We start from the raw sequence: 55839 nt of genomic DNA, 5'->3' as shown, positions 1-55839 counted from the left end.
TCACAATCTATCTGGATGGAGCGAAGCTGGATTCAGACGTATCACCGTACATAAAGCAGGCTGACAATGTCACCATGGTACCTTTGCGAGTGATCAGCCAGGGACTGGGCGCACAGGTGGGATGGTCGCAGCCTACATCCACGGTAACCATCACCGGCAATGGCAAAGTGTTAACCATGACTTCAGGCTCCGGCTCGGCCATCGTTGACGGAGCGAACGTGCCGCTGGACAGTCCGGTGGAAATGAGAGTTGGCAGAGCTATGGTACCCCTTCGTTTTATAGGTGAAGAATTGGGGCTGAACGTGAACTGGGATGCCGCAGCAAGGACGATAACCCTGTCAAGCGGAGCAAACGTTAACGTTCCTGCTTCCGGGGAGCAGAATGAAACCGGGACGGAGGTTGGCGCTTCCGAGTCCATGAGAGGGGCCTGGGTGTCCACTGTAAATGGGGACTGGCCTTCGACAAAGAACAGCATGGCTGCGCAACAGCAGGAATTTACCAACCTGCTGGATGATCTCGCCGGTATGGGGATCAACGCTGTTTTCGTTCAGGTCAGAGCAAGTGCGGATGCCATTTATCCGTCTGATACGGTGCCTTGGGGCAAATATTTGACCGGTGTACAGGGAAAATCGCCAGGTTATGATCCCCTTGCTTTTATGATTGAGGAGGCACATAAACGGGGAATGGAATTTCACGCATGGTTCAACCCGTTCAGAGCGAGCACAACCGCCAGTACGGCCGGGCTTGCGGCTAACCATGTCGCGGTACAGCATCCCGACTGGATTGTGAACAATGGGTCTCAGCTTTATATCAATCCGGGTATTCCCGCCGCAAGAGAGCAGGTTATCGATGATATCATGGAGGTTGTGAATCAGTATGATATCGACGGCGTGCATCTGGATGATTACTTTTATCCTTACAGCGGCACTTTTAACGATGACACCACTTATGCCTCTTATAACGACAGCGGTCTGAACAAGGGGGACTGGCGCAGGGATAACATCAACCGTTTCGTCAAGGAGCTTGGAGCAGCGATTCATGCGGCCAAACCGGACTCGCAATTCGGCATCAGCCCGTTCGGTGTATGGCGCAACAAAGCGGATGATCCGACAGGCTCCGACACACGTGCAGGGGTTACGGCCTATGGCACAACTTATGCCGATGTCCGGACATGGATCAAGGAAGGCTGGGTGGACTATGTCGCTCCGCAAATTTACTGGAGCATCGGTTTTTCTGCTGCCGCCTATGATAAGCTCGTTTCCTGGTGGTCCGACGAGGTAGAGGGAACGAACGTCAAGCTCTATGTCGGTCATGCCCCATACAAGCTCGGAACCTCGGAACAGGGCTGGCAGACTGCGCAGCAGATTATTGACCAGTTAAAATGGAATGAGAATTATTCCGGGGTTAAAGGCGATATTTTCTTCAGTGCACAATATTTGCGGAAAAACCCGCTCGGACTTGTTACGCTTTTACAGTCTTATTATAACGAATAAGGTCATAAACCGGCCCCCGTGCTCATACATAAGCAGTGTAGCGATTGTCAACTGCTGCGGAGAGAACGGGGGTTATTCATATGCTGATTAATGCGGTGTTTCAAGGCGGTGGAATGAAGGGCATATCCCTGGCCGGCGCTGTGAATGCGGCTGAACAAAACGGAGTCGAATTTAACCGGGTGGCGGGGACATCCTCCGGGGCCATCGTAGCTTCTCTGGTTGCGGCGGGTTACACGGCGCAGGAGATGAAGGAGGTTATTGAAACGACTCCTTTTGTCAGACTGCTGCACCGTTCCCCTCTTTTTAACGTAAAATGGGTTGGACCTGCCGCCCGGATCTGGCTAAAGAAAGGGCTTTTTTCGGGGGAGGTTCTGGAACAGTGGGTTAGAGGGCTGTTAAAAGCGAAGGGAATCCGGCGCTTTGGCGACCTTGCTCCAGGCAAGCTTCGTATAGTAGCGTCCGATATTACCAACGGGCGTATTATGGTGCTGCCGGACGATATGGAGCGTTTTAATGTGGAACCGTCTTCATTCGAGGTGGCCAGAGCGGTTCGTATGAGTACAAGCATTCCTTATTTTTTCGATCCGGTGATGCTGCGTCTGGATGCCAAAAGGGCCAGGGGCAAGCCTTTCGCCGGACAATTTGTTTTTATTGTGGACGGGGCCATGCTAAGCAATCTGCCCTTGTGGCTGTTTGATCAGGAGCGGGCAAAGCCGGCCGAAGCCATTCCGACGGTAGGCTTTCAAATGGTCGGAAAAAACGACACCAAAACCTCATTTATCCGCGGACCGCTCAGTATGCTGCAGGCCATTATTGATACGATGCTCTCGGCGCATGATGAGCGCTATATCGAGCAGGAGAACCGCTTTCGTACCGTAAAAATCCCTACGCACGGCGTACGGACCACCCAATTCGACATCACCCCCGAGCAGAGCGAGATGCTGTACGCTTCAGGTCTGCAGGCCGGCAATGACTTCTTTCGCAATTGGAGCATCGCTTCTTATCAGCTGCAGTTCAAAAAACTGAAGCTCCCGTAAGGGTGGATTTTTGTGTGAACCAGCAGTAAAAAAAGCACCTGACCGTTTAGGGAACGGTCAGGTGCTTGCCATGTTTGTGCCGTGTTAATGATACTTGGGCACATCGTCATTATTTTTCCCTTTCTGGCCTTCGATCACATAGAAGGGATATTCCTTGCGCTTTTTGGCTGCTGTCGGCTTGCGGCCTCCGGCCGCTTTGGCCATCGTTTTTGCGGAAGGTTTGATTTTTGGGGTCTTGGTGCCCCGGCGGGGAGGGAATTTATACAACAGCAGCACGATGCCGAAGACGATGAGCGGGATGAGGAGCACGCTCAGCATCCCGTAATCCCCGCGGATAATGGAGACTGCCGTTCCCACAATGGCCAGCGCGATGAACCCCCAAAATACGAATGCCTGTTTGCTCATATTCATCTCATCCTTTCACAGGATCAAGAGACGGGCTGCTTAACCTTTCCTCTACAGGGGCTTTCTCCAGTTCGGCGTCAAGGGAAAGCATCCGTTGGAAAGAAGCGATGGAGACCTCCACTTGATCATTGGTCGGTTCTTTTGTCGTAAGAAGCTGAAGCCACAAACCCGGATAACCCAAGTAACGCAATACTGGGACTTCACGAAGCGAATTCGTCAGCTTGAGAAACTCGAAGGAGAGGCCCAGTACAACTGGGAGCAGGACGATGCGTTGCCCCATGCGTTCCCATATATTTTCATAAGTGAACAAAGAATATACAATGACGCCGATGATGACGGTAAGCATGATAAAGCTGCTGCCGCACCGGTAATGAAGCCGGCTGAATTTCTGTACGTTCTCTGGCGTCAGCTCGACACCTGCCTCATAGGCGCTTATCACTTTATGCTCCGCTCCGTGATACTGGAACAGCCTTTTGATCATGGGAGTCTGGGAAATTCCCCACAGATAGGCGAGCAGCAGGATCAGCTTGATCACGCCTTCGGCCAGGTTATGCCCGATTTGACTGGTGAACAGACTGCCAAACAGAAAATCCTCTACAACGACAGGTACAAGCGTCAATACCAGCTTGCCGAACAGGAACGACAGAATTCCGATGGCGGCAACACCGATGATCATGCTCAGACTCCATTTGGAATCTTCCTTTTCTTGCTGCGCGGCCCGTTCTTCCGGGTCCATTTCATCTTCAGCGTAGGCGTCAGCCGAATAGTTCAAATGCTTCGTGCCTTTGGCACTGGCATCAATAATGCTGACAATTCCGCGCAGCAGCGGAACTCTGCGGAGCTTGCTGACCAGCGAACTGTCCTGGCGGGGCACCTCCAGAAAAGTTATGTCACCGTTCTTGCGGCGGACCGCCGTGACATTGACCCGCTTGCCGCCGAACATCACGCCTTCTATAACCGCCTGGCCACCGTAACTGACGGGCTTGGATGCTTGAGACAACCGGTTCACCTTCCGTTTCCGGGAATATCATTTTGCCTATGTTCCCTGATTAATTAATGTGTATGCTGCAAAAAGCGTTGCAGGGCAGCCCTTCTGTCAGATTAAATTTGATCCCTTATATTGTATCGAATTTTGCAGACGATTGCTAGTTGTGACAGGATAGGTCTGATGGCGTTTAAGGAAAAAACTGACGGCATTTCCTAATGAAGCTGCCGCGGATTGTACATACTAGAAGCACAGATACGATTTCTTAAGCCACAGAACGCGGAGGAGATTCGATATGAGCTCGATAACAAAAAGAGATCGCAGTGCGCATCCGACGGGACAAGGGCTAACTTCACCGCTCCGGTTTTCTCTTCAGCTCGGCTTTTTTGCCGGATTAATCTGGGGCTTGGTGCGCTGGCTTTTTTATATTCTGCACTTTACCGTCGTTCTTCCCGGCTTTCTTGCGGAGCCCTTTTTCAAGCATTCGTTCATGAAGAGCACTGCCGGACACTTGACTGGCCTGCTTTTTTTTATCGTGTTCTCCATGATTGCAACGTTCCTTTATACTGCTTTGCTGCGGAAGCTAAAAGGACCCTACCCTGGTCTGATTTTCGGTGCGGTATGGTGGACGGTGCTGTTTGTGTGGGCCGGACCGCGGCTGGGCATGTTCCCACCGGTTACAAGGCTTACATGGGATACCTTGGTTTCCGAATTTTGCGTTTTTTTGCTGTGGGGGCTTTTTATTGGTTATACGGTTGCGTTTGAATTTACGGATGAGCGGCTGCGTGAGCACGCAGTGTAAGCTGACAGCTGCAACTAAAAAACTTCTCAAGCGGCCGCAGCTTGTGTTAAAATATCATTTGGTGATTTCTTGAAGGTGAAAGAGAGGACTGGCCGATGGAGAGAGTATTGAAACTGCGTCAGGCAATGGAAGAGCGGAACTTGCGTGCCATGCTGATCACAAGCTCTGTAAACCGCCGCTATTTGACAGGATTTACAGGCTCGGCGGGTTATGTGCTTATTACAGAAACAGGGAGCTTTTTCCTGACGGATTTCCGTTATATGACCCAGGCTTCCGAGCAAGCGAAGGGATTTACTGTAATAGAGCATGCTGCGCAGGTCATGGATACGGTGAAGGAGCTGCTCCAATCCGAACAGATCAGCGAGCTGGGCTTTGAGCAGGATCATGTGACGTTCGGGACCCATGGAACCTATGCAGAGCAGTTAGAGCCGGTTAAGTTTGTCCCGGTTTCCGGCATCATCGAGAAGCTTCGCATTATCAAGGATGAAGGCGAGATTGAAGTGATGCAGCGTGCGGCCGATTTGGCAGATGCGGCGTTCGCACACATTCTGCCGCTTATCAAACCAGGGGTTACGGAACGGGAGCTGGACCTTGAACTTGAATTTTTCATGCGCAAGCATGGGGCGGCATCTTCTTCGTTTGACACCATTGTTGCCTCGGGCGAACGCTCGGCCATGCCGCATGGTCGTGCAAGCGACAAAGTCATTCGGGAGAATGAGCTTATCACCTTTGATTTTGGTGCATTGCTGGATGGCTATTGCTCTGACCTGACCCGTACGGTAGCAACCGGCAATCTTCAGCTGCAATTAAAGGAAATCTATGATATTGTACTTGAGGCTCAGCTTCATACTCTGGAACATATCAAAGCAGGAATGACCGGACGCGAAGCCGATGCGCTCGCCCGGGATATCATCAGCAAGTATGGTTACGGCGATCAGTTCGGCCACAGCACCGGCCATGGTTTGGGGATGGAGGTTCATGAATCTCCGCGACTGTCCAAGCTGAGTGACGATGTGCTTGTGCCCGGGATGGTGGTTACGGTCGAGCCGGGAATTTACTTGCCTGGACTTGGCGGTGTGCGGATCGAGGATGATATTGTGATCACGGCTGACGGTATACGGGTTTTGACGAAATCGGCCAAGCAGTTTACGGTTGTTTAAAGCTGCATCTCTGTACGACTTTAGTGCGTGCGGATTTATTTTACTGATCCTGTAGGAGGGGTTATTCTTTGATTAACGTTAACGATTTTAAAACAGGCTTGACCGTTGAGGTAGACGGCGACATCTTCACAGTTCTTGATTTTCAGCATGTTAAGCCTGGTAAAGGTGCGGCATTTGTTCGTTCCAAGCTGAAAAACCTGCGCAACGGCAACACCGTAGAGCGTACCTTCCGTGCAGGTGAAACGATCGGGCGTGCCCAAATCGAGAACCGCGGCGTGTCCTATCTGTATGCCAGCAGCGATGAGCATACGTTTATGGATAACCAAACCTATGACCAGTTTACCCTGACCAGCAAGCAACTGGAATGGGAGCTGAACTTCCTGAAAGAAAACATGAATGTGAATATTATCAGCTACAACGGCGAGATTCTCGGCATTAACCTGCCAACAAGTGTTGAGCTGAAAGTGGCTGAAACCGAGCCAGGCATTAAAGGCAATACGGCTACAGGCGCTACAAAGAATGCCAAGATGGAAACCGGCCTGAATGTTCAGGTTCCATTGTTCATCAACCAGGATGATGTGCTGTTGATCGACACGCGTGACGGCAAGTACATGTCCCGCGCCTAATCCGGTAACTCTGGAGCCCCAAATCCTCTGCCCTTGTGGTGCAGGGGATTTTTTGCAATCACAAAAAACATTGGAACAACGAAATACTTTCGTATTATACTGTATGAAAGTTGTGCCCGCTCATATGAGGTTTTATGGCGGGCAAAGCGACCTGATTGTGCTACATACGTTCAGTTTGAGGGAGTGAATAGGCTTGTCTTTGTATGTCATGAAGTTTGGAGGCAGTTCTGTAGGGGATACGGAGCGAATGAAGCGTGTTGCCAAGCGCATCGTCGAGAAGCAGGACGAAGGGCATCAGTGTGTGGTTGTCGTGTCCGCGATGGGGGATACGACAGATGATTTGATAGATAAGGCCAAGCTTCTGAATGATCAGCCGCCTGCGCGTGAGATGGATATGCTCATGACGACAGGTGAACAAATATCCATCGCTATGCTGTCCATGGCGATTCATCAGCTTGGCCGTACCGCTGTTTCATTTACAGGCTGGCAGGCCGGATTTCTGACCGAGGCCGAGCATGGCAAAGCCAGAATTATCGATATTCGTCCGGAGCGCGTGCTCAAGGCATTGGAAGAGCAAAAAATCGTGATTGTGGCTGGCTTCCAGGGCATATCGGAAGGCGGTGAGATTACGACCCTTGGCAGAGGGGGCTCCGATACGACGGCGGTTGCTCTGGCTGCTGCAATCAAGGCGGATGCCTGCGAGATTTATACGGATGTGGACGGTGTTTATTCAACCGATCCGCGCATCGTCAAATGTGCGCGCAAGCTGAAGGAAATTTCTTATGATGAAATGCTGGAGCTTGCCAATCTCGGTGCGGCGGTGCTTCATCCCCGCGCTGTGGAGTATGCCAAGCATAACAATGTGCGGCTGATTGTACGATCCAGCTTTAATTATAATGAAGGAACGCTTGTGAAGGAGGAAGCAGTTATGGAGCAGGGTGTAGTTGTAAGCGGCATTGCATACGATAAAAATGTGGCCAGAATCAGCATTCTGGGGGTAGCGGACGTTCCCGGTGTGCTGGCGACGGTCTTCGGCGCGCTGGCGGAAGCTAAAATTGACGTCGATATTATCGTGCAAAGCGGGGTGCAGGACGGTAAGGCGGATTTCTCCTTTACGGTGGCTTTGTCGGATCAGCAGCGGGCGGTCAGCGTCCTGGAAGGGATTCGGGAGGTTATTCCTTACAGGGAGGTCAGCACTGAGGATGATCTGGTGAAGGTGTCTATTGTCGGCGCAGGCATGGTCAGCCATCCCGGTGTGGCGGCGCAAATGTTCGAAGTTCTATCCAAGCTTGGCATCAGCATCAAGATGGTAAGCACATCGGAAATCAAGGTATCCTGTGTCATTGAAGCAGGCAAGCTGCAGGACGTCGTCAAAGCGCTGCATACCGCATACAATCTGGACACGGAAGAGCAGGTGTTTGTCGGAGGGCCACAGGACCGCCGGTAAGCGGTCAAGACAGCTTGTCCGCAATCCACTGGGTCACTTTCAGTAAAAAAGCGGTAATTCCCGCCGCCATCAAAGGCCCGACAGGAATGCCGCGCAGAAATACAATGCCCAGAATAGAACCGAGTACAAGACCCACAATCATTTGTGGGTCTATTTTTAACATCGCGAGACCTTTTCCGTTCATGTAAGTGGCAATCGCCCCGCCTGCCAATGCCACAATGCCCGGCCAGGTCGTCAGCGTATTTGTAATGTCACGGAGAACTACTTTCTCCTGCGCAAAGGGCACGAGCACACCGATGGTCAGAAAAAGAAGGCCAAACTCCAGACCTCTGCGCTCCATGGAAGGCAAATATCTTTCCAGGTGAACAAGCTTCATGACAAGCAGCAGGCAGGCGGCGGTCGTAATAATGGGTGACCGGCCGATCAAGCCGACGACAATTAGGATGACAAGGATGATTTCTCCGTTCATAAAGCGGCGACACTCCAGTCCATATCTGTCATGTTATCAGTGTATGTCGCCGTGTCTGAACTTTAGAACAAGCTAGGAAGCGAACCTCGCTGCGGTGAGCGGGCGAATGATATGATCCTGGTCCAGCGCCGGCACGACGGAATACAGATCCACGCGTGTGCAGTATGCAATGTCTTGATCAAAGCCGAGCTGTCTCAGACGTTGGCTGCCGCTGCAGTCCTGAATCAGTTGAACCAGCTCGGTTTTGATGTGCCTGGAAGCAAATTGAAGCATCTTGCCGAAATCATTCAGCTCCAGATCTTCCCCGAGCGTTTTATGAAGCTCCTCAATCATGCAGCCGGCGCATAATCCGTCTTCCAATGCAAACCGGTCCTTACTGCCTGCACAGATGATCATGGTGTTGCGGCCGATCGATTTTACCGCTTCGGCGCAGGCGCTTAAATTAAGGAATGAACCAGCGAGAATGCATGCGGCACGGTGGGCCTTAAAAAAAGCGCGTGTCCCGTTGGAGGTTGTCAGCACAACCCGCTTCCCCCGTACGGCCTGGCCGGTATATTCTTCCGGCGAATTGCCTGCATCAAAGCCTGCTATTTTGCGGCAATATCTTTCCCCGCCAAGCCACACATCCGGCTGTTTCCATTGTCTGGCCTGGGGAACCGTCTCGACAGGCACCACACAGTCTGCTCCATTCGCGAGTGCGGTTACGATGGTGCTAGTCGCCCGCAGCACATCGATCACCACCACACATTTGTTGGCTGCTTCTTCTGCTATAACCTCATTGACACTTCCGATAACATCAATGCGCATTCAGAGGCCCCCTCATGTCAATTAAGCTTGCCTTCCATATCAGCAGTCGGGTTCTCCACCCAGCAGGCGGTGTCTCCGCGCAGCCCCCTTCGCAGCGCCTCCAGCGCAGTCGCGTCCTGAAAGGAAATGTTGCCCAGGTGAACATTGGGGCCCAGCGTCTGCAGCAGAAAAACCTGTTGTTCTTTGCGGGGAGCTTCCCACATGACCTTGTCGGGTAAAGGCATAGACTGCAGAATGCTCCTGAAATCCTGCTCCTTCAAGCTTCCATCCTCGTTATAGACGCCCGCGCCGCTTCCTGATTCCCGTCCTTCCATGATGACCAGTTCGGCTCCGAGCTCAAGATCGATGGTTGCCGTCTCCACAAAGTGTCCTATGGTCAGCGGCTGGCCGCCCAGCTTTTTGCCATACTCCGTAATAACAGTGAATCCCATATCCTGTCCGCGCAGAATCAGTTCGGACCGCTTCTTGCGTGTCATGGGAAAGCTGCCATCTGATATTTCCAGACCATTGAATCCGAGCTGCCGGAGCTGGGCCAGAAATTCGTTCTGCAAACCTAACGCCAAGGCAGTTTCCAAAAAGGTGCCCCCGGTCATTATGAGGATGCCCCGGCTTTTGGCATGGTCAATTTTGGACAGCAGGATATCGTCCGGAGTCAGGACCGCAGTGCCGAAGCCCAGTTTAATCATATCGATATAAGGTGCGGACATGTGCAGCAGGTCACTGAAAGCGCTGGGTCCGAGCCCTTTGTCCATAACCATGGTTTTTCCGGTGCCGCCGGCTGTGCCTGTTCTGCCTCCCGCAGGGTCCTGGAGTGCCGGATGCCAGCGGTCCGATTGAGCTTCTCTCATCGGTAAAGCCTCCTTATAGTTAAATCCCGTTTTTCATGGGTCAATATATGCCGGAGGTTTGGGCCCGGTGCCTAATCCGCGAGAACTAATTTCTCACACTCTTGCATATCTATCTATTAGTGCGTGTTCAAAAAGTCAGGTTTTCAGCACCGAAGCTTATGCTTCCGAAGTGCGTTTTTTCAAAACGCTTGAGTTGGATGAAGCTAGGGACTTGCGGAGGGAGGGAGCGGTATTGGACAAGTTCGTAGCCGGGATGGGGATGATTCGCCTGTTGTCCGGCTGTCTGGAAATTGCTGCGGCGTTAATTATGCTGAGGCTGAACCAGGTTGAGAAGGCGCTGGTAGTCAACACAGGACTGGCCATGGTGGGGCCGCTGGTGCTGCTTGCGACAACGACGATTGGTCTCGTGGGAATGGCGGACAAGCTATCATGGGACAAGCTGATATGGATCGGCTGCGGTGTCGCCTGCCTCATGTTTGGTATTTTGAAAAAATGATAGAAACGCGAGCGTCATATTCTACCGGTCCAAGCATAGACTTGTCATAAGATCAGACTGGATCATAACCACAACAGCGGAGGGGCGTGATGGCAATGGATTGGTTAGATCTTTTTCCCGAACCGGTGAGAAGCATGCTCCGGAAACTTCCGCAGACCGTGTTCGACCGCCTCGAAGAAGTCCGGATCAGAGAGAATAGACCGCTGGAAATCAACGCCGGCGGCGATCATCACTTCCTGACCCGCGGCGGCAGAATGACACTGCAGCCAGGGGAAGCATATCGGCCGGACAAGGAGGATACAAGCCGTCTGCTTGATTTGATCAGCAACCACTCCCTGTACACGATGGAAGAAGAGCTGCGCAAAGGCTTCATTACCATTCCCGGGGGGCACCGGATCGGACTAGCCGGCCGGGCGGTGCTGAGCGGCGGCAAGGTTGAGCATTTGCGGGACATCAGCGGCTTCAATGTCAGAATTGCGCGGGCCGTCCCCGGCATAGCGGATCCGGTGCTCCCCTATGTGCTTGACGAAAGGTCCGGACGGGTGCTGCATACGTTGGTGCTGTCTCCGCCCCAGCATGGGAAAACGACGCTGCTGCGCGATTTGGCAAGACAGCTCAGCTCAGGGACGGCGGGCAGGCGTTATGCGCCCGGCGGGATGAAGGTGTGCATTATCGATGAGCGCTCTGAAATTGCCGGCAGCTATAAGGGAGTTCCAGGTTTTGATGTCGGACCTCGAACTGACGTCATGGACGCCTGCCCGAAGGCTGAAGGCATGATGATGATGATTCGTTCGATGTCACCCGAGGTCATCGTTGTGGATGAAATCGGTCGCAGCGAGGACGCAGAGGCGATCCAGGAGGCGCTCCATGCCGGTATCAGCGTCATCGCTTCCGCCCATGGCAGGGATTTGTCCGAGCTGTCAAGGAGACCCGCGTTCCAGGCACTGGCCGGACAGGCGCTGTTTGAGCGGTACATTCTGCTTGAACGCAAGGGCTCGCATATCTCCTTTCGCGCGGCCGATGCCAAGCAGCGGATGCTGGCTTTAACCATCACGGGCAAAGGGGGGAGCAGCGGATGCTGAAGCTGATCGGCGCCATGATGATTCTGCTGGCGGCGACTGTGGGTGGATGGCTGAAGGCCAGGCAATTTGCAGACAGGCCGCGGCAGATCAGGGAGCTGATCCTTGCGCTGCAGCGCCTTGCGACTGAAATCTCTTACGGTGTGACACCGCTGCCTGATGCCCTGTCCCAAACGGGCGAGCCTTTAAGAGAACCGCTCAGGACCATGTTCAAGCAGGCGGCGGCATCCATGCTGCCCCCGTCCGGTATGACGGCGAGAGAAAGCCTGCATGAGGCGATTGAAAGGGTCTGGCGGCACACGGCGATGAAGGCACCCGAGCAGGACACGATGATGCAGCTGGCATACAGTCTCGGGACAAGTGACCGTGCGGATCAGATGCGCCATATTGAGCTGGCAGCCCAGCAGCTAAAGCACGAAGAAGCGTCCGCACTGGCAGATCAGGCCAGATATGAAAAAATGAGCAGAAGCCTTGGCCTTTTGATCGGAGCACTGATCGTCATACTGATCTATTAGCGGGGTGCTTGCATGAATTTAGAAGTGAACGCGATCTTTCAAATTGCGGGGATCGGGATCATCATTGCCATGATTCATACTGTCCTGAAGCAAATGGGCAAGGAAGATATGGCGCATTGGGTCACTCTCATCGGTTTTGTTGTCGTTTTGTTTATGGTGGTTCGTCTGCTTGATAATCTCCTGCAGGAAATCAAATCGATTTTTCTGTTCCAGTAGGTGAGACATATGGAGATCATTCAGGTTGTTGGCTTCGGGTTGATCGCCACGGTGCTGATTCTCGTCGTGAAGGAGCAAAAGCCGATGTTCGCTTTTCTCATTGCGGCAGGTGCGGGCATTCTGATCTTCCTGATGCTGATCGGAAAAATAGATTCGGTCGTCAGTATGCTGGAACGGCTGGCACGCTCCTCGGGAATGGACATGATCTATTTCAAAACCGTGCTCAAAATTATCGGCATCGCTTATATCGCCGAATTCGGGGCACAGATTGTCAGGGATGCCGGCCAGGAAAGTATTGCAACCAAAATAGAAATGGCGGGAAAGGTGCTGATCATGGTGCTGGCCCTGCCGATTATCGGCATCATCATTGAAACGATATTAAAGCTGATGCCTGCATAAAGGGTGAACGCAATGAGCGTAATGCCGAGCCGGAAAAACGTATGGATTCTGCTGATTTGCTTCTGGTTCGCATCGGCGGGCATCATCCTGGCGGAAACTCCGGCGAATGATTGGATCAGGCAGCAGGCCGAGGAGCTTCCAAAGGATGAGGTGGAGCAGTACTGGGACGGGCTTATGAAACAATACGGGGGCTTTTTTCCGCAGCAGAAGATGCCCTCCTTCATGGATATGCTGCTGCCGGGCGGAGAAGGGTTCAGCATGCAGGGGGTTATGGCTGCACTTGGTGGTTTTCTCTGGAATGAAATCCTCATTAACGCCAAGCTGCTCGTGACTATTGTCATGCTGAGCATTCTCAGTATGGTGATGGAAACGCTGCAGACAGCGTTCGAGAAAAACCAGGTGAGCAAAGTCGCCTATGCGCTGTGTTACATGGTCATTATCATCATTGCCATCAACAGCTTCAGTGTATCGATCCAATATGCCAAAAACGCCATCGACAGTATGACCGATTTTATGCTGGCCATGCTGCCCCTGCTCTTCACACTGCTCGCCTCCATGGGCAACGTGGTGACTGTATCGGTTACACATCCGCTGATTGTATTCATGATTCACACGATCAGCACGGTTATTCATACCGTCGTGTTTCCGCTGCTGTTTTTCTCGGCACTGCTGCATCTGGTCAGCTCCTTATCCGACAAATACAAGCTTACCCAACTCGCGGATCTGCTCCGCAACATTGCCGCAGGTCTGCTGGGAACGCTGCTTACCGTATTCCTCGGGGTAATCTCCGTACAGGGCTGGACCTCATCGGTGACCGATGGAATGACCCTGCGTTCCGCCAAGTTCGTCGCCAGCAATTTTGTGCCGGTGGTAGGCCGGGCGCTCGCCGACGCTGCAGATACGGTAATTTCCGCGTCGCTGCTGGTCAAAAATGCGATTGGTCTGGCGGGAGTCATCATCATTTTGTTTTTGTGCGCCTTTCCGGCTTTGAAAATACTGACGCTGGCACTGATCTACAATGTGACCGCAGCCATCATGCAGCCCCTTGGCGATACGCCCATTGTCAGTTGCCTGCAGGCGGTCGGGAAAAGCATGCTGTTTGTGTTCGGGGCGGTGGCCGCCGTGGGGCTGATGTCTTTTTTAGCGATCACCATCATGCTGGCTGCTGGAAATATGACCATTATGATGAGGTGAGGAAAATGTATGCAGGGAGAAGCCGCAAGCCTGGAAGAGGAGCGCTGAAGCTCAAGCCGGGAAAGGTTATGGCGGAAGGAAAAGGGGAAAACGGTCATGTCGTGGTTAGGCGAATGGTTAAGGCATCTGGTCATGATTGTGCTGCTGGCCGCGTTCGTAGATTTAATCCTGCCCAGCCGCTCCATGGAAAGGTACGTGCGGCTTGTCCTGAGCCTGCTGATTCTGCTCACTTTGATCTCCCCGATCGCACAGCTGCTCCGCGGCAATCCGGCCGCTGAACTGCGCCAGGCTTTTCTGGCCCAGGAACGGAACGAGAGCGGACAGCAGCAGAGTCTTGAACGAATCCTGGCCCAGGGACAGCAAATGCAGAGGAAGCAGGAGCAGACTGCGATGCAATACGCAGCAGGTGAGGTGGCACGGCAGATGAAGGGACAGATCGAGCAGGAAACAGGGGAAAGAGTGCAGTTGGTGGAGGTTGCGTTTGCGCACGATGAGCAGGCGACAGGCGAAATGAGCACGGGCACAAGCATTGCCTCGGTCAAGGTAAAACTGGCCGGTCAAATTGCAGCTGACGATCCGGGGAAACCCGCGAATGGGGAAGAGGCAGTTGAAAGCATTGAGCCTGTCACCGTCCCGGAGACGGAAATCGAAGTCCGGATCGGGCAGGATGCGGAAGCAACAGGCGGGCAGGCAGCAGTGCCGCAAACGAAGCAGGCAGGGGCAGACGGGAAAGCGAAGGAGATTGCAGAGCTGCTTCATCAGGAATGGGGAATCGGCAGGGATAAGATTCAGGTGCTGACCCCGGAGGAAGCAGTATGACCATGTTATGGGAGGTGATGAGGATTTGGGGAAATGGAAGGAAATATGGGAGCGCTGGATCGGCGGGGGGCCTGGTGCACAGAAGCGCTTCAACACGTTCCGCTGGCTGCTGATCCTGGGGCTGGTCGGGGTCGCGATCATGCTGTTCAATTCCTTCGTGAATGTCAGGGAAATCGACCCCGAAAATGTCGGGCGGGAGCCGCCGGCGAGCGACACCAGCCCGGTGCTGGAACCGGCTGCAGAGGAGGCCGGGTCCTTCGATCAGGTTGAGAAGACATTTGAGGATAATATGAAGACGATGCTGGAGCAAATTGTCGGTGTAGGCGCGGTAGATGTCATGGTAACGGTGGATTCAACCGAGGAGATTGTAGTGCAGCGCAACACGAAGGACACCCAGGAGGAGACGGAGGAGACGGACGCCAGCGGCGGCAAGCGTCATACAACCCAGTTTACCCGGGATGGTGAAATCGTGACTTATGAGAACAGCGGAGGAAATACACCGATTATAACGAAGAAAATCAAGCCGAAGGTCAGGGGCGTTCTTGTTGTCGCCAAGGGGGCGGAGAATCAGGTGGTCAAACAGTTGATCACTGATGCGGTGCAAAAAGGGCTCAACGTCCCTTCCTCTCGCATCTCGGTGGTCCCTCGCAAGCAGCAGTAATTACAAGAAAAGGCAGGAGGGTATTGGAATGAATAATAAAAGACAAACGATTTGGCTGGTTTCCATGCTGAGCTTGATGGTTGTGCTTTCAGCCTACTATTTGTTTACGGAAGACACCGGCACAGCCACCGATCCGGTTGCGGACAGCACACAGGTGGATGGCGGGGCAACTGCCACACCCGGAACCGGGGATTCCGATGAGCTGACGGTCAATGAGGTCGTCACGGAGGGCGGAGATGCGGCATCCGGTCAAGAAGCATCGGATCAAACAGCAGCTGGCGAATCCGCGTCTGGTGAAACAGCATCCGACAATACAGCCTCAAATGATACAGCATCCAACGATACAGCATCCAATGATACGGCTTCTGGAACAGGGCAGGCAGCGACAGAAGGAGATGCTTCCAAGGGAACAGAGGGTCAAACCGCTGCGACTGGAACGGAAGATTCTTCTAAGTCCGCTGGACAACAGATGGAGGTGGCCAAGACAGACGAACAGGTGCTGGAAGAGGTTAAGGCAGGGCAGCAAGCGGGACCGGAAGCAGGACCGGAAGCGAAAGAGACGGCCGCTGCAGTTATCGACGATTATCTGCTCGAGCGCGAAGTGAACAATCAGAAAAAGCAGGAAGAGCTGATGGCAGCTATAAATGACAAGTCCTCCACGGAAGCGGTCGCGGCACAGAAGGAGCTGACAGCGCTTGAAGACAAACAGGCGAAAATTACAGGCCTCGAGGAAGAGCTGGAGCAGCAGTTTGCCAGCGCAGTCGTCAAGGAAGAGGATAACGATGTATACAAAGTGGTTGTGCTGAGCGATAAAAAAATGGATGCCAAGCAGGCTGTAAGCATTGTGGATAAAGTCATGAAGGAGCTTAATGTAACTCAGGACAAAATCAAAGTTCAGTATGTGTCCGAGTAACAGGCACATTCTCCTGACCGGGAAGCGCCATACACAGTTAAAAATAAAAGATACCGATGACAGCTGATCGGTATCTTTTATTTTGCTTTCCGCGCTCTTTCTATTTCAGTCGATTGTGATATAATACAAAAAGCTGTCAGGCTGTCCAAGCCACAGATGCGGGCAGAGCCTGCGGCAGCGCACCCGGTTCTGTATAATCGGCAGGCATGAGCGAAGATGCGCTGCAACCGGCATAATGCTGAAGGAGTGAATAATTGCGATGTTTAAATTAAGCGAGATTAAGGAATTGATCAAGCTGGTGGATGAAACGTCCGTTCAGGAATTGGAGATTGAGAATGAAGGCGCACGTCTGATGATCCGCAAGCCAGGCAAGAGCGAGATTGTAACGGTTCAGGCGCCGGCAGCGGCACCTGTCTATGCGGCGGCTCCACAGGCGATCGTGTCAAGTTCTGCAGTGCAGCCGCAGGCCGAAACCGCAGCGGCAGAACCTGCGTCCAACTTACATAAAATTGTGTCTCCTATGGTAGGAACTTTTTACAGATCGTCATCTCCGGACGCGGCGCCATATGTCAGCGCAGGCGACAAGGTCGGGGAGAAAACGACGGTTTGCATCATTGAGGCGATGAAGCTGATGAACGAGTTGGAAGCCGAGGTCAAAGGTGAAATCGTTGCAGTTCTGGCGGAGAATGGCCAGCTTGTGGAGTACGGCCAGCCGCTGTTCCTGGTCAAGCCGGAGTAAGCTGTTTGCGCAGTCTGGTACGGCTGCTTCTCTAAGGAGGATAAATAATCATGAAATTTCATAAAATATTAATTGCCAACCGTGGAGAAATAGCGGTCCGCATCATCCGGGCATGCAGGGAAATGAACATTTCGACGGTAGCGGTCTATTCGGAAGCCGACAAGGACTCTCTTCATGTGAAGCTTGCCGATGAAGCGTACTGCATCGGACCGACCTTGTCCAAGGACAGTTATCTGAATTTCACGAACATCATGAGCGTGGCTACGCTGACCGAATGTGATGCCATACACCCTGGCTACGGATTTTTGGCCGAGAATGCGGACTTCGCCGAAATCTGCGCATCCTGCAATATTACCTTTATCGGTCCTTCTCCCGAAGCGATTACGAAGATGGGAGACAAGGCTGTTGCAAAGCAGACGATGAAGGATGCCGGCGTACCGGTCATTCCTGGCTCCGACGGTCTGGTGGAAAATCTGGAGGAAGCGGTTATGATCGCCCGTGACATCGGCTATCCGATCATTATTAAAGCGACAGCCGGCGGCGGCGGCAAAGGTATCCGCATCGCAGAGAACGAAGAGATGCTCATCCAGCAGATCACGACCGCGCAGCAGGAGGCGCAGAAGGCGTTTGGCAATGCGGGTGTGTATCTTGAAAAGTATTTGACAGGCATGAAGCATGTTGAAATCCAGGTCATTGCGGATAAACACGGCAATGTTGCCCATCTGGGTGAACGGGATTGCTCCGTGCAGCGCCGCCGGCAAAAGCTTGTTGAGGAAGCGCCCTGCCCGGTTTTGTCTGAAGTGGTCCGCCAGCAGATGGGCGAGGCGGCAGTGCGTGCGGCCAAGGCCGTACAGTATTCGGGAGCGGGAACGCTTGAATTTTTGCTGAGTCCGGACAACTCCTTTTATTTCATGGAAATGAATACCCGGATTCAGGTAGAGCATCCCGTGACCGAAATGATCACTGGAGTGGACCTGATCAAAGAGATGATCTCGGTGGCCGAAGGTAACGAGCTGTCGTTCAAGCAGGAGGACGTCGTTATTAACGGCTGGTCCATCGAATGCCGGATCAATGCGGAGGACCCTGCCCGCAACTTCATGCCGGCGCCAGGCAAAATTGGCTTTTATCTGCCTCCCGGCGGGCCGGGAGTACGGGTGGACAGCGCCGCTTATCCCGGGTACAGCATTCCGCCTTATTACGATTCGATGATCGCCAAGCTGATCGTATGGGGGCAGACGCGCGACGACGCCATCGCCAAAATGAAGCGGGCGCTCTCTGAGTTTGCGGTCGAAGGCATTCCGACGACAATTTCCTTTCATCAGCGGCTTTTGGAGCATCCGACCTTCATCAACGGTAATTTTGATATTAAATTCCTTGAAGAAAATGAAGTCTGACGCGCCTGTTGCAAAGGTTTGTCATCATGTTTTCCAAATGATATAGTATGGATAAAAGTACGCTTGTGTCTACAGACTTACAACGATCCTAGCTAACCGAAAGGTGTGTAAATTATGGGTACAATGCCAACGGAATTTGAAAGAACGGAAATTGGTGAAATTCAGATTGCTCCTGAAGTCATCGAAGTTATTGCCGGCCTGGCTACGGTAGAGGTCAAAGGGGTAGCGGGCATGAGCGGCGGTTTTGCAGGCGGCTTTGCCGAGTTGCTCGGACGCAAGAACCTGTCCAAGGGTGTTAAGGTGGAAGTAGGCCAGCGCGAGGCGGCTGTGGATGTATCTGTCATTATTGAATACGGCAACCGTCTGCCTGAGGTGGCCTCCCAGATTCAGCATAACGTCAAACGTTCCATTGAGAACATGACCGGTCTGAGTGTGGTGGAAGTGAACGTCCATATTCATGACGTCCAGTTCAAGAACGCAGAACGTACTTCGGAAGAGAATGATCTTACCGGCCGCGTTAAATAAAATCTTTCTGCGTAAAACCCCCGACCTTTGGGTCGAGGGTTTACTCTAATTTTAAGGAGGCTGTGCAGTTCGTGACTAAAATTGTGGATAGACTTTTGCTGTTTATATACAGCTTGAGTATCGGAATTGCATCCGTTATTGCCATCCTCCTTCTGAGCGGTGTTCTCCCGCCTCAGTTGGATAACATGGATGGGAGGAAGCTGTGGGCGATCGCGCTGACGGTCGCTATTATTTGGTTTCTGCTCAGCCTTCGGTTTATTTTTGTTCCCTTCCGCCGCGGCCGGCAAAGCCAGCCGACCATTGATCAGCGTACGGAATATGGGGATATCCAGATCTCCGTCGAGACGATTGAGAACCTGTGCCTCAAAGCGGTCTCCAGGTTCCGCGGAGTTAACGATTTAAAATCACGCGTCAAGGTAACGGAATCAGGACTGGATATTACGATCCGCGCAGTGGTTGAGGGCGACACCTCCATTCCTGGACTGACCTCGGATATGCAGAAGGCTGTTCATGACCATTTGGAGGAAATTACCGGCATTCCGGTGTCCAACGTGTCGGTGTACATCGCAAATGTCACTGCGTCACCGGCCTTTAAGAGCCGTGTGGAATAGAGGTGGTTTTAAGAATGCCTACCTGGAATGAAATATGGCTGGAGTACAAGGGACGGATTTTAGGGATTGCGGGCGGCATCTGCCTGGGTATTGTATATTTAGTATCAGGTTTACTGGATATGTTGATCTTTGCATTGTTGGTGTTCATCGGATACACGCTGGGTAAAAGGTTTGATGCCAAACTCGATGTTTTTGAGCCGCTCAAAAAGCTCGGGGACTGGATCTTCAACCGCAAGCGGCCCTTTAAATGAACCCTGTGATACGCATTCTCCAAAATCAGAGCCGCAGCTTGTCTACGTCCGTTGTTTTGGAGTTGCGTTCACCGGGTTTTTTTTAGATTATGGAATGTATGAGTTTTTAGCAAGATCAAATTTGTCTGACTGTGATGATTATGTGAGAGTGTAGGAGGCATGCATGAAAAGACGTTTGGCAAGAGAACTGGCGGTACAAAGCATGTACCATATGGAAATGAATGAGGTGAAGGCGGAGGAAGCGGTGGACATGCTGCTGCAGGAAGCGGCCGCGGACAATGAAGCAGAGGTCGTCGTGAAGGATGAGGCCGCTCTGCGGAAATATGTGCTCAATATGGTTGCAGGAACCTGGGAGCAGCGGTCTGCCATTGACACCCTGCTCACCGATTATTTGAAAGGCTGGCAGGTCAGCAGACTATCCAGGGTGGATCGTCAGATTCTGCGCCTCGCAGCGTATGAAATGATTTTCCGTGAAGACATTCCGGGCAAGGTGGCCGTCAATGAAGCGATTGAGCTGTCCAAGCATTTCGGCACCGAGGAGTCTGGAAAATTCGTTAACGGCGTTCTCGGGCGTTTGATTCAGGATTTGGAGCAGTTGAAATCCCGCTTTGTCTAGAATAGAGCGGCTAATTATTAAGTGAGTTGAGGGAGAGTGTAAACATGGCAGCACCGTTGATTAGTGGTACACAAGTTTCTCAGGAAATCCGCGCGGATATCAGAAAGGAAGTAGAGGAGCTGAAAGCGCAGGGCCTGGTGCCGGGTCTGGCGGTTGTTCTCGTAGGCGAAGATCCTGCTTCCCAGGTTTATGTCAGAAACAAGGAAAAGGCCTGTCATGATCTCGGCTTTTATTCCGAGGTGCACCGTCTGTCTGCGGATACGGGGCAGGAGGAGCTGCTTGCACTGGTGGACCGATTGAACCGGCAGGAGTCCATTCATGGCATTCTTGTGCAGCTGCCGCTTCCCGGACATATTGAGGAAAAGGCGGTAATCGACGCCATCGCTGTACATAAAGATGTCGACGGCTTTCATCCGGTCAATGTAGGCAATCTGGTCATCGGGGACGACAGCCTGCTGCCGTGTACACCTGCAGGGGTGATTGAGCTGATCAAGCGGACAGGCCTTGAAATGGCGGGCAAGCATGCCGTTGTCATCGGCCGAAGCAATATTGTTGGAAAGCCTGTTTCTCTTCTCCTGCAGCGTGAAAATGCAACCGTGACGATGTGTCATTCCCGTACAAGCAACATGGCCGAGCTGTGCAGACAAGCGGATATTCTTGTTGTAGCCATCGGTCGCGCCAATTTTATTGATGCCAGCTATGTTAAACCTGGAGCTGTCGTTATTGATGTTGGCATGAATCGTTTGGACAACGGCAAGCTGGCAGGCGATGTTGACTTTGCCAGCGTACAGGAAGTTTCCGGGCCGATTACACCGGTGCCTGGCGGCGTCGGACCGATGACGATTACGATGCTGATGAAAAATACGCTGATCGCGGCCAAACGCTCTCGTGGCTTGAAATAAGGCGGCCTGCCATGGCGGAGCAAAAAATATTTTCAATTAAGGAATTGAACAGGTATATCCGCATGAAACTGGAATCCGACCGGATGTTATCCGATGTGTGGATCCGGGGTGAAATTTCAAATTTCACCCATCATTCAAGCGGACATATGTATTTCACCCTGAAGGACGAGAGCAGCCGCATCAAATCGATTATGTTTGCTTCATATAACCAGCGTCTGCCCTTTGTGCCGAAGGAGGGCTCGCGCGTGATCGCGCGTGGCAACATATCGGTCTATGAACGGGACGGGCAGTATCAATTTTACGCCACCCATATGCAGCCCGACGGGATAGGGAGTCTCTATCTCGCCTACGAGCAGCTCAAGCAAAAGCTTGAGGCGGAGGGCTTGTTCGCTCCGGAGCGCAAACGCGCGCTGCCGCGGTTTCCGCGGACAATCGGGGTGGTCACATCCCCGACCGGCGCAGCCGTCCGCGATATTATAACAACACTGCAGCGCCGCTACCCGCAGGCGCGGGTGCTTTTGTACCCGGTGCTGGTGCAGGGGAAAGGAGCTGCCGCTTCTATTGTAAAAGCGATTGCGAAGCTGAACGAGATGATGGAGGCGGATGTGCTCATTGTCGGACGGGGCGGCGGATCGCTGGAGGAGCTCTGGGCCTTTAACGAAGAAATTGTAGCCCGTGCGATTTATTCATCCGCCATTCCGGTTATTTCGGCCGTCGGCCATGAGACGGACTTTACCATTGCCGACTTTACGGCCGATTTACGGGCCGCTACACCGACCGCTGCTGCCGAGCTGGCCGTGCCGCATTTGTTCGAGCTTACCGACCAGGTACGGCAACGCGAGCTGCGGCTGCGGAATGCGCTGAAACAGCGTGTCGCTGCCGAACGGGAGCGGCTGACAAGGCTGCAGCGCTCGCCGGTGCTGGTTCATCCCAGGCGCCGCATGCTGCAGCATGCCGAGCGCCTGGACATGCTGCGCGACAGGCTGAAGCGGGCCGCAGCGAGCCGCACGCGCCTGCATCAGGAGCAGAACGCGCGGCTCCTGCATGCGCTTGAGCGCTTTAATCCGCGGGAGCAGGTGCGGGTGTCAAGACGCGACTTGCAGCAGTCGGAGCGCCGAATGCTGTCGGCGGCGGGCAGGGTGCTCAAGAGCAGCAGGCAGCAGCTGGCCTCCACGGTGCGCCAGCTGGATGCGCTCAGCCCCTTGAAGGTGATGGCCAGAGGTTACAGTCTGGTATACGACGAGCAGGAGGCACGGCTTATCAAATCGCTTCGGGACGTTCAGCCCGGGGATTTAATCAAAGTCAAAATGAGCGACGGGCAGCTGGACTGTCAGGTGTGGGGAATGAAGGAGGTCGACAAGCAGTATGGCGAATGAGACAGAACTGACTTTTGAAGAAGCGATGGCGGCCCTTGAGGATATCGTCGGACAGCTGGAGCATGGGGATGTTCCGCTCGAACAGGCGATAGATCTGTTCCAGCGCGGTATGAAGCTGTCACAGCTGTGCGGCCGGAAGCTGGAGCAGGTGGAACGCAAAATTGAAATGATCGTGGAGGAAGACGGTGAAACCCGGACGAAGCCGTTCGGGAACGATTTTGAAGAAAGCGGCGGTGAACGTGCTTGAGCAGCAGGTCAGGCTTCAAGGAATACATGGAAAGCACAGCTGCGGAAGTGTCGGGGGAGCTGTCCCGCATTATTCCAGGGCATTGGGAGGTTCCGAAAGCGCTCAGGGCCTCGATGTACTACTCGTTGATGGCCGGCGGCAAACGGCTGCGCCCGCTGCTGGTGATCGCGGCAGCCGAAGCGTTCGGCGGCAGCAGACCGGCAGCGATGCCGATTGCTTGTGCGGTGGAGATCGTGCATACCTATTCGCTGATTCATGATGATCTTCCTGCCATGGATGATGATGATTACCGGCGGGGCAAGCCGACGAATCACAAGGTGTACGGTGAAGCTACAGCCATTCTGGCGGGGGACGCGCTGCTGACGCATGCGTTCTACAGTATTGTACAGGCAGGCCGGCGGCATGGTGTTCCAGCCGAGCGGCTGCTGTCTATTGTTGAGGATCTGGCTGAAATGGCCGGAGCGCGCGGAATGGTCGGTGGCCAGGCGGCGGATATGGCCGGGGAGCAGGGAATCACGCAGCTGCAGGAGCTCAAGTTCATTCATCTGCATAAAACAGGCGATTTGATCATTTTCTCTCTGCTGGCCGGTGGGCGTATCGGGGGGGCGTCTGTGGAGCAGCTTGAAGGGCTGCGCCGTTTCGGAAGGGATCTGGGCCTCGCCTTTCAGATACAGGATGATATTCTCGATCTTGTCGGCGATGAAGCCAAGCTGGGCAAGGCGACGCAGAGCGATGTGCAGCAGCAGAAGGTGACGTATCCCTATTTTGTAGGAATGGACGCTTCCTTGCGGGAGGTTGAGAGGCTTACACAGTCCGCCAAGCAGGCGCTTGTTGACACCGCCATTCCCGATCCTGCGCGCTTGATGGAGATCGCTGACTACCTGATGAAAAGAGATCACTGACTTGACTGTCGAAGGCATGTTGTTTTTTGCCTAACCCGATCTGTGATATAATAAATGTTATTACAATTAAGGTCAGGCAGATTTGCAGCTTCAATTGTTCATTACTTGAAGGAAAGCGGGGAGATTCGCGTGCTGCTTCCACGAATAAAGCAACCAAGCGACTTGAAAACATTATCTGTTGATGAGATGGCTTCTCTGTCCGAAGAAATCCGCAAATTTCTGATTGAGAAGCTCTCGGCAACAGGGGGGCACTTGGCATCGAACCTGGGAGTGGTTGAGCTCACGGTCGCCCTGCATTATTGTTATAACAGCCCTGAGGATAAAATGATTTTCGATGTAGGCCATCAGGCTTATGTTCATAAAATATTGACAGGAAGAATGGAAAGGTTCGACACGCTGCGCCAGAAGGACGGCCTGTGCGGGTTCGTCAAGCGCAGCGAAAGCGAGCATGACGTCTGGGAAGCCGGCCACAGCAGCACCTCCCTGTCGGCGGCTATGGGCATGGCGCTGGCACGGGATCTGAAAGGGGAAGACAACAAGGTCATCGCCCTGATCGGGGACGGCGCTTTGACGGGCGGTATGGCTTTTGAAGCGCTTAACCATATCGGTCATGAGGGCAAGAAGCTGATGGTCATCCTGAACGACAACGAAATGTCGATCGCCCCCAACGTGGGGGCCTTGCATAATTATTTGAGCAAAATCCGTTCCGACCGTCATTATCTGCGCGCCAAGGATGAACTGGAGCAGATGCTGAAGAAAATTCCGGCCATCGGCGGCAAGCTGGCGAAATCGGCGGGGCGGATGAAGGACAGCCTGAAATATATGATGGTGCCCGGCGTATTGTTTGAAGAGTTGGGCTTTACGTATTTGGGGCCGGTTGACGGCCACGATTTGTCAACACTGATCGAAACGTTCCATCAGGCGGATAATGTCAATGGCCCGGTTATGGTGCATGTGATTACCACGAAGGGCAAGGGATACAAGCCGGCAGAGGCGGATTCCCATAAATGGCATGGCATTTCTCCGTACAAAATTGAATCCGGCCAGGTGCTGAAGGCCGTAGGAAACCCGATGTATACGGATGTATTCGGGCAGACCCTGATTGAACTGGCCCGTGGGGACGAGCGCATTGTTGCAGTTACCCCTGCGATGCCGGGCGGTTCCGGACTTGTTCCGTTCAGCAAGGAGTTTCCGGACCGGATGATTGACGTCGGCATTGCGGAGCAGCATGCGGCCACGATGTGTGCGGCTCTGGCCATGGAAGGGATGAAGCCGGTCTATGCGGTATATTCCACTTTCATGCAGCGGGCCTACGATCAGATTGTACACGATATTTGCCGACATAACGCCAACGTGATGTTTGCCATCGACCGGGCCGGGTTTGTGGGCGCTGACGGTGAGACGCATCACGGTGTGTTTGACGTCGCATTTATGAGACATATCCCGAACCTGGTCATGATGATGCCCAAGGACGAAAACGAACTGCGTCATATGATGAAAACGGCGCTTGAATATAACGACGGTCCGATTGCTTACCGCTATCCGCGAGTCAATGTACCGGGAGTTCCGCTAGATGAGGAACTGCACGTCCTTCCTATCGGAAAGTGGGAGTATCTTCGCAAGGGTGAACAGTATGCAGTCATCGCTTGCGGCCCGATGCTGCAGGTAGCCGGTGAAGCTGCTGATACGATGAAGCGTGAAGGAATTCAGGTGGGAGTCATCAATGCACGGTTTCTCAAGCCGCTGGATGAGGAAATGCTGCGCGAGCTTGCCCAGCAGCAGGTAAAGCTGGTTGTGCTGGAGGAAGCGTCCGAGGCGGGCAGCCTTGGCAGTGCGATACTTGAATTTTACGCCCGCGAAGGCGTACATGATATGCATGTCCATTTGATGGGCATTCCCGATATTTTTGTGGAGCACGGCTCCATTAAGGAGCAGCGGGCACAGGTTGGATTGACTGCTGAAGCGGTTGCCGCCGAGCTGCGCCGGATGGCTGCCCAACCTACATTCGGCTTCGGCCAGTCGGTATAGAGATAGGAGAACAACATGTCTGATCCGAAAGAAAGAATTGATGTGCTGCTTGTGGAGCAGGGATTTTACGAAAGCCGGGAGAAAGCCAAGGCGGCCATTATGGCCGGTCTGGTGCTCGCGGACAGTGAACGGATTGAAAAGGCGGGAATGAAGGTTCCCCGCAGCAGTCAGCTGAAGGTAAAGGGAGCCGTGCACCCCTATGTCAGCCGTGGGGGACTGAAGCTGGAGAAGGCGATCCGGGAATTCGGTCTGAATATGCGGGACCGCACGATGCTCGATATCGGCTCTTCCACCGGAGGATTTACGGACTGCGCGCTGCAGCATGGAGCAGCCTATGTGTATGCGATCGATGTCGGCTACAATCAGCTCGATTGGTCGCTCCGTAATGATGAAAGAGTCTGCGTGATGGAACGCACGAATTTTCGCTATATGACCCCGGAGGATCTGAAAGGGCCGGCGCCAGATTTTGCAAGCATTGACGTGTCGTTCATTTCGCTGCGCATCATCCTGCCTCCGCTGATCGCGCTGCTGCAGCGTCCGGCTGACATTGCCGCTCTGATCAAGCCGCAGTTTGAAGCCGGGCGGGAGAAAGTCGGGAAATCAGGAGTTGTCAGGGAATCCGCGACACATAAAGAGGTGCTGCATACGGTGCTTTCTTTTGCCAGGGAGCTTGGACTTTCTTTGAAGGGGCTGACCTTTTCGCCGATTACGGGGGGTGAGGGCAATATTGAATTTCTGGCCTATTTTCGGTTGCATGATCCGGCTTTGCCTGATGAAGGGATGGGACACAACCTGGAGTCGCTCATCGACCGTATCGTTGCAGAGGCGGGACAGACGTTTGGTAGCAGATAGGCAAGAGGTTCTCATAAGTTCTTCACAAGAACTATGGGAACCTTTTTTTTCGAAAATGCGGAGCAGAGATTGATTAACGAACTCACGTTCTCCTATAATGTAAAAAGAAGAGTAAAGGAGTTTTTGCAGCCGATCACGAAATAACAAATGAATGTCAGACCAATAAAGGCGGGGATCTGGATGGATACACGGTATGATACGTTTTTGGTTGCGGCGCTTGGTGCTGTTTTGGCCATTTGGGCATTATACGCGTTCCGTTCCTGGCTGCGCAAGCCGGAGCATCCCAGGCTTTATGCGATTCCGCTGAATGAGGAGATTGAAGGAGGACCCGCTTCGGCGATACTGGAGGAGAATGGCTATGAAGTTATTGGTGGACGGCTGCGGGTTCCCCTTGCATTTGACGTCAACGGTGAGACTATTAACAGCGGTTTATATATTGATTACATAGCAGAGCGGGATGAAGGCATCTATATCGTCAAGACCTCGCGGCGCAGCAAGCCGATAGAGTGGAGCGGGACAGCAATCAGAGACAAATTTTTGCCTCTGTTGCTGCTTTATCCCGAGATTGCGGGTGTTCTTTATGTGGATATGGAGGAAGGGGCAGTCCGGCGGATCGTACTGGCTGCAGAGGAATGGAATCATGATTAACCAATTTACAGGAGGATGTTATGAAAGGTCAAAGGCATATCAAAATCAGGGAAATTATTACCCATCAAGATATAGAAACCCAGGACGAGCTGGTGGAGTCGCTGCGCGAAGCGGGCTTTCAGGTGACGCAGGCAACTGTATCGAGGGACATTAAGGAACTGCTCTTAATCAAGGTGCCTATGGATGATGGAAGATATAAATATTCACTGCCGAGCGATCAGCGCTACAATCCGGTTCATAAATTAAAGCGCGCACTGGTGGATAACTTTTTGCAGATTGACAGCACGGGCAACCTTATTGTCATGAAATGTCTGCCGGGGACAGCGAATTCCATAGCGGCTCTGCTTGACAGCATCGAATGGCCGGAAATCATGGGCACCATCAGCGGTGATGATACCATCCTGATCATTTGCCGCACCCATGAGAACAGCACGGACGTCGTGAAACAGATCATGTCCTATATATCCTGATGAACTACCGTAAGATGTTGGAGGTGTAGTAGCGGTGCTGGTTTCACTATCGATAAGAAATCTGGCAGTGGTTGAATCGGTGGATGTGCACTTCCACCAAGGCTTTCATGTGTTGACAGGGGAAACAGGGGCAGGGAAATCTATTATCATCGACGCTCTTGTGCTGATCTCGGGTGGCAGAGGAGCGGCGGATCTGGTGCGTTATGGCTGCGACAAGGCCGAGATGGAAGCGCTCTTCGAGCTCCCAGCCGGACACCCGGTGTGGGAGGTGCTTGCCAAGCTGGGCATTCAGGGAAATGCGGATGAGCATCTGCTGATTCGCAGAGAGTTGGCTTCAAGCGGCAAGAGCACCTCGAGAATTAATGGTCAACTGGTAAACCTAAGCATGCTGCGCGAAGTCGGCGAGCACATCGTCAACATCCACGGACAGCATGAACCGCAGAATCTGCTGCGGACCGACCGGCATCTGGCGTTGCTGGATACGTACGGTGACGGCATGATTGGCCCTGTAAAAGCTCGCTACCGGGAAAGATACGGCGCTTTTGTCAAAGCCGAGAAGGAACTGAGAGAGCTGCAGGAATCAAGCCAGAAATCGTATCAAATGCTTGATATGTATCGCTTTCAGCTTGAGGAGATCGCTTCCGCCAGGCTACAGCCTGGCGAGGATGAATTATTAGCGGAAGAACGGGTCAAACTATCCCACAGCGAGAAAATGATGGATGCCGTCGCCGGGGCATATGAGCTGCTGCAAAGCCAGCAGGGGCTGGATGCCGTAAGCAGCGCAGCCGCCATGCTGGAGGACATTTCCCATTATGACAGCAAACAGCTGCAGCCCATCACGGAGCAGATTCAATCTGCATATTACCAGCTGGAGGATGCGGTTTTTCAGCTTCGATCCTACAGGGAACAGATTGAATTTAATCCGGAGCGCCTTCAGGAGGTCGAGCAGCGTCTCGCCTTGATTGCCGGTTTGCGCCGCAAATACGGAGACAGTGTCGAGCAAATCCTGGAATACTCCCAAAAAATTGAGCATGAAACGGATAAGCTGGAAAACAAGGATGAGCGTCTGGAGAAGCTCACCGCCCAGCGTGACAAGCTGCTTGCCGAGCTGCTCGCGGCGGCTGATGAGCTGTCTGCCGCACGCAAGCAATGTGCGGAGGATCTGGCTGTACAGGTGGAAAGGGAGCTCAATGAGTTGCAAATGGGGCGAACCTCTCTGCGGGTGAAGATTGACCCGCTGGAAGACGCGCGTGGTTATGAATGGAATGGGCGTAAAATCCGGCCAACCAAGCAGGGCATTGACAATGCCGAATTTTTAATTTCCGCCAACCCGGGAGAGCCGTTGCGCCCGCTGGGCAAAATCGCGTCCGGAGGCGAAATCTCCCGTGTCATGCTGGCGCTCAAAAGCATTTTCGCCCGCCATGATCAAATTCCGGTGCTCATTTTTGATGAAGTGGATACCGGGGTCAGCGGACGGGCGGCGCAGTCCATTGCCGAGAAACTGTACAGGCTGTCTTCTGTCTGCCAGGTATTTTCGATTACCCATCTTCCGCAGGTGGCCTGTATGGCTGATAGCCAGTATCTCATCGAGAAATCTGTACAGGATGGCCGCACCATGACACAGGTGGAGGAGTTGTCGGATGAGGGCAGGGTGAAGGAACTGGCAAGGATGCTGGGCGGTGTGGAAATTACGCAAAAAACGCTGCATCATGCCCAGGAAATGCTGAATTTGGCACAGGCGCAAAAGAGAGAAGGACATCGGGTAGAGCAATGATTGACAGTAATAAAAGCCTGGGGGCAGGGTTACCTTAAAGGTACGCAATTGGCGACGACCTTTACTCGTCAAGCGAAAGAAGCAAAGGGAGCGTGACAGCCATTGAAATTGAACTCCAGGAACAAACTGCCCGGTCTTTTGCTTGTCTTCTTTCTTTGTATGGGAAGTATTTTTATGTTTGTCCGGCACGCAGCGGCGGAGCCGGAGAGTCATGGTGACTCCTTTGGGAATTATAAGGGCTCCATTTTTCAGCTGAATAAGCTGGTTCAGCGCAGCCCGTCTTTATCTTCATTGCTTGCCAACCGGTCAGGGGTTCATTCTGTTCCGGAAATTCAAGTCATTCCCGGCGGCCAAACGATTGGCGTAAAGGTGAAATCAGCGGGGATCCTTGTCGTAGGTCACCACCTTGTGGTGCAAGACGGGGAGACCCGTTTGTCGCCCGGAGAGGCAGCAGGAATCAGGCTTGGGGACCGTATTACTCACATTAACGGCCTTGTTCCCGATAATTTGTCACTTGTTACGGAGGCTGTAGAACGAGCGGGAAAAGAGGGTAAACCATTGAAGATTACCCTCATGCGGGGAAAACAGACCATTCATACCAGGCTGACTCCGGCATATGACCGCGAGGACAAGGCGTGGAGGCTTGGATTGTATATCCGCGATTCGGCAGCAGGGGTTGGAACGTTGACCTTTTATGCACCGCAGTATGGCGTTTACGGGGCACTTGGCCACGTTATTACGGACATGAATACACAAACCCCTATTGTCGTTGGCAACGGACATATTGTCCAATCCAACGTTACTTCCATCTCCAAAAGCCAGAATGGCGAACCTGGGGAAAAACGTGCCCAGTTTACAAAAAATCATAAAGTTCTGGGCAGCATCGAAAGCAATACGAAGTTTGGAATTTTCGGTAAAATGACCGATCTTCCTGAACACAGCATATACACGAAACCGATCCCTGTTGCATGGGCTGAAGAAGTTAAAGAAGGACCGGCAGAAATATTAACCGTGGTTGACGGCCAATCGGTTCAGCGTTTTAAAGCGCGTATTATGCATGTGTCCCATCAAAGTGCCCCGGCAACGAAAGGGCTCGTCATCCGCATAGTAGATCCCCGCCTGATCGATAAAACCGGTGGAATTGTGCAAGGGATGAGCGGAAGTCCGATCATTCAGAACGGCAAACTCATCGGAGCGGTCACACATGTTTTTGTGAATGATCCGCAGTCAGGGTATGGTTGTTTTATTGAATGGATGCTGGAGGATGCGGGGATTCACCACAAACAGGGCAAAGCTTCTGATCTTAAGGCCGGTTGACGGCCTTAAGATTTTTTTGTATTTATTGCGCTATGACGGTGTCGGTTTGTGGAGTTTTGTGCTGGATTAAGCAGAATATTAGCTAACAAAGTTGAAAAAAATCAGAAAAATTAAATTATAAAGGAAAGGATAAAAAAAATAAATAAAAATATTTTTCGACAGAAGGAATTGAATTCAGTGTGTCGAAATTATATACTTCCGAGAGAAGAAATTGCCAAATCAAAAACTATGCAGCTCATTTTAAAGGAGGAAGTCCATTGCAAAAAATTGAAGTGCTGTTGGCAGATGATAACCGTGAATTTACAAATTTACTCGCTGAATATATATCAGAGCAGGAGGATATGGAGGTTGTTGGAATCTCTTACAACGGCGAAGAGGTTCTTCAACGTATTTCCGATGCTCATAAAATCCCCGATGTATTGATTCTGGATATCATTATGCCGCATCTTGACGGTCTGGGCGTGCTTGAGCGACTGCGCGAAATGAATTTGCCTGCACAGCCGAAAATTATTATGCTCACCGCTTTCGGTCAGGAGAACATTACTCAACGCGCGGTACAACTGGGAGCTTCCTACTATATTCTCAAGCCATTCGATATGGAGGTGCTGGCCAACCGTGTTCGCCAATTGGTGGGTGTGCAGACGGTTAGCAGTACTTCGACCGGTATATCCATGGCAAGATCGAATGTTGTCCCGATGGGGAAAGTGAAAAATCTGGATGCCAGCATTACCTCCATCATTCATGAGATCGGTGTTCCGGCACATATTAAAGGTTACCAATATCTGCGCGAGGCCATCACTATGGTATATAATAACATCGAAATATTAGGGGCCATCACCAAGACGCTGTATCCGGCGATCGCCGAGAAATTTAAAACCACTCCATCACGCGTCGAGCGCGCTATCCGCCATGCGATTGAAGTGGCATGGACCCGCGGTAATATTGACAGCATCAGTCACCTGTTTGGTTATACGATCAATATCAGCAAGTCAAAGCCAACCAACAGCGAATTCATTGCGATGGTCGCCGACAAGCTGCGGATCGAGCATAAAGTGTCGTAAGCCAAACAAGTGATATACCTGGAAACTGGCCCAATAAATCACCGATTTATTGGGTTTGTTTATTCCGGTATGCTGGTGAATGCTAGCCGGTTTGTACCATACTAGGCAGAGGGGGATAACATATGGTGTATCTGTGGGTTGTTGCCGGGGCCGTGGCTGTCGGAACTATCTTATTCACTATACTTCGTCTGAGTAGAAGGCGCAGCAAAAAAGGGCAGGCTCCCCGTCATTCAGGAGATAATGTAGTCCCTTTCCGGCGTAAAGGGAGCACGAACAAACCTTCCGCGCAGAAATGCAGCTTCTGCGGCAAAGAAGAACTGTTGACCTTCTACGCAGGCGACAATGGGGTCGTCAAGGGTGTCTGCAAGCACTGCAAGCCTAAAGCGGAACGCAGGGATATGCTGCCGCTGTAGAAACACAAACCCCACCATCATGAATGGCGGGGTTAATATATGTTAACGGGCTTGTCTGTAGATCAGTTCCCCAAGCACATCCGCAACATATCTGTTTCCTCTTTGCAGATCCGATTGGCTCAGGCTCATCCATGCTGTGCGCTCGTCCATTTCAAATGACCGTTCAAGCCAACCGGAAAAGCCTCTGCCACGGCGGTCAACCTCAACCAGCACATGAATGCCGTCACGCTCAAGATTGAAAATAAATTCGAGCTCTTCCACCCTGCTGGAAAATTCCCGGCCAGGGTAAAATTCAATTTCCTGCACAAACGGAACACCACGTCCAAGCCGTGGATGATATTCACAGGTAGCCTCCTTGAATCGGAATCCGAGCTCCTGGGCAGCCTGTAATACGACGGTAGCATAAGGGTGAGGTGTAACCTCAATGTAGTCGCGGTCGTTAGGATCAACGGCATGATCAATATCAAGGCCGGTATGAATCCAGACAGGCTGGCGCGACAGCGTCATCGGCGTTTCCAGCGGAAGCGGGAAGGAGAACGGAATTTGCAGCCTCTCTCCCTTCCGGACGAGCAGATGGTCAGCCACATGATATTTGGCGATGGTGTACGTCTCCCGGACCTTTTTATCATCATGCTCTCTGATATACTCGGTCATGACTTTGATATAGATATGATCTACTTTCTGTTCGACGTTGCCGCCCCGGATATGTACCATTCCCCGAATTTCCTCGCCCGGGTGATAAGAGGCTTTTTCAAGATGTGTGTCAATTTCCGCAGCCCCGACTCCTACACTTGCAAGCATTTTGTTAAAAAAAGACATGGTAAGTACCTCCTAAAGGATATGTATGACACAGGAGTATACGTGGAGAGAGCGGCAAAGTTTCCGTCACAACGACGAAATAAAAAATTATTGACGAACTTTTTACTGTAATCTAAAAAAAGCCCCGCAGGGGCTTTTTAATTGCAATCCACCTTGTGAGGTGGCACAAAACAGCGCCGACAGCGCGGCTCATAAGCCTCCGAATCTCCGATCATAACGATCGGGCCTACTTTTACCGGCTCCCCGTTAATGATTCTCTGTGTGAAGTTGCCTTCGGCGCTGCCGCAAACGGCACAGAAGGCGCTTAGCTTTTCAATATCGTCTGCCATGGCCAGCAGTCCTCCGATATATCCGAATTCCTCTCCACGATAATCCATATTCAAGCCGTCAACAATGACATGCTTTCCGTTATAAGCAAGCTCCTGAACCAGGTTCATGATCGGTCGGTTGAAAAATTGCACTTCATCAAAAGCGACAACGTCCGCGTCACGGGTCTGCTCCATGATTTTGGCCACTGTCTCTTCCGTCAGTCTCCGTGGAATGGATATGGCGGGAAGACGGTATCCGATACGGCTGACGATCTCGTCCTTGGCAAAACGGTTATCCTCGGCAGGTTTATAGGCGACCACCTTGCGGCGGCCGTATTTCATTAATTTTTGACAGCGGCGGATGAGCTCCCCTGATTTTTCACTGAACATTGGACCTGTAATTACGGTAATACGCCCTGTAGACAAAGCAATTCCCCTCTTTCTTTAAAGAAAACGCCACTATAGAGTACCATAGGTTAAGGGAGACAGACCAGAGACAAATGCTTGAATTTTGACAGCATACGCAGCTGTTTCATTGCTCGCAGCCGCCAAGTCTGTTACTGTAGAATGACGGGATTATACAGCAGAAATGAGGAATCCGGATGGAAGATGTCAACTCCCGTTTCAAGCATAGAAAGGCCGAATTGGCACGGCTCGGTCTGCTAAGCTCCGAGACGGAAGCGCTGGTCAATGACATGCTGGAACAGCTGGAAATGCTGGAGCAGCGAAATGCTGCTCTCCGCCGGTCCCTTCGCAGTTCATCGAAGACACCGCGCATGTCCAGCAAACTGAAGGATGCGCTTTACGAATAAGCTGCCAGATCGGGTGCTTGGATCAAGAACGGGCCGGGGTTCAGCCGAGGCTGCCGGCTTATTTGTAATGCCGTTCAAAGAGAGTAAAATAGACTTTAAATAATCATGCAGCGATAGCGGAGGTTAATATGTCAATCACATGTGATATAGCGATACTGGGCGGAGGAACGGGAGGTTATGTGGCCGCAATCCGGGCTGCCCAGCTGGGAAAGGATGTAGTCATCATTGAGCGCGACAAATTGGGAGGCACCTGTCTGCATCGTGGCTGCATTCCCAGCAAATCATTGCTTAGAAGCGCCGAAGTGTATGCAACCGTCAAGGAAAGCGAATCCTATGGCATTGAGACGTCCGGGTCCAGGCTGTTGTTTCCAAAGGTCCAGGAACGGAAGGAGCAGGTCGTGGAGCAGCTTCATCAGGGTGTCCAGTATTTGATGCGCAAAAATAAAATCAAGGTTCTGCACGGAACAGGGAGGGTCATAGGGCCGTCCATTTTCTCGCCGAAAAGCGGTGCGGTTGCCGTCGAGCTGGAAGATGGGGAAATGGAGACGGTCGTGCCTGCCCATCTGATTATTGCGACAGGGTCACGGCCAAGGCATATTCCGGGTCTTGAGCCTGATGGCAGATTTATTTTGACGAGCGACGAGGCGCTGCTGCTGGACAAGCTCCCTGCTTCCATCATCATTGTTGGGGGCGGTGTGATTGGCGTGGAGTGGGCCTCCATGCTGAACGACTTTGGCGTGGAAGTGACCGTCGTGGAGACAGCGGACAGGCTGATCCCGCTGGAGGATGAGGAGATTTCCCGTGAGCTGCAGAGGCTGCTGACGAAAAGAGGCGTGAAGATTCTGACCGGGTCCCAGGTGGTGCCGGAAAGTCTGAGCAAGGATGAGGAAGGAATTCAAATCGATGTGCGCCGGGGCGGCGAAACGAGCACGCTCAGCGCTTCACAGTTGCTCTTGTCTGTGGGCAGGCAGGCTAATGTGGAAAATATCGGATTGGAGAATACGGATATCCGGGTTGAAAACGGGGTCATAGCAGTTAATGCCCATTATCAGACGGTTGAGCCTCATATCTACGCCATTGGCGACTGCATCGGCGGCGTTCAGCTTGCACATGCCGCCAGCCACGAAGGGATCGCGGCCATAAATCATATTTGCGGCGAGGAGGTGCACGTGCTGCCCGCTCATCAGATCCCGCGTTGTATTTATACAAGACCGGAGGCAGCCAGTGTTGGTCTGACCGAGCAGGAGGCAAGAACACGGGGGCACGAGGTGAAAATCGGCAAATTTCCTTTTCAGGCAATCGGCAAATCGCTCGTGTATGGCAGCAGAGACGGTTTTGTGAAGGTGGTTGTGGACCAGAAGACAAATGATATTCTGGGGGTTCATATGATCGGCACGCATGTCACCGACCTGATCAGTGAGGCGGCTTTGGCTCAACTGCTGGACGCGACCCCATGGGAAGTGGGCCAGCTTGCTTTTCCGCATCCAACCTTGTCGGAAATTTTGGGCGAAGCGATGCTGGCAGTAGACGGAAAAGCGATCGGAATCTAATAGTCGGCTTTCCTTTTTGGTGCGAAAGTGTTTTAATAAGGTTAAGCCAAGTTTTAGTACCAGGTTTTAAGACGAGATGGTATAATAAGCTATGGCTTTATAACAAGGAGGTGCCTCGATGAACGCAAAAAGCGATGTCGACGCGCAGCTCAGGCATGAGGAACTGGGTCTGAGCAATGACCAGGTCATAGAAATGTACAGATATATGCTGCTGGCAAGAACGTTTGATGAGCGGAATATGCTGCTCCAGCGTGCTGGCAAAATTAATTTTCACGTATCCGGAATCGGGCAGGAGGCGGCCCAGGTTGGTGCAGCGTTTGCCCTGGACAGGGATAACGATTATTTTCTGCCTTATTACCGTGATTACGGTTTTGTCCTGTCTGTCGGCATGACTCCGCGCGAGCTGATGCTGTCTGCCTTTGCAAAGGCAGAGGATCCGAACAGTGGCGGCCGCCAGATGCCGGGGCATTTCGGCAGCAAAAAGCTGCGGATCGTTACAGGCTCAAGTCCCGTGACAACACAGGTGCCACATGCCGTCGGTGTGGCGCTGGCCGCGAAGATGCGGAAGAAGAGCATCGTTTCTTTTGTTACCTTCGGGGAAGGGTCGAGCAATCAGGGCGATTTTCATGAAGGCTGCAACTTTGCGGGAGTGTACAAGCTGCCTGTCATCATTATGTGCGAGAACAACCAGTACGCTATTTCCGTTCCTGTGCACAAGCAGTTGAGTGGGAAAGTAAGCGATCGTGCGCTCGGTTATGGATTTCCCGGAATACGGGTAGACGGCAATGACGCGCTTGCTGTGTACGCAGCCGTGAAGGAAGCGCGCGAGCGTGCTGTTCGCGGCGAAGGTCCAACGCTGATCGAAGCGATGATGTACCGGCTGTCTCCGCATTCTACTTCCGACAATGACCTTGCTTACCGGACGAAGGAGGAAGTAGACGAGCATTGGAAGAAGGATGGACTGCTGCGGATGAAGGCGTATATGATCGATTCCGGCATCTGGGATGAGCAGCGGGATCAGGAGTTGAAGGCCGAGCTGCTTCAGGTGATGAAGGACGCCATAGAATATGCGGATAAGGCGCCGTTTCCTCGGCCGGAGGATACACTTCTGCACGTGTATGCGGACAGCAGCGGGGAGGAGCAATAAGATATGGCGGTTATGGAATATATCGATGCCATTCGTTTGGCGATGAAGGAAGAAATGGAGCAGGATGACACGGTATTTGTGCTGGGAGAGGATGTAGGTGTCAAGGGCGGCGTCTTCACCACCACCAAAGGGCTCATGGAGCAATTCGGCGAGATGCGGGTCATGGATACGCCGCTGGCGGAATCCGCCATCGCGGGTGTGGCAATCGGCGCGGCCATGTACGGCATGAAGCCGATTGCGGAGATGCAGTATTCCGATTTTATGCTGCCGGCGACCAACCAGATCATTAGTGAAGCGGCCAAAATCCGCTATCGCTCTAACAATGACTGGAACTGTCCGGTCGTGATCCGCGCTCCGATCGGCGGCGGTATTTTCGGCGGGCTGTATCACTCCCAGTGTCCTGAATCGATTTTCTTCGGAACACCTGGTCTCAAGATTGTGGCCCCGTATTCTCCATACGATGCCAAGGGACTGCTGAAGGCAGCGATCCGTGATCCTGATCCGGTGCTGTATTTTGAGAATAAGAAGAGCTACAAGCTGCTCAAGGGTGAGGTGCCGGAAGACGATTACATTGTTCCCATCGGCAAGGCCAATCTGCTGCGCGAGGGCGACGATATTACCGTGATCGGCTACAGCCAGCCGCTGCATTTTGTCATGCAGGCCGCCGAGGAACTGGAGCGTGAGGAAGGCATTGCCGCCCATGTGCTCGATCTGCGGACACTGCAGCCACTTGACAGGGAGGCAATCATTGCCGCCGCCCGCCGGACCGGCAAGGTACTGATTGTGCATGAAGACAATAAAACCGGCGGCATCGGTGCGGAAGTATCCGCAATCATCAGCGAGGAGTGCCTGTTTGAGCTGGATGCGCCGATTGCCCGCCTGTGCGGTCCGGATGTGCCGGCCATGCCGATCAGTCCTCCGATGGAGAAATTCTTTATGCTCAGCAAAGACAAAGTGAAAGAAGCCATGCGTCAGCTTGCCCTGTATTAAGCTGCGACGCCGAGGAGTTGAACCAAATGACACAGAATAATACGCAATGGACAGATGTTTCCATGCCTCAGCTTGCGGAATCGCTCGTTTCCGCAACCATTGCCAAGTGGCTCAAGCAGCCCGGGGAAAGCGTGGAACAGTTCGAGCCGATCTGCGAGGTCATTACCGATAAAGTAAATGCCGAAATCCCTTCAACGGTAGATGGGGTTATGGGCGAGCTGCTTGTACAGGAAGGACAGACGGTTGCCGTAGGCGAACTGATCTGCCGTATACAAACGGCTGCAGAGGCCGGCAGGCCGGAGGATGTCCCGGCTTCCTCAGCCGGAGCAGAAGTGCCTGCTGCGGACCAGCCCCAGGGGGATCAATCCATGCGCGGCCGTTATTCACCGGCCGTACAGACACTTGCCGCACAACATCAGGTTGATTTAAGCCGTGTGCCGGGAACCGGGCTTGGCGGGCGTATCACCCGCAAGGACGTTCTGGCGTATGTTGCGGCTGGCGGATCTGCCGCCATATCCACGGGAAGCCAGCAAGCCGTACAGGCCGTCGCGTCCCCGTTCTCCGGCAGATCTGTAGACAGCAAAACGCCTGAGCCTTTGGCTGTTCCTGCCCAAAGTATTCCGCCTGTCCGGAACAGCGGCATTCATCTGACGGAGTCTCCAAAGATACCTGCCATTGAAGTGGAAGGCGATGCTTCGGGACGTTCGGAGTATTATATTGATGTCACACCGATCCGCAACACGATTGCCCGCAATATGCGGCAAAGTGTGACGGAAATTCCGCATGCGTGGACGATGATTGAGGTGGACGTGACCAATCTGGTCATGCTCCGCAACAAAATCAAGGATGAATTCAAACGCAAGGAAGGAATCAATATAACTTATTTGGCTTTCCTGCTTAAAGCGGTAGTCAATGCGATCAAAGATTATCCGATCATGAATTCCTTCTGGGCTGTAGACAAAATTGTGGTGAAGCGGGACATTAATATTTCCCTGGCCGTAGGGACGGAGGATTCCGTCATGACGCCTGTCATCCAGAAGGCGGATCAGAAGAACATCGCTGGGCTGGCCCGCGAGATCGATGATCTTGCCCGTAAAACACGCGAAGGCAAGCTGAAGCTGGACGATATGCAGGGCGGTACCTTTACGGTCAACAATACCGGCTCCTTCGGTTCTATTTTGTCCTATCCGATCATCAACTACCCGCAGGCGGCCATCCTCACGTTCGAGTCGATTGTGAAGCGGCCTGTCGTTATTAATGACATGATTGCCGTCCGTTCAATGGCTAACCTCTGTCTGTCGCTTGATCACCGGATTCTGGACGGAGTCATCTGCGGAAGATTTCTGCAGCGAGTGAAGGAAAATCTGGAAGGCTATTCGCTTGACACCAAGCTGTACTGATTCTATGCCGGCCGCGAAAGCCGGCTGGAGGGAGAGAGCAGGTTGTGAACAGACGATTACTCGACGTGTCGTACACACCGATGATACCCTATGCCGAAGCATGGGATTTGCAAAAGGAAATTGTGGGCCAGCTGGATGCCGGGGAGCGGCGGGAAGCCCTTCTGCTGCTCCAGCATCCCCCTACATATACCATTGGCTCTCAGCGCCATCCGGAGCATCTGCTGCTCAGTCCGGAGGAGCTTGAACAGCGTGGAATCGCCGTGTTCCAAATCGACCGGGGCGGGGACATTACGTACCACGGTCCCGGCCAGCTTGTCGGTTATCCGCTGTTGCTGCTGGGATATGGCAAAGGCCTCGACCTGCACGGATATTTACGCAGCCTGGAGCAGGTGATTATCAATTATCTCGCAAGCTTCGGCATTGAAGGCAGCCGCAAACCTGAATATACTGGGGTGTGGGTTGGCGAATCCAAAATTGCGGCCATTGGCGTGAAGTTTAACAGATGCCGGCACCGCAAAGGTTTTATCACCAGCCACGGCTTCGCTTTTAATATCAAATCAGGCATTCAGAATGAAGGATTTAACGGAATTGTTCCGTGCGGCATCCAGGAATATGGGGTCACCTCGCTGGAAGACTGCACAGGGCAGTCATTTGCGATGGAGCAGGTGGCAAAGGGGATTATTCCTTATTTTGCGGAGCTTTTTGATTATGAAACTGTGTTAAAAGAATAGAGCGAGGCCGGTCCATGGTGGCCGGCCTCTTTGTGCGGCGGGCAGTCGTATCTTTAGCGAGAAAATCGCTACGAGTAATCTGTTAAAAGAAGATATGAAACCACGAACTATTTCTATTTTTGGAAGCGCTTTATAAAAGCCGCATGTACGGTAATATGGGTGGTGTGAGAGTTTGGCAGCTAATTTATCCTGCTACAATTAATGCTCACGGAAAGCAGATGAAATGATGCGACTTCTTCCTGATAAGAACTTCTACAAAACAATTACTTTTAAACTGACACTTGGGTCACAGCTTATCATCATACCGCATAAGAAGATTTCTGAATCCAAAAAAGATACCATTACCCTATATATGAATGAAATCGACTCGGAATTAAAAATGTGGATAATTACCTCTTAAGCCTCTTAACTTATATCGAGCTCGAAGTCGAGGCACCTGAAGGGGTGAAATGGGTGGGTTAATTCAAAAAAACATTGACGACCACATATTATTTTGTTATATTTATGTGGCCGGAAACTATATAAAGTAAAGGAGCTTTAAAAAATGAAAAATTTATGGAATACAATAAAAGTGGGCAACTTAAACTTGCCGCATCGCCTGGCTTTAGCTCCCATGACTAGATCCCGTGCACTTTACGACGGCACACCGGGAGAACTTAGTCCGCTATATTATGAGCAACGCGCTTCACTGGGCCTGCTCATCAGCGAAGGTACGCAGCCTTCAGAGGATGGACAAGGTTATATGTATACACCGGGTATCTATACCGATGCGCATATAGCAGGCTGGAGGAAGGTAGCCGACCGGGTTCACCAAGCTGGCGGATATTTATTCATTCAATTAATGCATGCGGGGCGTATGTCGCATCCGGAAAACACGCCGCATCATCGCCAGCCGGTTGCGCCTTCTGCCATTGCACCGAAGGCACAGATGTTTACTGCAACCGGAATGCAGGATATTCCCGTTCCGCGTGAGTTAAGCCTTGAAGATGTCAAGGCGACCGTTGAAGATTTCCGCAAGGCCGCCGCGGCTGCCATCCAGGCTGGAGCGGATGGTGTGGAGATTCACGGGGCAAACGGTTATTTGATTCATCAATTTATTTCAGAGAATGCAAACGTACGAGCAGATCAGTATGGCGGATCGATTGAAAATCGCGCACGTTTTGCCATTGAAGTGGCAACTGCTGTGGCAGAAGAAATTGGAGCCGAGCGTACAGGCATCCGTATCTCTCCCGGTGTTCCACTGGGAGACCTCGTTGAGGGTGATCAAGGGCCGGAAGTATACAAATACTTGATTTCAGAGCTTGCCAAACTTAACCTGGCTTATCTTCATGTCTTGCATGGCGGCAATGAAGAGTCGCTTCGTGAAATTCGCTCGGCTTGGCCGACTGTGTTAATCGTTAATCGTCCGAGCCGCCCTCTGGAGGAACTCGACCGAGACGTTAATACAGGACTTGCAGATATCGCATCTGTAGGCGCTTGGGGGCTTGCCAATCCTGACTTGGTGGAACGTTTGAAAGCAGGCGCTCCGCTGAACGAAGCTGATCCGACGACCTTTTATGGCGGTGACCAACGCGGCTATACGGATTACCCTGCAATGAATTCGGATATAAATGGATGTTAAGCAAGAGGTGAAGTTAAACATGGATGAGATTGAGAATGATTTATGCGAAGGATTGCCTAAAGAAGAAATGCAAGCGATCCAACGGTTTCCAATAAATTTTGCTATTTTTTCCCTAGCCAGGTCGCACCGGGGTTTGGCTGCACACTTACTACGTGACATAGGCTTGTACGCTGGCCAAGAAATTATGCTTATGCAGTTATGGGAGCGAGATGAGCAATCGCAACAAAGTTTGGGCTTCACAATGCGACTGGACCATTCAACAGTGGCCAAATCGGTTCGACGCCTGGAGGCTGCGGGATTAGTTACTCGTTCACGCTCGCCAAAGGATGGGCGTGTTACGCTTGTAAAACTAACAGAAGCTGGCCGCGAGCTTGTAGCCAAGGCCACTGCCGTTTGGACAGAAATGGAAAGAATTGCGTCGAAAGGGCTTACGGAGCAAGAAAAAGAGCTGTTAATCTCTTTATCGCAAAAGATTTCAGCTAATTTGGAAAAAGGAGAATGAAAAATGACAAAGACAGCGTTAGTAACGGGTGCGAATAAAGGTATTGGATTTGAGATTGCGAAGCAGCTGTTAGAAGCGGGGTATCGTGTTTTAGTTGGGGCACGTGATCAGGAGCGAGGAGAGACGGCAGTAACTGCCCTCCGAAAATTTGGTGATGCAGAGTTGGTGCTGTTGGATGTTGCCGACCTGGAGAGTATTGATCATGCAGTGACAACCATTAAGCAGAATTACCCAGAGTTGACGCTCTTGGTTAACAATGCGGGTATTCCAGGCGATATGCATAAATCTGGATGGGAGTTTACGGTTGAAGAACTACAGGCAACCCATCAAGTTGACTTTATCGGTCCTTTTGCACTTTCAAAAGGCTTGCTGCCACTATTGATCACCAATAAGGGCATGATTGAAAATATCAGTATACCTATTGAGCCACATCCTTTCTTCAATACGTTTGCCTACCAAACAGCCAAGGCGCCTTTGAATGTGATGACAAAGTCCTGGGGAATGAGTTTTGAGAAGGAGAGCATACCTGTGGAGATTTTTGCGGTGATGCCAGGGGCGGTTTCGACGGATTTGAATGGGAATATACAGGGAGATTTTGTGAAAACAACTGCTCAGGCTGCTGAAGTAATCGTAGGCTTTATTTTGGATGATGAAAATCATAATGGACAAGTGATTAATTACGACGGCACTCTAGCAGAATATTATTAATATTTAGAATGAAGCGGTTCATCTGCCCTTTCTCTACTAGAGAGGGCTGTTTTTTGTTTTAGGACGTCGAAGACCGTTTACTTGTCCCGCACAGAAAATCGTGAAAACGATTCCAGGAGAGCGGGATTCAATTCTATTATCATAACCACTTCCATGCAGAGGCGACTATAAAGCAGACGAAGAAGCTTAAAGAGCTATGTGACGTGGGAAGAATACCACCGCATTCGAACGTTATTTCCGCTTAAGCGACCGAAAGTCTTCATTCCTTACAATCGATGGAAGACCTACGCTATGTTGTGAAACCATTTCTGAAGATCCCGTGCGGGAAATCCGCACGCCGGGGTTCTGTGGGGGTTCTGGCCACCAGTTGGGTGGCCTTTCTAGCCGGAGGAAGCCATGAGAGTGGTTTCCCTACTTTATTAATGACCGTTCCTACGTTAAGGTTTTTACTGATTATACAAAAGAGGTTCAAGAGCGAACAGCAGGGTTGAGCCAATCATGGCAATAAGCATGATGTAAATAAAAACGCGAAACCATTTTTTGTGCTGCATGGGGAACTCCTTTATAATGAAAATAAGTTTGTAAGAAACAAAGTGTGTGTCTTCTATTGTATCGCAATCCAGAGGGAGATGAAAGTTTCGATGATCACAAAGGATCGGTTAATCAAGGAATTTATGGAGCTTGTGCAGGTAGACAGCGAAACCAAACATGAACAGGAAATATCCAGGGTGCTGAAAGAGAAGTTCGACTCGCTTGGCTTAACGGTCAAGGAAGATGATTCGCAGGAGCGCTCCGGGCACGGGGCGGGCAACCTGATCATTACGTGGGAGGCGGAAGGAGCGGAGCAAGCCCCGAAAATCTATTTCACTTCGCACATGGATACGGTAACTCCCGGCAAAGGCATCAAACCGCAGCTTGGCGATGACGGCTGGATCCGCAGTGATGGAACGACGATTCTGGGGGCGGATGACAAAGCAGGGGTTGCAGCGATGCTGGAAGCGATTCGTGCTGTCAAGGAACAGGGCATTCCGCACGGCCAGGTGCAGTTTGTCATTACGGTCGGAGAGGAATCCAGTCTGGCGGGGGCCAGAGCCATGAATCCAGACGATATGGACGCAGATTTCGGTTATGCGCTAGATTCTAATGGAGCTGTTGGCTCGATCTGTGTGTCGGCCCCAACCCAGGCTAAAGTTGAAATGAAAATTACCGGTAAATCCGCGCATGCCGGCGTAAATCCGGAAGATGGCATTAGTGCGATACAGGTAGCCTCAAAGGCGATCAGCGCCATGAAGCTTGGACGTATCGACAAGGAAACGACAGCCAACATCGGCAGATTTGAAGGCGGCGGTCCAACCAATATTGTGTGCGATTTTGTGCAGATTTTTGCGGAAGCCCGCAGCATTGTTCATGAAAAGGTAGACCATCAGGTTCAGCAAATGCGCGATGCGCTGGAGACGACATCCCGGGAGTTCGGCGCCCAGGCTGAATTCCGCAGCGAGATTGTGTATCCAGGGTTCAGCTTCTCGGAGCACGATGATGTCGTCCAGTTTGCGCAGCGTGCAATCGGCAAACTGGGACTGGCGAGCCCTACCTTCACTTCGGGAGGCGGCTCGGACGCGAATATTTTTAATAGCTTTGGCATTCCTACGGTCAATCTTGCGGTCGGCTATGAGCAGATCCATACGACACAGGAGCGAATCAAGGCCGAGGATCTGGCAAAGCTGGCCGAAGTCGTTGTAGCGATCATTCGTGAGGCGGCCGAATCTCCGCAAGCATAAATATGACCATAAACGGCACCGTCTGGCACGTGCTGCGTACGAGCCTGCAGCGGCGTTCCACCCGTCAGGCCTGTTTGCTGTTGGGCTGGATCAGGTCAATCATCTTCGCCCCGGACTTATTGTCCTTCAGCCATTGCCGGAGCAGAAGGCGAACCTGCCAAGCCTTTCCCGTAATGCAGAGCGCGTTGTCTGTTTGATAGCTTTTCATCATGGATCTCTCCCTTTTGCCCACAGGCATGAATTATTTACAGCCTATGTATTAAAGAGACAAACTATACCCGGCCCCTAATGAGGTTCGGCCAAGAGGAGGCAGCACATGAGCACCAGCAAACCTTATTCCAATCCAGCTTTGGAGGAAACAACGATATCTACGAATTCTATCTTTGCCGGGAAGGTAATTTCCCTGCAGGTGGACACGGTCCGTCTGCCGGACGGCAGCACGGGAACGCGGGAGATTGTCCGTCACCCGGGTGCTGTTGCGGTATTGGCCATCCACAACGGCAAAATGCTTGTAGTGGATCAATACCGACGGCCGCTCGGACGCTGCGAGGTGGAAATCCCGGCAGGCAAGCTTGAGGCAGGAGAAGATCCGATAGAAGCGGCTGCACGCGAGCTGCGGGAAGAAACAGGCTATACCGCCAAATCTCTTAGGCTGCTGCAATCGTTCTATACATCACCCGGTTTTGCCGATGAAATCATTCATTTGTACGTAGCTGAGGAGCTGGAAGCGGGCGAAATGAACCCGGATGCCGACGAGTTTCTGGAGCTGTCCGAGCTGGCGCTGGAGGAGGCCTACGCCTGGATTCGTGAAGGAAGAATCAGTGATGCGAAAACGATCATGGCGGTCTATGCCTGGCACCTTCAGCAGTTTACCGGGAGCTTCTGATGACGGATCGGCTACAGACACCACTGCATAAGTATTATGCGGATCTGCATATTCACATCGGGCAGGCGGAGAATGGTGCGCCGGTCAAAATCAGCGGCAGCAGGAATTTGACCTTTGCCAATATTGCCAGGGAGGCGTCGGAGCGGAAGGGAATCCATCTGACGGGCGTCATTGACTGCCATGCGCCCAATGTGCAGGAGGATATCAAGCGCCATCTTGACGACGGCAGTATGGCCGAAATTGAAGGCGGAGGAATAGCGTATAAGAATACGGTCATTCTGCTGGGAGCAGAAATCGAGATTCGGGAAGGAACCCGGCCTGAGGCGCATGTGCTGGCCTATTTTCCGGATTTGGACACCATGACGGACTTCAGCGGATGGATGGGCAGACATATGAAAAATGTCAATTTGAGCTCTCAGAGACTTTATGCTCCACCGCGGGAGCTGCAGGCCGAAATTTACGGGCGGGCAGGCATTATGATCCCTGCCCATGTATTTACGCCTCATAAAGGGATCTACGGCAGCTCCGCGAGACGCATGGCCGAGCTGCTGGATCTTGGCAAAATCAGCGCCGTCGAACTCGGTCTGAGCGCGGATTCGGAAATGGCGGGTTATATTTCCGAGCTTGACAGCTTCAGCTTTCTTACGAATTCCGATGCCCACTCCTTGGGCAAAATCGGACGGGAATACAATGAGCTGCTGCTGAAAGCTCCGAGTTTTGCCGAGCTGCGGCTGGCGCTGGAGCGCAGCGGTGGCAGAAAAGTGACCGGCAACTATGGATTGAATCCCCGTCTCGGCAAGTATCACCGCTCCTTCTGCACGGGCTGCGGCACGATTCTCGACGAGCAGGAGATTGCGGCGGACCGCTGCCCGGCATGCGGGCATGCAAAGCTGGTACGCGGGGTGTTTGACCGTATTCTGGATATTGCCGACCGGGCCAGGCCCTGCATACCTGAGCACAGGCCGCCTTATATTTACCAGGTGCCGCTTGAGTTTATTCCGGGTCTGGGCCAGGCCAAGCTACAGCGGCTGCTTGAACGGTTCGGCACGGAAATGAATATTCTTCATCAAGCGGGTGAGGAAGCGATAGCCGCTGAGGTCGGCACGGAGCTGGCACGCTCTATCGTTATGGCAAGAGAAGGACGGCTGCAGCTGATTGCTGGAGGCGGGGGGACCTACGGCAAGATTGACAGGAACGGAGAATCACACAAAGCAGCCCGGCTCCAAGACTAGCAGCAGACTTCGTACATGCTGTCATAGGCGAATGGTCTTCTTCATAGGATAGGAATATGCTAATGAAGGAGGCCGACTTGCCGATGCAGCTTTTACGCCATACACTTGTTCACCGAATGCCACTATATGTATTTCTTGGTGTGTTGTTCCTGGTCGGGGTTGTTTTTGGCGCGTTGATGGTCAATGCGCTGACGCTGGAGCAGCAGCAGGAGCTGGGGCGGTATCTGAACAACTTTTTTGTATCGGTCGGTCAGGATGGTGGCGCGGCCGATCCCACGTTAACGAAGTTTTGGGAAATTGCATCGCTTCATTTAAAATGGGCGGCATTGATATGGATATGCGGCCTATCGGTCATTGGACTGCCCGGTATTTTGGTGCTGAATTTTCTGAAAGGTGTGCTGATCGGCTTCTCGGTCGGGTTTGTGGTTGGGCAGTATTCCTGGAGAGGGCTGCTGTTTGCCCTCGTTTCCGTTGCCCCCCACAATGCTGTGGTGATCCCGGTGCTGCTTGTGTGCAGTGTGGCTGCCATGACTTTTTCGATACAAATGATCAAGGACCGGATGCTGCTTACGCGCCGTCCTTCCGGATTTGTCAAGCCGTTTGTGTCCTACGCCGGATTAACAGCCGTGATGATGCTGCTTCTGCTGGGAAGCGCATCGTTTGAGACCTGGGTCACACCAGTCATGATGCGATGGGTAACGCCACTGCTGACGTCTGCAGGAGCGGCTTGAGCCTGGTGCAAAATGTTTGACTTTATTTGAGAATTCCCCCTATAATGATAGAAGTGAAAATGGGGCAGTGCGCAGAGAACCCTGAGGGGGAGGGATAAAATGGAAGCTCGGATCGACAAAATTAAGCAGCAGCTGCAGTCCCAGGGCTATAAGTTGACGCCTCAGCGGGAAGCCACCGTAAGAGTTTTGCTGGAGAATGAAGAAGACCATCTGAGTGCGGAAGATGTTTTCATGCTCGTGAAAGAAAAAGCTCCTGAAATCGGTCTGGCAACCGTATACCGTACCCTTGAACTGCTGAGCGAACTGCACGTAGTGGAGAAGATCAACTTTGGTGACGGAGTTGCCCGTTATGATTTGCGGGGCGATACCTCCAAGCACCATCATCATCATTTAATATGTGTTCAATGCGGAAGCATGGATGAAATCAGGGAAGATTGGCTTGGCCCTCTGGAGGAACGCCTGGAGAGGGAATTTGATTTTACCGTGCTGGATCACCGGCTTGATTTCCAAGGCATTTGCTACCGCTGCAAGGCCAAAAATGACCAGAAGCAGCAGGAGGATTGAATCCCCCTGCATTTCTGAATGGATTAGAATAGACAAGCTCTCCCCGCGTATTTGTGCGGAGAGGGCTTTTTTGGTGCCGGACACTCCGGTGTTACATAGTTGGGGATAGCCTGTCATACAATGAGCTGTATATGACCTTTTAAGAGGTAGTTCAAAAAGTCATCTTTTGATCACGAAGGAAGTCAGGAAGCGGACTCGACATCGAATCTTGAATTCAGCCGGGCCTAAGTGGATGCTTCCGAAGCATGTTTCCTACGGAAACATTTCAGGTGCTCACGTATCCCAAGTACGCTCCGCTCCTCAGTCCCTATCTTCATTCAACCTTCTTGGTGCTGAAAACCTGACTTTTTGAACACACACTTTTAGCAGGAAAGGAAGTGGCAGCGTGATCTTCTCCCTGAGAAAGGGCTGGAGATTTATCCGTTTTATCGTCCTGTTCTGTATATTGACTTTTTTGCTGTATTCCGCGCTTGAACGGCTGTCTTCCTGGATAACGCCTATCCAGCATTATAAAATTCCCGAAGGAAACGCGGTAAAGGTGGCAGGAACCTCCATTACTGATGAGCAGCAGGAGAGGGGGCTCTGGCAGCGCTTGCGCTTTTTTTACTGGTATGGAGAGTGACGGCGGGGCAGGATAACATTTGAGCCGCGTAGAATGTTGTAAGATGGGCTTCTGCCCAAATACGGAAGACAAAGGAGCGAGTTGCTCTTATGAAGCATTATATAACGCCCTTTATCCGCTATTTGGAAGACGAGAAGGGATTATCGCCAAGTACACTGGAAGCTTACCGGCGTGATGTTGAACAGTTTGCCGAATTTGCGGCTGGTCAGCATGTGATAGTGCCGGATGACGTCAAACGGACACATCTGGTCATCTATACGGGGCATTTGCAGGAGTTGAACAAGGCGCCGGCGACGATTACACGCTGCATGATCGCAATTCGCTCCTTTTTTCATTACCTGATCCGTGAAGGCAAGGCTTCCCAGGACCCTTCCCTGCTGCTGGAGCTGCCCAAACAAGAGAAGAGACCTCCTTCCATATTGACGCAAGAAGAGATGGACAGGCTGCTGGAAGCGCCGGATACGTCGACCCCTGCGGGTATGCGTGACAAGGCCATGCTTGAACTGCTGTATGCGGCAGGCATGAGAGTGTCGGAGCTGGTAACCCTGAATGTAGAGGATGTACGTACAGATATGAGGTTTGTACACTGTCATGGGGCGGGAGGCAAAGAGCGTGTCGTTCCCATGAGTGTACAGGCCGCAGAATGGTTAAAGCTGTATATCAGCGAATATCGGGAGGTTTTGCTCAGAGCCCGGGGTTCTATCATGCAGGAGGAAGCTCTGTTTCTGAACAGCTCGGGGAAGCGTCTGAGCCGCCAGGGCTTTTGGAAGCTGTTGAAGAAGTACGGTGCCGAAGCAGGGATTCGTACGGATATTACGCCGCATACGCTGCGGCATTCCTTTGCAGCTCATCTGCTGGAGAATGGCGCGGATTTCCGGTCCGTGCAGGAGATGCTGGGCCATTCGGAAATCTCGGCAGCGAGAATGTATCTCGGTTCGCCGAAGAAAAGTATGAAAGAAGTATATGAAAATTTTCATCCCAGGGCCGGCAGTAGAGCCACCTTGGAAATGACCAATTTATCACAGCCAAGGAGTGACAATAGTTATGACTGAACGTTCTGCACATCGCTTCAAACGCATTGCCTTTATCGTCCTGGACAGCGTGGGCATTGGCGAGCTGCCGGATGCCGCCACATTCGGCGATGAAGGGGCCCATACGCTGGGTCATATTCTGGAGCGGGTACCGCAAACAAAGCTGCCAAATATGCAAAAGCTCGGGCTGGGCAATATTGCCGAGCTGCCTCATTTGCAGCCGGTGGACCAGCCTGCGGGCTATTATGGCAAAATGAATGAGGTGTCTGTCGGCAAGGATACGATGACAGGGCACTGGGAGCTTATGGGGCTGAAGATCAATACTCCTTTCAATACTTATCCGGAAGGCTTCCCGGCTGATCTGATCAACGAATTTGAAAAGCAGACCGGACGGAAGGTGCTGTGCAATAAGCCGGCTTCAGGAACCGTGGTGCTGGATGAATACGGTGAAGAGCAGATGAAGACAGGGGCGTGGATCGTGTATACGTCCGCCGACAGTGTTTTCCAAATTGCCGCCCATGAAGATATCATTCCGTTGGAAGAGCTTTATGAAGCCTGCAAAATCGCTCGCCGGCTGACGATGGCACCGGAGCATTCCGTGGGCCGGGTTATTGCCCGCCCCTATGTCGGGCAGCCTGGCAGCTTCAAGCGAACACCGAACCGCCATGATTATGCGGTCAAACCTCCGGAGCACACAGTAATGAATATGCTGGCTAATGCTAGCCATGACGTGATTGCCGTAGGGAAAATCAATGATATTTTCGACGGCGAAGGAGTAACGGAATCCTATCCGACCAAAAGCAATGAGCATGGGATCGAAGTGACTTTGGAGCAGCTGGGAAGGGAGTTTAACGGCCTGCTGTTCACCAATCTTGTCGATTTTGATTCCCTGTACGGGCATCGGCGTGATCCTGAAGGCTACGCCCGGGCGCTTGAGGTGTTCGATAACGCCGTTCCTGACCTTATGGCCAACATCGGGCCTGAAGATCTGCTGATCCTATCGGCGGATCATGGAAATGACCCTGTACACAGCGGTACGGATCATACGAGGGAATATGTGCCTGTCCTGATTTACAGCCCGTCGCTGCAGACACCTGCGAGCATAGGCGTTCGGGACACATATGCGGATCTTGGCGCCACCATAGCGGAGAATTTCGGTGTGCAGGCGCCACTGCATGGAACAAGCTTTTTGAATTTGCTGAAATAACGATATGTCAGGAGAGAAGAACATGAATACAATCAGTCTGGGAATGATCCAGAGGGCAGCAGCCTACATCCGCACGAAAACCAATCTGGTCCCGGAGATCGGCTTGATCCTCGGATCAGGGCTTGGGGTATTGGCAGACCTCATCGAAGAGGGGATCAGCATTCCTTATCAGGATATCCCGCATTTTCCCGTATCTACAGTGGAAGGACATGAGGGAGAACTGCTGCTGGGCAATGTCAAGGGACGTCCGGTCGTGATGATGAAGGGACGCTTCCATATGTATGAAGGCTACGGCCCTGAAGTGACCGCTTTTCCAGTGCGCGTGATGAAGGAGCTTGGCGTCAAAAGCCTGCTTGTTACGAATGCCGCTGGTGGAGTGAATACTTCTTTTGCGGCGGGTGATTTGATGCTCATTACCGATCACCTGAACCTGACCGGCAGAAGTCCCCTGGTTGGCCCGAATGACAATACGCTTGGGGTGCGTTTCCCTGATATGACGGAGGCGTACAGCAAACGATTGCGCTCCTTTGCCAAGGAGGTAGCGGAAGGACAAGGGCTGCAGCTGCGTGAGGGCGTCTATGCAGGCTTGCTGGGACCAACTTACGAGACACCGGCCGAAATCGTGATGCTGCGTACGCTAGGTGCGGATGCGGTCGGTATGTCCACGGTGTCGGAGGTTATTGTAGCCCGTCACGCAGGGCTTGAAGTGCTCGGCTTCTCCTGTATCACGAATATGGCTGCAGGCATTTTGGATCAGCCGCTTTCGCACAGCGAAGTAATGGAGACAGCGGAGCAGGTGCGTGACCAGTTTTTGAAGCTGGTGCTTGGGGTTATTCCGGGTATGTAATAAAGTCTTAGATTAAGGAAAAACAGTGACTTTCTGAGGTGAGCACTGAAATATGAATACTGTGTTTGTAAGCCAGGCCGCTAAGATTAGCGGCTTTTTTTGTGCTGCTCTCGGAGATGAAAAAGGTAGCGGGTACAGTGTTCTAAGTCTGTTATCTTTAACAGGTTATGCCCAGGAGCGTGAAATGTTTCCGATATTCCGGAATAGCTCATACCTGTCGTTTCACCATTTTTTCCGCGTATGAATACGTTACTAGTCGTATCAGGTATTTTTCATAACTCGGATTGGAGAGATGATGAACATGGTTAAAAACGCCCTGATTACAGGGATCACAGGCCAGGACGGATCGTATCTGGCAGAGCTTCTGCTTGAAAAGGGATATAAAGTATTCGGTCTGCGCCGCAGAACCAGCACCCCCATGATGGAAAACATCGAGCATATCAAACATGAGATTGAGCTTGTTGAAGGGGACCTGCAGGATCAGGGTTCGCTTATCGAGGCCGTTAAAAAATCCAAACCGGATGAAGTATATAATCTCGCTGCACAATCATTTGTGGGAACCTCATGGGTGCAGCCGGTTTTAACGGGGCAAACAACGGCCATCGGCGTAACCAACATGCTGGAGGCTATTCGCACAGCCAGACCGGAGGCCCGCTTTTATCAAGCTTCCAGTAGTGAGATGTTCGGAAAAGTCGTCGAAACGCCGCAAAGGGAATCAACCCCCTTCTATCCGCGAAGTCCGTATGGCGTGGCTAAGGTTTACGGGCACTGGATTACGGTGAATTATCGGGAAAGCTATGACATGTACGCTTGTTCTGGGATCCTGTTCAACCATGAGTCCCCGCGCCGCGGCATTGAATTCGTTACACGCAAGGTGACGGACGCGGTTGCCAAAATCAAGCTGGGATTGCAGCACGAATTGCGCATGGGCAACCTGGATGCCAAACGCGATTGGGGATTTGCGGGGGATTATGTTAAAGCGATGTGGCTGATGCTGCAGCAGGATCAACCCGATGATTATGTCATTTCAACAGGCGAAACCCATACCGTTCAGGAACTTGTTGAAATTGCTTTTCGTCATGTGGGGTTGAATTGGGAAGATCATGTGGTCATTGACCCGCGATTTGTTCGTCCGGCGGAAGTGGACCTTTTGCTGGGAGACAACTCCAAGGCTCGAAAAAAACTGGGCTGGAACCTGGAGGTAGACTTTGAAGAACTGGTCAAAATGATGGTGGATAGCGATCTGCAAAAAGCGATGGTCAACAGCAAACTGGAGAAAGCAGTAGCCATTAGCAGTTTGCAAAATACGAAAGCCTAGGCGTAATAAAACAAGCAGACGGTGTTTCGCCCGGTTGATCATCTTGATCCCGGGAGGATACGCCGTTTTTGCCCTTGCGCAGGGAAGTGTATGACCGCTTTTCAGATCAGGATTGAATTTCAGCATATTGGGTACAAGCTGCCCGTGAATTCTCCCTTCAAAATGGTGCTGCGGCCGATTCCGAACCACTCGGAGCAAAGAATAGTTACCCCAGGCGGCCTCCTTCAAAGTGGTTGATGATGATAATTCGATAATCTTAACGAAAGAAACGGCGGATTAACCGCCGTTTCAACTTTGATGCTAATAAAGTCAGGTAATCTGATGAATGGACCAAACAATCCCTGCAGATGTGCTGCCCCCGAGATTCAACCCGATGCTAAGCCCCGAAGAAACATAGAACAACCCAAGTATATCATTCTGATTCAGCGCGACATCTCCGGTCAGTGTTACAGTACCACTTCCCAGTACAGCCCGAAGTGTAAGCAAAGTTACGTTGATATTTAATACAGGGAAAAGACCGGCTACTAAATCCGTTGTTGAAGGTGATGTCCTTCTTACGACAAATGTCGGATTAATTCCCGCGCCAATGGACAGAGTTATGGCGGCAGTAGTTGAATAATTAATAGTTGCTTCAATAGTGTATCTTCCAGTTTGAGGAACGGTGAATGTTCCTGAGGCAGGATTAAATCCAGTAGTGGTGTAATATGGGCTGGTCACTGTAAAACCGCTGATTTGAGTGTCTGTAGTTACTCCAGTAATAGAGCCTACAAAAGCCGAGAAACCATTTGCTGCCACTAAAGGTCCAGTAGCGCCCGTGGCTCCGGTAGTGCCTGTGGCTCCCGTGGCTCCTGTGGCTCCTGTGGCTCCCGTGGCCCCGGTCGTTCCGGTGGCTCCGGTCGCGCCAGTAGCGCCTGTGGCTCCAGTTGTCCCGGTGGCTCCCGTGGCCCCGGTCGTTCCGGTGGCTCCGGTCGCCCCGGTATCGCCCGTGGCTCCCGTCGTGCCGGTGTCGCCCGTGGCCCCGGTCGATCCGGTGCCGCCCGTGACTCCGGTCGCGCCGGTATCGCCCGTAGCTCCGGTCGCCCCGGTATCGCCCGTGGCTCCAGTAGTGCCGGTATCGCCCGTGGCTCCAGTAGTGCCGGTGTCGCCTGTGGCTCCAGTAGCACCAGTGTCGCCCGTGACTCCCGTAGCACCGGTATCGCCCGTGGCTCCCGTCGTGCCAGTGTCGCCTGTGGCTCCCGTAGCGCCGGTGTCGCCCGTGGCTCCGGTAGCTCCAGTAGCGCCAGTGTCGCCCGTAGCGCCGGTAGCACCGGTGACACCCGTAGCTCCGGTCGTCCCGGCATCACCTGTGGCTCCGATCGCGCCAGTGTCGCCTGTGGCTCCGGTAGGTCCGGTATCGCCCGTGGCTCCCGTAGCGCCGGTGTCGCCCGTAGCTCCGGTAGGTCCGGTGTCGCCTGTGGCTCCAGTATCGCCGGTGTCGCCCGTAGCTCCGGTAGGTCCGGTGTCGCCTGTGGCTCCGGTCGCGCCAGTGTCACCCGTGGCTCCGGTAGCTCCGGTAGCACCGGTGACACCCGTAGCTCCGGTCGCCCCGGTGTCGCCCGTGGCCCCGGTTGCTCCAGTTCCGCCCGTCGCCCCGGTTGCGCCGGTATCACCAGTGGCCCCGGTCGCTCCGGTGTCGCCTGTGGCTCCCGTAGCGCCGGTGTCGCCCGTGGCTCCCGTAGCGCCGGTGTCGCCCGTGGCTCCCGTCGCGCCGGTATCGCCCGTAGCTCCCGTAGCGCCAGTTCCGCCCGTAGCTCCCGTAGCGCCGGTGTCACCTGTGGCCCCGGTCGCGCCAGTGTCACCCGTAGCTCCCGTAGCGCCGATGTCACCCGTGGCTCCAGTAGCACCAGTGTCACCCGTGGCACCAGTGGCACCAGTGTCGCCCGTGGCCCCAGTAGTGCCGGTGTCGCCCGTGGCCCCGGTCGCTCCGGTGCCGCCCGTGACTCCCGTAGCGCCGGTACCGCCCGTGGCTCCGGTCGTGCCAGTATCGCCCGTAGCTCCGGTCGCCCCGGTATCGCCTGTGGCTCCAGTAGGTCCGGTGTCGCCTGTGGCTCCCGTCGCGCCGATGTCACCCGTGGCTCCCGTAGCACCAGTGTCGCCCGTGACTCCCGTAGCGCCGGTATCGCCCGTGGCTCCGGTCGCGCCAGTGTCGCCCGTGGCCCCGGTCGATCCGGTGCCGCCCGTGACTCCCGTAGCGCCGGTATCGCCTGTAGCCCCGGTTGCGCCAGTGGCTCCGGTCGCGCCCGTGTCACCTGTGGTCCCGGTCGCGCCAGTGTCACCCGTAGCTCCCGTCGCGCCGATGTCGCCCGTGGCGCCGGTCGCGCCAGTGTCGCCCGTGGCTCCAGTAGCACCAGTGTCGCCCGTGGCCCCAGTCGCGCCAGTATCGCCCGTAGCTCCGGTAGGTCCGGTGTCGCCTGTGGCACCCGTCGCGCCTGTGGCACCCGTAGCTCCCGTAGCCCCGGTTGCTCCAGTTCCGCCCGTCGCGCCGGTTGCGCCGGTGTC

Annotated in this window: 61 protein-coding genes and 1 pseudogene (1 of these 62 only partly in view); 52 read left to right on the top strand and 10 right to left on the bottom strand. The window is 52.7% G+C overall.

All coding sequences use genetic code 11. The features are described from left to right. A protein-coding gene (locus tag ACE41H_RS16640) for a family 10 glycosylhydrolase (RefSeq protein WP_375356589.1) crosses the window boundary here: on the top strand, positions 1–1493 show its 3' portion. 97 nt of this gene lie to the left of the window's left edge; 1493 of the gene's 1590 nt are visible here — the last part of the coding sequence; its start codon lies beyond the left edge, outside the window; it ends in the stop codon at positions 1491–1493. A gap of 80 nt (positions 1494–1573) precedes the next feature. Further along, positions 1574–2530 (top strand): patatin-like phospholipase family protein, encoded by a 957-nt coding sequence (locus ACE41H_RS16635; protein WP_375356587.1) that lies wholly within the window; start codon positions 1574–1576, stop codon positions 2528–2530. A gap of 84 nt (positions 2531–2614) precedes the next feature. Here the strand turns inward: ACE41H_RS16635 and ACE41H_RS16630 are convergent, their stop codons facing one another. After that, positions 2615–2935 (bottom strand): hypothetical protein, encoded by a 321-nt coding sequence (locus ACE41H_RS16630; protein WP_375356586.1) that lies wholly within the window; start codon positions 2933–2935, stop codon positions 2615–2617. Positions 2936–2942: 7 nt separating this feature from the next. Next, the gene (locus ACE41H_RS16625; RefSeq protein WP_375356585.1) at positions 2943–3935 is read right to left on the bottom strand and encodes a DUF1385 domain-containing protein; all 993 of its coding nucleotides are present in this window, start codon (positions 3933–3935) and stop codon (positions 2943–2945) included. Between the two features lie 280 nt (positions 3936–4215). Between ACE41H_RS16625 and ACE41H_RS16620 the strand changes: the two genes are divergently transcribed. The 4 genes from ACE41H_RS16620 to ACE41H_RS16605 all read left to right on the top strand — a co-directional run bounded on the left by ACE41H_RS16620 (position 4216) and on the right by ACE41H_RS16605 (position 7955). Further along, positions 4216–4722, top strand: coding sequence for a YqhR family membrane protein (locus tag ACE41H_RS16620; RefSeq protein WP_375356584.1), 507 nt, complete (start codon positions 4216–4218; stop codon positions 4720–4722). Between the two features lie 95 nt (positions 4723–4817). Beyond that, a complete protein-coding gene (locus ACE41H_RS16615; RefSeq protein WP_375356583.1) occupies positions 4818–5882 on the top strand; it encodes a M24 family metallopeptidase in 1065 nt (354 codons plus the stop codon). Positions 5883–5950: 68 nt separating this feature from the next. After that, positions 5951–6508 carry an elongation factor P gene (gene efp, locus ACE41H_RS16610; RefSeq protein WP_375356582.1) on the top strand — a complete coding sequence of 186 codons (558 nt, stop codon included), beginning with the start codon at positions 5951–5953 and terminating at the stop codon, positions 6506–6508. Positions 6509–6701: 193 nt separating this feature from the next. Then, on the top strand, positions 6702–7955 hold the full coding sequence (locus tag ACE41H_RS16605) for an aspartate kinase (protein WP_375356581.1): 1254 nt from the start codon (positions 6702–6704) through the stop codon (positions 7953–7955). Between the two features lie 4 nt (positions 7956–7959). Here the strand turns inward: ACE41H_RS16605 and ACE41H_RS16600 are convergent, their stop codons facing one another. From ACE41H_RS16600 to comA, 3 genes are all read right to left on the bottom strand, one after another. After that, positions 7960–8424 (bottom strand): DUF441 domain-containing protein, encoded by a 465-nt coding sequence (locus ACE41H_RS16600; protein WP_375356580.1) that lies wholly within the window; start codon positions 8422–8424, stop codon positions 7960–7962. 72 nt (positions 8425–8496) lie between these two features. Beyond that, positions 8497–9231 carry a 2-phosphosulfolactate phosphatase gene (locus ACE41H_RS16595; RefSeq protein WP_375356579.1) on the bottom strand — a complete coding sequence of 245 codons (735 nt, stop codon included), beginning with the start codon at positions 9229–9231 and terminating at the stop codon, positions 8497–8499. A gap of 17 nt (positions 9232–9248) precedes the next feature. Continuing rightward, entirely contained in the window at positions 9249–10079 is an 831-nt protein-coding gene (gene comA / locus ACE41H_RS16590; RefSeq protein WP_375356578.1) for a phosphosulfolactate synthase, read from the bottom strand. 232 nt (positions 10080–10311) lie between these two features. On the opposite strand from comA, the gene ACE41H_RS16585 reads away from it, so the two are divergent. The 27 genes from ACE41H_RS16585 (at position 10312) to ACE41H_RS16455 (ending at position 32497) form a co-directional block, all read left to right on the top strand. After that, positions 10312–10575, top strand: coding sequence for a YqhV family protein (locus tag ACE41H_RS16585; RefSeq protein WP_375356577.1), 264 nt, complete (start codon positions 10312–10314; stop codon positions 10573–10575). Positions 10576–10670: 95 nt separating this feature from the next. Next, the gene (spoIIIAA, locus tag ACE41H_RS16580; RefSeq protein ID WP_375356576.1) at positions 10671–11657 is read left to right on the top strand and encodes a stage III sporulation protein AA; all 987 of its coding nucleotides are present in this window, start codon (positions 10671–10673) and stop codon (positions 11655–11657) included. Next, the gene (gene spoIIIAB, locus ACE41H_RS16575) at positions 11651–12169 is read left to right on the top strand and encodes a stage III sporulation protein SpoIIIAB (RefSeq protein ID WP_375356575.1); all 519 of its coding nucleotides are present in this window, start codon (positions 11651–11653) and stop codon (positions 12167–12169) included. Before spoIIIAA ends, spoIIIAB begins: the two co-directional genes overlap by 7 nt. Positions 12170–12181: 12 nt before the next feature. Further along, entirely contained in the window at positions 12182–12385 is a 204-nt protein-coding gene (gene spoIIIAC, locus ACE41H_RS16570) for a stage III sporulation protein AC (protein ID WP_375356573.1), read from the top strand. Positions 12386–12394: 9 nt separating this feature from the next. Then, positions 12395–12784, top strand: a complete 390-nt coding sequence (gene spoIIIAD, locus ACE41H_RS16565; RefSeq protein WP_375356572.1) for a stage III sporulation protein AD — start codon at positions 12395–12397, stop codon at positions 12782–12784. 12 nt (positions 12785–12796) lie between these two features. After that, complete coding sequence (spoIIIAE, locus tag ACE41H_RS16560) at positions 12797–13978, top strand: stage III sporulation protein AE (protein WP_375356571.1); 1182 nt, start codon at positions 12797–12799, stop codon at positions 13976–13978. Positions 13979–14074: 96 nt separating this feature from the next. Continuing rightward, positions 14075–14797 carry a stage III sporulation protein AF gene (gene spoIIIAF / locus ACE41H_RS16555; protein WP_375356570.1) on the top strand — a complete coding sequence of 241 codons (723 nt, stop codon included), beginning with the start codon at positions 14075–14077 and terminating at the stop codon, positions 14795–14797. A gap of 25 nt (positions 14798–14822) precedes the next feature. Continuing rightward, a complete protein-coding gene (gene spoIIIAG / locus ACE41H_RS16550; RefSeq protein ID WP_375356568.1) occupies positions 14823–15458 on the top strand; it encodes a stage III sporulation protein AG in 636 nt (211 codons plus the stop codon). Positions 15459–15486: 28 nt separating this feature from the next. After that, positions 15487–16371 (top strand): SpoIIIAH-like family protein, encoded by an 885-nt coding sequence (locus ACE41H_RS16545; RefSeq protein ID WP_375356567.1) that lies wholly within the window; start codon positions 15487–15489, stop codon positions 16369–16371. A 259-nt stretch (positions 16372–16630) separates the two neighbouring features. Continuing rightward, entirely contained in the window at positions 16631–17110 is a 480-nt protein-coding gene (gene accB / locus ACE41H_RS16540) for an acetyl-CoA carboxylase biotin carboxyl carrier protein (protein ID WP_375356566.1), read from the top strand. 50 nt (positions 17111–17160) lie between these two features. Continuing rightward, positions 17161–18504 carry an acetyl-CoA carboxylase biotin carboxylase subunit gene (gene accC, locus ACE41H_RS16535; RefSeq protein ID WP_375356565.1) on the top strand — a complete coding sequence of 448 codons (1344 nt, stop codon included), beginning with the start codon at positions 17161–17163 and terminating at the stop codon, positions 18502–18504. Positions 18505–18618: 114 nt separating this feature from the next. Continuing rightward, positions 18619–19029: an Asp23/Gls24 family envelope stress response protein gene (locus tag ACE41H_RS16530; protein ID WP_375356564.1), complete on the top strand. Its 411-nt coding sequence runs from the start codon at positions 18619–18621 to the stop codon at positions 19027–19029. A 71-nt stretch (positions 19030–19100) separates the two neighbouring features. After that, the gene (amaP, locus tag ACE41H_RS16525) at positions 19101–19640 is read left to right on the top strand and encodes an alkaline shock response membrane anchor protein AmaP (RefSeq protein ID WP_375356563.1); all 540 of its coding nucleotides are present in this window, start codon (positions 19101–19103) and stop codon (positions 19638–19640) included. A 14-nt stretch (positions 19641–19654) separates the two neighbouring features. After that, positions 19655–19891 carry a DUF2273 domain-containing protein gene (locus tag ACE41H_RS16520; protein ID WP_375356562.1) on the top strand — a complete coding sequence of 79 codons (237 nt, stop codon included), beginning with the start codon at positions 19655–19657 and terminating at the stop codon, positions 19889–19891. A gap of 163 nt (positions 19892–20054) precedes the next feature. Continuing rightward, a complete protein-coding gene (gene nusB / locus ACE41H_RS16515; protein WP_375356561.1) occupies positions 20055–20507 on the top strand; it encodes a transcription antitermination factor NusB in 453 nt (150 codons plus the stop codon). A gap of 44 nt (positions 20508–20551) precedes the next feature. Next, entirely contained in the window at positions 20552–21409 is an 858-nt protein-coding gene (gene folD, locus ACE41H_RS16510; RefSeq protein WP_375356559.1) for a bifunctional methylenetetrahydrofolate dehydrogenase/methenyltetrahydrofolate cyclohydrolase FolD, read from the top strand. 11 nt (positions 21410–21420) lie between these two features. Beyond that, complete coding sequence (gene xseA / locus ACE41H_RS16505; protein ID WP_375356557.1) at positions 21421–22785, top strand: exodeoxyribonuclease VII large subunit; 1365 nt, start codon at positions 21421–21423, stop codon at positions 22783–22785. After that, a complete protein-coding gene (xseB, locus tag ACE41H_RS16500) occupies positions 22775–23032 on the top strand; it encodes an exodeoxyribonuclease VII small subunit (RefSeq protein WP_375356556.1) in 258 nt (85 codons plus the stop codon). Before xseA ends, xseB begins: the two co-directional genes overlap by 11 nt. 26 nt (positions 23033–23058) lie before the next feature. After that, complete coding sequence (locus ACE41H_RS16495; RefSeq protein ID WP_375356625.1) at positions 23059–23934, top strand: polyprenyl synthetase family protein; 876 nt, start codon at positions 23059–23061, stop codon at positions 23932–23934. 129 nt (positions 23935–24063) lie between these two features. After that, positions 24064–25962, top strand: coding sequence for a 1-deoxy-D-xylulose-5-phosphate synthase (dxs, locus tag ACE41H_RS16490; protein WP_375356623.1), 1899 nt, complete (start codon positions 24064–24066; stop codon positions 25960–25962). Positions 25963–25977: 15 nt separating this feature from the next. Next, positions 25978–26814, top strand: coding sequence for a TlyA family RNA methyltransferase (locus ACE41H_RS16485; RefSeq protein WP_375356555.1), 837 nt, complete (start codon positions 25978–25980; stop codon positions 26812–26814). A gap of 180 nt (positions 26815–26994) precedes the next feature. Next, positions 26995–27462, top strand: a complete 468-nt coding sequence (locus ACE41H_RS16480; protein WP_375356554.1) for a hypothetical protein — start codon at positions 26995–26997, stop codon at positions 27460–27462. A gap of 20 nt (positions 27463–27482) precedes the next feature. Next, entirely contained in the window at positions 27483–27932 is a 450-nt protein-coding gene (ahrC, locus tag ACE41H_RS16475; protein WP_375356553.1) for a transcriptional regulator AhrC/ArgR, read from the top strand. Positions 27933–27966: 34 nt separating this feature from the next. Continuing rightward, positions 27967–29706 (top strand): DNA repair protein RecN, encoded by a 1740-nt coding sequence (recN, locus tag ACE41H_RS16470; protein ID WP_375356552.1) that lies wholly within the window; start codon positions 27967–27969, stop codon positions 29704–29706. Between the two features lie 102 nt (positions 29707–29808). Next, positions 29809–31023: a SpoIVB peptidase gene (gene spoIVB / locus ACE41H_RS16465; protein ID WP_375356550.1), complete on the top strand. Its 1215-nt coding sequence runs from the start codon at positions 29809–29811 to the stop codon at positions 31021–31023. A 257-nt stretch (positions 31024–31280) separates the two neighbouring features. Continuing rightward, positions 31281–32084 (top strand): sporulation transcription factor Spo0A, encoded by an 804-nt coding sequence (gene spo0A / locus ACE41H_RS16460; RefSeq protein ID WP_375356549.1) that lies wholly within the window; start codon positions 31281–31283, stop codon positions 32082–32084. A gap of 122 nt (positions 32085–32206) precedes the next feature. Continuing rightward, a complete protein-coding gene (locus ACE41H_RS16455; protein WP_375356548.1) occupies positions 32207–32497 on the top strand; it encodes a hypothetical protein in 291 nt (96 codons plus the stop codon). Positions 32498–32539: 42 nt separating this feature from the next. Here ACE41H_RS16455 and ACE41H_RS16450 read toward each other — a convergent pair whose 3' ends face one another. Together ACE41H_RS16450 and ACE41H_RS16445 are read right to left on the bottom strand one after the other, a co-directional pair. Beyond that, on the bottom strand, positions 32540–33316 hold the full coding sequence (locus tag ACE41H_RS16450; RefSeq protein WP_375356546.1) for a sporulation protein: 777 nt from the start codon (positions 33314–33316) through the stop codon (positions 32540–32542). Between the two features lie 137 nt (positions 33317–33453). Next, positions 33454–34050 carry a thymidine kinase gene (locus ACE41H_RS16445; protein ID WP_375356544.1) on the bottom strand — a complete coding sequence of 199 codons (597 nt, stop codon included), beginning with the start codon at positions 34048–34050 and terminating at the stop codon, positions 33454–33456. 176 nt (positions 34051–34226) lie between these two features. Between ACE41H_RS16445 and ACE41H_RS16440 the strand changes: the two genes are divergently transcribed. The 9 genes from ACE41H_RS16440 to ACE41H_RS16400 all read left to right on the top strand — a co-directional run bounded on the left by ACE41H_RS16440 (position 34227) and on the right by ACE41H_RS16400 (position 43085). Continuing rightward, positions 34227–34436 (top strand): hypothetical protein, encoded by a 210-nt coding sequence (locus ACE41H_RS16440; RefSeq protein ID WP_375356543.1) that lies wholly within the window; start codon positions 34227–34229, stop codon positions 34434–34436. Between the two features lie 128 nt (positions 34437–34564). After that, on the top strand, positions 34565–35986 hold the full coding sequence (lpdA, locus tag ACE41H_RS16435) for a dihydrolipoyl dehydrogenase (protein ID WP_375356542.1): 1422 nt from the start codon (positions 34565–34567) through the stop codon (positions 35984–35986). Between the two features lie 118 nt (positions 35987–36104). Continuing rightward, positions 36105–37133 (top strand): thiamine pyrophosphate-dependent dehydrogenase E1 component subunit alpha, encoded by a 1029-nt coding sequence (locus tag ACE41H_RS16430; RefSeq protein ID WP_375356540.1) that lies wholly within the window; start codon positions 36105–36107, stop codon positions 37131–37133. 3 nt (positions 37134–37136) lie between these two features. Next, complete coding sequence (locus tag ACE41H_RS16425; RefSeq protein WP_375356539.1) at positions 37137–38123, top strand: alpha-ketoacid dehydrogenase subunit beta; 987 nt, start codon at positions 37137–37139, stop codon at positions 38121–38123. Positions 38124–38149: 26 nt separating this feature from the next. Next, positions 38150–39523, top strand: coding sequence for a dihydrolipoamide acetyltransferase family protein (locus tag ACE41H_RS16420; protein ID WP_375356538.1), 1374 nt, complete (start codon positions 38150–38152; stop codon positions 39521–39523). Between the two features lie 44 nt (positions 39524–39567). Beyond that, positions 39568–40254 carry a lipoyl(octanoyl) transferase LipB gene (lipB, locus tag ACE41H_RS16415; RefSeq protein WP_375356537.1) on the top strand — a complete coding sequence of 229 codons (687 nt, stop codon included), beginning with the start codon at positions 39568–39570 and terminating at the stop codon, positions 40252–40254. A 544-nt stretch (positions 40255–40798) separates the two neighbouring features. Further along, positions 40799–41875: an alkene reductase gene (locus ACE41H_RS16410; protein WP_375356536.1), complete on the top strand. Its 1077-nt coding sequence runs from the start codon at positions 40799–40801 to the stop codon at positions 41873–41875. Positions 41876–41894: 19 nt separating this feature from the next. Further along, complete coding sequence (locus ACE41H_RS16405) at positions 41895–42377, top strand: MarR family winged helix-turn-helix transcriptional regulator (protein ID WP_375356534.1); 483 nt, start codon at positions 41895–41897, stop codon at positions 42375–42377. A 3-nt stretch (positions 42378–42380) separates the two neighbouring features. Continuing rightward, a complete protein-coding gene (locus ACE41H_RS16400; protein WP_375356533.1) occupies positions 42381–43085 on the top strand; it encodes an SDR family NAD(P)-dependent oxidoreductase in 705 nt (234 codons plus the stop codon). Positions 43086–43531: 446 nt separating this feature from the next. Here the strand turns inward: ACE41H_RS16400 and prli42 are convergent, their stop codons facing one another. Continuing rightward, positions 43532–43636 (bottom strand): stressosome-associated protein Prli42, encoded by a 105-nt coding sequence (gene prli42 / locus ACE41H_RS16395; protein WP_375356531.1) that lies wholly within the window; start codon positions 43634–43636, stop codon positions 43532–43534. 90 nt (positions 43637–43726) lie between these two features. Between prli42 and ACE41H_RS16390 the strand changes: the two genes are divergently transcribed. Further along, a complete protein-coding gene (locus ACE41H_RS16390; RefSeq protein ID WP_375356530.1) occupies positions 43727–44863 on the top strand; it encodes a tripeptidase T in 1137 nt (378 codons plus the stop codon). A 64-nt stretch (positions 44864–44927) separates the two neighbouring features. Here ACE41H_RS16390 and mciZ read toward each other — a convergent pair whose 3' ends face one another. Further along, positions 44928–45071 carry a Z-ring formation inhibitor MciZ gene (mciZ, locus tag ACE41H_RS16385; protein WP_375356529.1) on the bottom strand — a complete coding sequence of 48 codons (144 nt, stop codon included), beginning with the start codon at positions 45069–45071 and terminating at the stop codon, positions 44928–44930. A 108-nt stretch (positions 45072–45179) separates the two neighbouring features. Between mciZ and ACE41H_RS16380 the strand changes: the two genes are divergently transcribed. The 9 genes from ACE41H_RS16380 to gmd all read left to right on the top strand — a co-directional run bounded on the left by ACE41H_RS16380 (position 45180) and on the right by gmd (position 53301). After that, complete coding sequence (locus ACE41H_RS16380; protein WP_375356528.1) at positions 45180–45749, top strand: NUDIX domain-containing protein; 570 nt, start codon at positions 45180–45182, stop codon at positions 45747–45749. Next, positions 45749–46981, top strand: coding sequence for an endonuclease Q family protein (locus ACE41H_RS16375; RefSeq protein ID WP_375356527.1), 1233 nt, complete (start codon positions 45749–45751; stop codon positions 46979–46981). The genes ACE41H_RS16380 and ACE41H_RS16375 overlap by 1 nt, the downstream gene beginning before the upstream one ends. Before the next feature lie 83 nt (positions 46982–47064). Continuing rightward, positions 47065–47712 (top strand): stage II sporulation protein M, encoded by a 648-nt coding sequence (gene spoIIM / locus ACE41H_RS16370; protein WP_375356525.1) that lies wholly within the window; start codon positions 47065–47067, stop codon positions 47710–47712. 99 nt (positions 47713–47811) lie between these two features. Beyond that, the gene (fur, locus tag ACE41H_RS16365) at positions 47812–48276 is read left to right on the top strand and encodes a ferric iron uptake transcriptional regulator (RefSeq protein ID WP_375356524.1); all 465 of its coding nucleotides are present in this window, start codon (positions 47812–47814) and stop codon (positions 48274–48276) included. A 385-nt stretch (positions 48277–48661) separates the two neighbouring features. After that, the gene (locus ACE41H_RS16360) at positions 48662–48898 is read left to right on the top strand and encodes a DUF4227 family protein (RefSeq protein ID WP_375356523.1); all 237 of its coding nucleotides are present in this window, start codon (positions 48662–48664) and stop codon (positions 48896–48898) included. An 89-nt stretch (positions 48899–48987) separates the two neighbouring features. Further along, a complete protein-coding gene (gene xerD / locus ACE41H_RS16355) occupies positions 48988–49950 on the top strand; it encodes a site-specific tyrosine recombinase XerD (protein WP_375356521.1) in 963 nt (320 codons plus the stop codon). After that, positions 49943–51136: a phosphopentomutase gene (deoB, locus tag ACE41H_RS16350; protein ID WP_375356520.1), complete on the top strand. Its 1194-nt coding sequence runs from the start codon at positions 49943–49945 to the stop codon at positions 51134–51136. The genes xerD and deoB overlap by 8 nt, the downstream gene beginning before the upstream one ends. 22 nt (positions 51137–51158) lie before the next feature. Beyond that, complete coding sequence (locus ACE41H_RS16345) at positions 51159–51983, top strand: purine-nucleoside phosphorylase (protein ID WP_375356519.1); 825 nt, start codon at positions 51159–51161, stop codon at positions 51981–51983. 301 nt (positions 51984–52284) lie between these two features. Further along, on the top strand, positions 52285–53301 hold the full coding sequence (gene gmd / locus ACE41H_RS16340; protein WP_375356518.1) for a GDP-mannose 4,6-dehydratase: 1017 nt from the start codon (positions 52285–52287) through the stop codon (positions 53299–53301). Between the two features lie 309 nt (positions 53302–53610). On the opposite strand, the pseudogene ACE41H_RS16335 reads toward gmd, so the two are convergent. Continuing rightward, a pseudogene (locus ACE41H_RS16335) lies at positions 53611–55839 on the bottom strand (collagen-like protein); the annotation flags it as partial.

Origin of the sequence: Paenibacillus enshidis, assembly GCF_042136365.1 — a bacterium.
Classification (GTDB): Bacteria; Bacillota; Bacilli; order Paenibacillales; family Paenibacillaceae; genus Paenibacillus; species Paenibacillus enshidis.
This window is presented reverse-complemented; position numbering and strand designations above follow the sequence as displayed.

What these genes read in the sequence shown, in the direction of transcription:
- ACE41H_RS16485 (WP_375356555.1), top strand. Translation starts at nt 25,978, where the DNA reads ATGTCTGATCCGAAAGAAAGAATTGATGTGCTGCTTGTGGAGCAGGGA.
- ahrC (WP_375356553.1), top strand. Translation starts at nt 27,483, where the DNA reads ATGAAAGGTCAAAGGCATATCAAAATCAGGGAAATTATTACCCATCAA.
- spoIIIAF (WP_375356570.1), top strand. Translation starts at nt 14,075, where the DNA reads ATGTCGTGGTTAGGCGAATGGTTAAGGCATCTGGTCATGATTGTGCTG.
- nusB (WP_375356561.1), top strand. Translation starts at nt 20,055, where the DNA reads ATGAAAAGACGTTTGGCAAGAGAACTGGCGGTACAAAGCATGTACCAT.
- fur (WP_375356524.1), top strand. Translation starts at nt 47,812, where the DNA reads ATGGAAGCTCGGATCGACAAAATTAAGCAGCAGCTGCAGTCCCAGGGC.
- ACE41H_RS16615 (WP_375356583.1), top strand. Translation starts at nt 4,818, where the DNA reads ATGGAGAGAGTATTGAAACTGCGTCAGGCAATGGAAGAGCGGAACTTG.
- ACE41H_RS16410 (WP_375356536.1), top strand. Translation starts at nt 40,799, where the DNA reads ATGAAAAATTTATGGAATACAATAAAAGTGGGCAACTTAAACTTGCCG.
- spoIIIAC (WP_375356573.1), top strand. Translation starts at nt 12,182, where the DNA reads ATGAATTTAGAAGTGAACGCGATCTTTCAAATTGCGGGGATCGGGATC.
- ACE41H_RS16400 (WP_375356533.1), top strand. Translation starts at nt 42,381, where the DNA reads ATGACAAAGACAGCGTTAGTAACGGGTGCGAATAAAGGTATTGGATTT.
- xseA (WP_375356557.1), top strand. Translation starts at nt 21,421, where the DNA reads ATGGCGGAGCAAAAAATATTTTCAATTAAGGAATTGAACAGGTATATC.
- ACE41H_RS16440 (WP_375356543.1), top strand. Translation starts at nt 34,227, where the DNA reads ATGGAAGATGTCAACTCCCGTTTCAAGCATAGAAAGGCCGAATTGGCA.
- folD (WP_375356559.1), top strand. Translation starts at nt 20,552, where the DNA reads ATGGCAGCACCGTTGATTAGTGGTACACAAGTTTCTCAGGAAATCCGC.
- ACE41H_RS16530 (WP_375356564.1), top strand. Translation starts at nt 18,619, where the DNA reads ATGGGTACAATGCCAACGGAATTTGAAAGAACGGAAATTGGTGAAATT.
- spoIIM (WP_375356525.1), top strand. Translation starts at nt 47,065, where the DNA reads ATGCAGCTTTTACGCCATACACTTGTTCACCGAATGCCACTATATGTA.
- ACE41H_RS16405 (WP_375356534.1), top strand. Translation starts at nt 41,895, where the DNA reads ATGGATGAGATTGAGAATGATTTATGCGAAGGATTGCCTAAAGAAGAA.
- ACE41H_RS16545 (WP_375356567.1), top strand. Translation starts at nt 15,487, where the DNA reads ATGAATAATAAAAGACAAACGATTTGGCTGGTTTCCATGCTGAGCTTG.
- ACE41H_RS16420 (WP_375356538.1), top strand. Translation starts at nt 38,150, where the DNA reads ATGACACAGAATAATACGCAATGGACAGATGTTTCCATGCCTCAGCTT.
- ACE41H_RS16390 (WP_375356530.1), top strand. Translation starts at nt 43,727, where the DNA reads ATGATCACAAAGGATCGGTTAATCAAGGAATTTATGGAGCTTGTGCAG.
- accB (WP_375356566.1), top strand. Translation starts at nt 16,631, where the DNA reads ATGTTTAAATTAAGCGAGATTAAGGAATTGATCAAGCTGGTGGATGAA.
- accC (WP_375356565.1), top strand. Translation starts at nt 17,161, where the DNA reads ATGAAATTTCATAAAATATTAATTGCCAACCGTGGAGAAATAGCGGTC.
- ACE41H_RS16375 (WP_375356527.1), top strand. Translation starts at nt 45,749, where the DNA reads ATGACGGATCGGCTACAGACACCACTGCATAAGTATTATGCGGATCTG.
- ACE41H_RS16520 (WP_375356562.1), top strand. Translation starts at nt 19,655, where the DNA reads ATGCCTACCTGGAATGAAATATGGCTGGAGTACAAGGGACGGATTTTA.
- spoIIIAB (WP_375356575.1), top strand. Translation starts at nt 11,651, where the DNA reads ATGCTGAAGCTGATCGGCGCCATGATGATTCTGCTGGCGGCGACTGTG.
- ACE41H_RS16635 (WP_375356587.1), top strand. Translation starts at nt 1,574, where the DNA reads ATGCTGATTAATGCGGTGTTTCAAGGCGGTGGAATGAAGGGCATATCC.
- comA (WP_375356578.1), bottom strand. Translation starts at nt 10,079, where the DNA reads ATGAGAGAAGCTCAATCGGACCGCTGGCATCCGGCACTCCAGGACCCT.
- ACE41H_RS16480 (WP_375356554.1), top strand. Translation starts at nt 26,995, where the DNA reads ATGGATACACGGTATGATACGTTTTTGGTTGCGGCGCTTGGTGCTGTT.
- ACE41H_RS16345 (WP_375356519.1), top strand. Translation starts at nt 51,159, where the DNA reads ATGAATACAATCAGTCTGGGAATGATCCAGAGGGCAGCAGCCTACATC.
- lpdA (WP_375356542.1), top strand. Translation starts at nt 34,565, where the DNA reads ATGTCAATCACATGTGATATAGCGATACTGGGCGGAGGAACGGGAGGT.
- spoIIIAA (WP_375356576.1), top strand. Translation starts at nt 10,671, where the DNA reads ATGGATTGGTTAGATCTTTTTCCCGAACCGGTGAGAAGCATGCTCCGG.
- ACE41H_RS16455 (WP_375356548.1), top strand. Translation starts at nt 32,207, where the DNA reads ATGGTGTATCTGTGGGTTGTTGCCGGGGCCGTGGCTGTCGGAACTATC.
- ACE41H_RS16620 (WP_375356584.1), top strand. Translation starts at nt 4,216, where the DNA reads ATGAGCTCGATAACAAAAAGAGATCGCAGTGCGCATCCGACGGGACAA.
- ACE41H_RS16630 (WP_375356586.1), bottom strand. Translation starts at nt 2,935, where the DNA reads ATGAGCAAACAGGCATTCGTATTTTGGGGGTTCATCGCGCTGGCCATT.
- ACE41H_RS16430 (WP_375356540.1), top strand. Translation starts at nt 36,105, where the DNA reads ATGAACGCAAAAAGCGATGTCGACGCGCAGCTCAGGCATGAGGAACTG.
- ACE41H_RS16600 (WP_375356580.1), bottom strand. Translation starts at nt 8,424, where the DNA reads ATGAACGGAGAAATCATCCTTGTCATCCTAATTGTCGTCGGCTTGATC.
- gmd (WP_375356518.1), top strand. Translation starts at nt 52,285, where the DNA reads ATGGTTAAAAACGCCCTGATTACAGGGATCACAGGCCAGGACGGATCG.
- prli42 (WP_375356531.1), bottom strand. Translation starts at nt 43,636, where the DNA reads ATGCAGCACAAAAAATGGTTTCGCGTTTTTATTTACATCATGCTTATT.
- ACE41H_RS16450 (WP_375356546.1), bottom strand. Translation starts at nt 33,316, where the DNA reads ATGTCTTTTTTTAACAAAATGCTTGCAAGTGTAGGAGTCGGGGCTGCG.
- ACE41H_RS16595 (WP_375356579.1), bottom strand. Translation starts at nt 9,231, where the DNA reads ATGCGCATTGATGTTATCGGAAGTGTCAATGAGGTTATAGCAGAAGAA.
- mciZ (WP_375356529.1), bottom strand. Translation starts at nt 45,071, where the DNA reads ATGAAAAGCTATCAAACAGACAACGCGCTCTGCATTACGGGAAAGGCT.
- xerD (WP_375356521.1), top strand. Translation starts at nt 48,988, where the DNA reads ATGAAGCATTATATAACGCCCTTTATCCGCTATTTGGAAGACGAGAAG.
- xseB (WP_375356556.1), top strand. Translation starts at nt 22,775, where the DNA reads ATGGCGAATGAGACAGAACTGACTTTTGAAGAAGCGATGGCGGCCCTT.
- spoIIIAE (WP_375356571.1), top strand. Translation starts at nt 12,797, where the DNA reads ATGAGCGTAATGCCGAGCCGGAAAAACGTATGGATTCTGCTGATTTGC.
- deoB (WP_375356520.1), top strand. Translation starts at nt 49,943, where the DNA reads ATGACTGAACGTTCTGCACATCGCTTCAAACGCATTGCCTTTATCGTC.
- ACE41H_RS16425 (WP_375356539.1), top strand. Translation starts at nt 37,137, where the DNA reads ATGGCGGTTATGGAATATATCGATGCCATTCGTTTGGCGATGAAGGAA.
- ACE41H_RS16495 (WP_375356625.1), top strand. Translation starts at nt 23,059, where the DNA reads ATGGAAAGCACAGCTGCGGAAGTGTCGGGGGAGCTGTCCCGCATTATT.
- ACE41H_RS16380 (WP_375356528.1), top strand. Translation starts at nt 45,180, where the DNA reads ATGAGCACCAGCAAACCTTATTCCAATCCAGCTTTGGAGGAAACAACG.
- spoIIIAD (WP_375356572.1), top strand. Translation starts at nt 12,395, where the DNA reads ATGGAGATCATTCAGGTTGTTGGCTTCGGGTTGATCGCCACGGTGCTG.